General features: G+C 46.9%; 30 protein-coding genes and 1 pseudogene. 16 read left to right on the top strand and 15 right to left on the bottom strand.

Annotated features, from left to right (window positions below):
* Positions 1-258, top strand: a pseudogene (locus tag B5F25_RS14365) (glucosamine-6-phosphate deaminase); the annotation flags it as partial.
* Between the two features lie 80 nt (positions 259-338).
* On the opposite strand, the gene rnc reads toward B5F25_RS14365, so the two are convergent.
* Genes rnc through B5F25_RS14350 form a run of 3 tightly spaced genes read right to left on the bottom strand, consistent with a single transcriptional unit; the run spans position 339 to position 2,831 of the window.
* On the bottom strand, positions 339-1,313 hold the full coding sequence (rnc, locus tag B5F25_RS14360) for a ribonuclease III (RefSeq protein WP_022040331.1): 975 nt from the start codon (positions 1,311-1,313) through the stop codon (positions 339-341).
* 3 nt (positions 1,314-1,316) lie between these two features.
* On the bottom strand, positions 1,317-2,582 hold the full coding sequence (fabF, locus tag B5F25_RS14355) for a beta-ketoacyl-ACP synthase II (RefSeq protein WP_022040330.1): 1,266 nt from the start codon (positions 2,580-2,582) through the stop codon (positions 1,317-1,319).
* A 12-nt stretch (positions 2,583-2,594) separates the two neighbouring features.
* Positions 2,595-2,831 carry an acyl carrier protein gene (locus B5F25_RS14350; protein WP_022040329.1) on the bottom strand — a complete coding sequence of 79 codons (237 nt, stop codon included), beginning with the start codon at positions 2,829-2,831 and terminating at the stop codon, positions 2,595-2,597.
* A 153-nt stretch (positions 2,832-2,984) separates the two neighbouring features.
* On the opposite strand from B5F25_RS14350, the gene purN reads away from it, so the two are divergent.
* Both purN and cysS read left to right on the top strand, forming a co-directional pair.
* On the top strand, positions 2,985-3,554 hold the full coding sequence (gene purN, locus B5F25_RS14345) for a phosphoribosylglycinamide formyltransferase (RefSeq protein ID WP_022040328.1): 570 nt from the start codon (positions 2,985-2,987) through the stop codon (positions 3,552-3,554).
* A gap of 85 nt (positions 3,555-3,639) precedes the next feature.
* Positions 3,640-5,118: a cysteine--tRNA ligase gene (gene cysS, locus B5F25_RS14340; protein ID WP_022040327.1), complete on the top strand. Its 1,479-nt coding sequence runs from the start codon at positions 3,640-3,642 to the stop codon at positions 5,116-5,118.
* Positions 5,119-5,605: 487 nt separating this feature from the next.
* On the opposite strand, the gene B5F25_RS14335 is transcribed toward cysS, so the two are convergent.
* From B5F25_RS14335 to B5F25_RS14315, 5 genes are all read right to left on the bottom strand, one after another.
* Positions 5,606-7,030 (bottom strand): DUF5723 family protein, encoded by a 1,425-nt coding sequence (locus tag B5F25_RS14335; RefSeq protein ID WP_241148417.1) that lies wholly within the window; start codon positions 7,028-7,030, stop codon positions 5,606-5,608.
* A gap of 37 nt (positions 7,031-7,067) precedes the next feature.
* Positions 7,068-8,813 carry a hypothetical protein gene (locus tag B5F25_RS14330; RefSeq protein WP_140406953.1) on the bottom strand — a complete coding sequence of 582 codons (1,746 nt, stop codon included), beginning with the start codon at positions 8,811-8,813 and terminating at the stop codon, positions 7,068-7,070.
* A 460-nt stretch (positions 8,814-9,273) separates the two neighbouring features.
* Positions 9,274-10,080 carry a DUF3108 domain-containing protein gene (locus tag B5F25_RS14325; RefSeq protein ID WP_022040356.1) on the bottom strand — a complete coding sequence of 269 codons (807 nt, stop codon included), beginning with the start codon at positions 10,078-10,080 and terminating at the stop codon, positions 9,274-9,276.
* Positions 10,077-11,999 (bottom strand): Ig-like domain-containing protein, encoded by a 1,923-nt coding sequence (locus tag B5F25_RS14320; RefSeq protein ID WP_087250312.1) that lies wholly within the window; start codon positions 11,997-11,999, stop codon positions 10,077-10,079. Before B5F25_RS14320 ends, B5F25_RS14325 begins: the two co-directional genes overlap by 4 nt.
* A gap of 9 nt (positions 12,000-12,008) precedes the next feature.
* Positions 12,009-13,514, bottom strand: coding sequence for a GH3 auxin-responsive promoter family protein (locus B5F25_RS14315; protein ID WP_022040358.1), 1,506 nt, complete (start codon positions 13,512-13,514; stop codon positions 12,009-12,011).
* A gap of 182 nt (positions 13,515-13,696) precedes the next feature.
* Here B5F25_RS14315 and B5F25_RS14310 point away from each other — a divergent pair, with 182 nt between their 5' ends.
* Positions 13,697-14,710: an ATP-dependent 6-phosphofructokinase gene (locus B5F25_RS14310; RefSeq protein ID WP_022040359.1), complete on the top strand. Its 1,014-nt coding sequence runs from the start codon at positions 13,697-13,699 to the stop codon at positions 14,708-14,710.
* 95 nt (positions 14,711-14,805) lie between these two features.
* On the opposite strand, the gene B5F25_RS14305 is transcribed toward B5F25_RS14310, so the two are convergent.
* Entirely contained in the window at positions 14,806-16,527 is a 1,722-nt protein-coding gene (locus B5F25_RS14305; RefSeq protein ID WP_191763237.1) for a glycoside hydrolase family 43 protein, read from the bottom strand.
* Between the two features lie 248 nt (positions 16,528-16,775).
* Between B5F25_RS14305 and B5F25_RS14300 the strand changes: the two genes are divergently transcribed.
* From B5F25_RS14300 to B5F25_RS14260, 10 genes are all read left to right on the top strand, one after another.
* The gene (locus B5F25_RS14300) at positions 16,776-18,341 is read left to right on the top strand and encodes a glycoside hydrolase 43 family protein (protein ID WP_241148418.1); all 1,566 of its coding nucleotides are present in this window, start codon (positions 16,776-16,778) and stop codon (positions 18,339-18,341) included.
* 9 nt (positions 18,342-18,350) lie between these two features.
* Complete coding sequence (locus B5F25_RS14295; protein WP_087250307.1) at positions 18,351-20,732, top strand: glycoside hydrolase family 127 protein; 2,382 nt, start codon at positions 18,351-18,353, stop codon at positions 20,730-20,732.
* 19 nt (positions 20,733-20,751) lie between these two features.
* Positions 20,752-22,695 (top strand): glycoside hydrolase family 97 protein, encoded by a 1,944-nt coding sequence (locus tag B5F25_RS14290; protein ID WP_087250315.1) that lies wholly within the window; start codon positions 20,752-20,754, stop codon positions 22,693-22,695.
* 29 nt (positions 22,696-22,724) lie between these two features.
* Entirely contained in the window at positions 22,725-22,898 is a 174-nt protein-coding gene (locus tag B5F25_RS21855; protein WP_158100033.1) for a hypothetical protein, read from the top strand.
* A gap of 44 nt (positions 22,899-22,942) precedes the next feature.
* The gene (locus B5F25_RS14285; RefSeq protein ID WP_241148416.1) at positions 22,943-24,247 is read left to right on the top strand and encodes a glycoside hydrolase family 43 protein; all 1,305 of its coding nucleotides are present in this window, start codon (positions 22,943-22,945) and stop codon (positions 24,245-24,247) included.
* Positions 24,248-24,263: 16 nt separating this feature from the next.
* Complete coding sequence (locus B5F25_RS14280; RefSeq protein WP_022040365.1) at positions 24,264-25,622, top strand: glycoside hydrolase family 43 protein; 1,359 nt, start codon at positions 24,264-24,266, stop codon at positions 25,620-25,622.
* Positions 25,623-25,634: 12 nt separating this feature from the next.
* On the top strand, positions 25,635-27,728 hold the full coding sequence (locus B5F25_RS14275; RefSeq protein WP_087250303.1) for a glycoside hydrolase 43 family protein: 2,094 nt from the start codon (positions 25,635-25,637) through the stop codon (positions 27,726-27,728).
* A gap of 51 nt (positions 27,729-27,779) precedes the next feature.
* On the top strand, positions 27,780-28,088 hold the full coding sequence (locus B5F25_RS21850; RefSeq protein WP_158100034.1) for a hypothetical protein: 309 nt from the start codon (positions 27,780-27,782) through the stop codon (positions 28,086-28,088).
* 355 nt (positions 28,089-28,443) lie between these two features.
* Positions 28,444-29,808: a glycoside hydrolase family 43 protein gene (locus B5F25_RS14265; protein WP_087250299.1), complete on the top strand. Its 1,365-nt coding sequence runs from the start codon at positions 28,444-28,446 to the stop codon at positions 29,806-29,808.
* A gap of 18 nt (positions 29,809-29,826) precedes the next feature.
* Positions 29,827-30,675, top strand: a complete 849-nt coding sequence (locus B5F25_RS14260; RefSeq protein ID WP_087250297.1) for an alpha/beta hydrolase-fold protein — start codon at positions 29,827-29,829, stop codon at positions 30,673-30,675.
* A 2-nt stretch (positions 30,676-30,677) separates the two neighbouring features.
* Here the strand turns inward: B5F25_RS14260 and B5F25_RS14255 are convergent, their stop codons facing one another.
* Positions 30,678-31,640: a winged helix-turn-helix domain-containing protein gene (locus B5F25_RS14255; RefSeq protein ID WP_087250295.1), complete on the bottom strand. Its 963-nt coding sequence runs from the start codon at positions 31,638-31,640 to the stop codon at positions 30,678-30,680.
* A gap of 129 nt (positions 31,641-31,769) precedes the next feature.
* On the opposite strand from B5F25_RS14255, the gene B5F25_RS14250 reads away from it, so the two are divergent.
* On the top strand, positions 31,770-32,963 hold the full coding sequence (locus B5F25_RS14250; RefSeq protein WP_087250293.1) for a redoxin family protein: 1,194 nt from the start codon (positions 31,770-31,772) through the stop codon (positions 32,961-32,963).
* Between the two features lie 82 nt (positions 32,964-33,045).
* Here B5F25_RS14250 and B5F25_RS14245 read toward each other — a convergent pair whose 3' ends face one another.
* The 5 genes from B5F25_RS14245 to polA form a co-directional block, all read right to left on the bottom strand.
* Positions 33,046-33,696 (bottom strand): chloramphenicol acetyltransferase, encoded by a 651-nt coding sequence (locus B5F25_RS14245; protein ID WP_087250291.1) that lies wholly within the window; start codon positions 33,694-33,696, stop codon positions 33,046-33,048.
* Entirely contained in the window at positions 33,693-34,604 is a 912-nt protein-coding gene (locus B5F25_RS14240; protein WP_087250289.1) for a ketopantoate reductase family protein, read from the bottom strand. Before B5F25_RS14240 ends, B5F25_RS14245 begins: the two co-directional genes overlap by 4 nt.
* A 148-nt stretch (positions 34,605-34,752) precedes the next feature.
* On the bottom strand, positions 34,753-35,856 hold the full coding sequence (gene ychF, locus B5F25_RS14235) for a redox-regulated ATPase YchF (RefSeq protein WP_087250288.1): 1,104 nt from the start codon (positions 35,854-35,856) through the stop codon (positions 34,753-34,755).
* Positions 35,857-36,319: 463 nt separating this feature from the next.
* Complete coding sequence (locus B5F25_RS14230) at positions 36,320-36,706, bottom strand: DUF3836 domain-containing protein (protein WP_087211613.1); 387 nt, start codon at positions 36,704-36,706, stop codon at positions 36,320-36,322.
* Between the two features lie 152 nt (positions 36,707-36,858).
* Positions 36,859-39,630, bottom strand: coding sequence for a DNA polymerase I (gene polA, locus B5F25_RS14225; RefSeq protein WP_087250286.1), 2,772 nt, complete (start codon positions 39,628-39,630; stop codon positions 36,859-36,861).
* A 94-nt stretch (positions 39,631-39,724) separates the two neighbouring features.
* On the opposite strand from polA, the gene B5F25_RS14220 reads away from it, so the two are divergent.
* A complete protein-coding gene (locus B5F25_RS14220; RefSeq protein WP_087250284.1) occupies positions 39,725-40,699 on the top strand; it encodes a polyprenyl synthetase family protein in 975 nt (324 codons plus the stop codon).
* Positions 40,700-40,891: the final 192 nt, after the last annotated feature.

Below are 40,891 nucleotides of genomic sequence, written 5' to 3'. Positions count from 1 at the left end.
CGCGGGGCATGGGCGGAATGGGAAATCGAGAACATCGAGATGGCTGTGCCGTTCAGTCCCGAAGAGCTTCGTGCGAAACGGAATTCCATCCTGAAGCACCAGTCTCAGATGGAGAGTGCACCGTTCTTGGGCAATGACGAGCGCCTCTTCTGGCAACGCAGCGAGGACCGCAACCGTGGCACCGCTTCGCTTTACGATAAATTAGGGCTTGCCTGCTACGAGGCGATGGAGGCTTTTGTAGAGTATAAGCCGTTGTAGAGGTTGGATTGATATAGCTTTCATCGGCTTACGGATATATCTTCATGAAGTGATGATGATATATCCGTAGGCCGATGAATCTATATACGTTCCTCTTCGGAATCGGCTGATGTCTTTTCTTGAATTTCTTCTTTGAATGCGGCTTCTTCCGCTTCTGCTATGATGCGTTCCGTATCATCATAGCGTTCTGTTATGAGTTCTTCCCGGACATCAATGGTTTGATCCTCGTTGGTCTCCATTACGCTGGGAGAATCTTCTGTATACACCGGTTCTGTGTCTTTCTCTCTTTCGGCTTTTGATGCAAAAATCGCATCTATGAATTGAGGGTCATTCTTTATTTTCTGCAGGGTCTCGTGGGCAGCTTCTTGCTGTGATTCTTTTTTGGAATATCCTTTCCCGTTTCCGGCAGGAATACCTTCTACCAATATTTGTGTGTTGAACACGGGGTTTTGTTCTTCGTCTACCGACTGATTGACCAGTTTGAAGGTTACTTCGAACTTGTTTTTCTGGCTCCACTCAATAAGCTTAGACTTGAAATTGACTTCTTTGCGTGAAATTTTGTCCAGATTCAAATATTGGTTGATGATGCGTTCTTCCATAAACTTCTTACAGGCGCGATAGCCCCGGTCCAGATATAGTGCACCAATCAGAGCTTCGAAAGCATTGCCACACATATAACTGTTGTGAGAAGATTGGCGGGTGGTGAACTTTACCAGTTTATCCAGTCCGATTTGTACCGCCACATGGTTGAGTGTTTCCCGTTGTACGATTTTCGAACGTGTATTGGTCAGAAATCCTTCGCGCTTACCTTCAAACTTTTTGTATACAATATCAGCTACCACGGCATCCAGAATGGCATCACCCAAGAACTCCAGTCGTTCGTTGTTCAGCACACGTCCTTTCTCGTTTTTGATGGAAGACGATTTATGCAGCAATGCTTGTTTGTAGATGTCAATGTTCCGCGGATAGAATCCGGTCATTCGGTAAAAACAAAGATAAGGCTCCTTGTCCTTGCGGAAGAGGAGTCTTATCTTATCTGTTATATTGCCAAACACAGTTTATTCAGTGTATTTTTTAATGATTACACATGCATTGTGTCCACCGAAACCAAATGTATTGCTCAAGGCTGCACGGACGGTACGTTCCTGTGCCTTGTTGAAAGTAAAGTTCAGGGTATAGTCGATGTTTTCATCGTTATCTCCTTCTTCGTGGTTGATGGTCGGGGGTACAATGTCATTCTTAACAGACAGTACGCAGGCGATGGCTTCTACTCCTCCGGTTGCGCCCAGCAGGTGTCCGGTCATGGATTTGGTAGAACTGATGTTCAGTTTGTAGGCATGTTCTCCGAACACGTCTTTGATGGCTTTCACTTCAGAAACATCGCCTACAGGGGTAGAAGTCCCGTGTACATTGATATAGTCGATATCTTCCGGTTTCATACCGGCATCTTCCAATGCGTTCATCATCACCAGTTTGGCTCCTAATCCTTCAGGATGGGAAGCTGTCAGGTGATAAGCATCTGCCGAAGCGCCTACGCCGGCAAGTTCCGCATAAATCTTGGCTCCGCGTGCTTTGGCATGTTCCAGCTCTTCCAGAATCAGGCATCCTGCACCTTCACCCATGACAAAACCGTCACGGCTTCCGCTGAACGGACGTGAGGCACGTTGCGGGTCATCGTTGCGGGTAGAAAGGGCATGCATGGCATTGAAACCTCCTACACCAGCAGGGAAGATAGCAGCTTCGGCACCACCGGTCACGATGATGTTGGCTTTGCCCAAGCGGATATAATTGAACGCGTCTGCGATGGCATTCGAAGAAGAAGCGCATGCAGAAGTCGTGGTAAAGTTCGGTCCGTGGAATCCGTACATGATAGAAATCTGTCCGGAAGCGATGTCGGCAATCATTTTAGGAATAAAGAACGGATTGAATTTAGGACCGATGGTATCTTTGGTCTTTTCGTATCCGGCTACTTCTTCTTCGAACGTATGTATACCTCCGATACCTACGCCCAGGATGACTCCGATTTTGTTCAAGTCTTCTTTTTCCACATCAAGACCCGCATCAGTTACTGCTTCTTTGGCTGCTACTACCGCATACTGGGTATATAAGTCCATTTTACGGGCTTCTTTGCGGTCGATGAAATCAGTGGCATTGAAGTTTTTTACCTCACAAGCGAACTGAGTCTTGAATTTGGATGCATCAAAATGAGTAATAGGTCCTGCTCCGCTTACTCCGTTCAGCAGGTTGTTCCAAAAGTCTGGAACCGTATTTCCTACCGGAGTAATTGCACCAAGACCTGTTACTACTACTCTTTTTAATTCCATAAACAGAATTACTTATTTTGCGTTAGCTTCGATATAAGAGATAGCGTCTCCTACAGTCTGGATTTTTTCTGCCTGGTCGTCAGGAATAGAAATACCGAATTCTTTTTCGAATTCCATGATCAGTTCTACAGTATCCAAAGAGTCTGCACCCAAATCGTTAGTAAAGCTAGCGGTCGGAGTAACTTCTGATTCTTCTACACCCAGTTTATCAACGATGATTTTCTGTACTTTTGATGCGATTTCAGACATAATTTTCTTGTTTTAAGTTTATAAATAGAATAATTTTGTTTAATTTTCGGTGCAAAGGAATAAATATTTCTCGTTCTATACAAATATTCGGGCAAATAAATGCATTCTCTTTGCACATTTTTATATATTCTGTGCACGAAAACAGGTAAAAATATGAAGAAAATAGCAATTTTGGCATCGGGTGAAGGAACGAATGCCGAGCGGATCATCCGTTATTTTGAAGAGAAAGAGGAAGTAAGCGTAGAAATTGTCATTGCATCACGTACTACTGCTGGAGTTATCAAACGTGCCGAACGGTTGGGAGTGCCGTGCCGGGTGGTGACTTCTGCCGGATTTGCTTCGGGAGAGGCGCTGGAAGTGCTACGCGGGTATGAAGTTGATTTTATTGTACTTGCCGGCTTTTTGTTGCGTATTCCAGAAGATATTTTGCGGGTTTGGCCCTGCCGTATTGTAAACATCCATCCATCGTTGTTGCCTAAGTTCGGTGGGAAAGGCATGTATGGCATGCATGTACATGAAGCAGTGTTGGCGGCAGGAGAAAAGGAAAGCGGCATAACGATACAATATGTCAACGAACGTTATGACGAGGGGGATTATATCTTTCAGGCACGATGCGAAGTGTTGCCTGATGATACGCCCGAACGTTTGGCTGCACGTGTGCATCAGTTGGAGTACCGCTATTATCCGGAGGTGATTGAGAAGCTGGTGCGGCAGCATGTGTAAAAAATGTCTTTGAACGAATCCTGTTTTTTTCTTTGGTATCTATTTTCTTTTTCGTTATTTTTGTGGCCTTAATAAAGCTAGAAATATGGAAAATAAACTGGTTATTTACAATACGTTGAACCGCCGGAAGGAATCGTTTGTTCCTTTACACGCTCCTCATGTGGGAATGTATGTATGCGGTCCTACTGTTTATGGAGACCCTCATTTGGGACACGCACGTCCTGCCATTACCTTTGATATCCTGTTCCGTTACCTGCAACATCTGGGCTATAAAGTGCGTTATGTGCGCAACATTACCGATGTGGGCCATCTGGAGCACGATGCCGATGAAGGAGAAGACAAAATTGCCAAGAAAGCACGGCTGGAACAGCTGGAGCCGATGGAGGTGGTGCAGTATTACCTGCTCCGCTACCACAAGGCGATGGAAGCCCTCAATGTGCTTCCACCCAGCATCGAGCCGCACGCTTCGGGACACATCATCGAGCAAATCAAGCTGGTAGAGGAAATCCTGAAAAACGGATATGCCTACGAAAGCCAAGGTTCGGTGTACTTCGATGTGGCAAAATACAACAAAGACCACCATTATGGCGTGCTTTCGGGACGCAACCTGGATGATGTCATCAATACCACCCGCGAACTGGACGGGCAGCAGGAAAAGCATAACCCGGCCGATTTCGCCCTGTGGAAATGTGCCCAGCCCGAACACATCATGCGCTGGCCTTCGCCATGGAGCGACGGTTTCCCCGGCTGGCACTGCGAATGTACCGCGATGGGACGCAAGTATCTGGGCGAGACATTCGATATACACGGAGGAGGCATGGACCTTATCTTCCCGCACCACGAATGCGAAATCGCGCAAGCCGTGGCTTCCGAAGGACATCCCATGGTACGCTATTGGATGCACAACAACATGATTACCATCAACGGGCAGAAGATGGGCAAATCGTTGGGTAATTTCATTACGCTCGAAGAGTTCTTTACCGGCTCGAACAAGCTCCTTGCCCAAGCGTATTCGCCGATGACCATCCGTTTTTTCATCCTGCAAGCGCATTACCGCAGCACGGTGGACTTCAGCAACGAAGCCCTGCAAGCAGCCGAGAAGGGCTTGGAACGCCTGCTGGAAGGCATCAAGAACCTCGAGCGCATCACGCCGTCCGCTTCTACTTCAGGCATCGAGCCTGCCGGCTTGCGTGAGAAATGCTACGAAGCGATGAACGATGACCTGAACACACCGATTGTCATCTCGCACCTCTTCGACGGCATCCGCATGATCAACACCGTACTGGATAAGAAAGCGACCATCAGTGCCGCCGACTTGGAGGAACTGAAGAGCGTATTCCACCTGTTCGCGTTCGATATTCTGGGATTGAAGGCAGAAGGTGAGAACAATGCCGCCCGCGAGGAAGCCTTCAGCAAGGTGGTAGACATGTTGCTGGAAGAACGCATGAAAGCCAAAGCCAACAAAGACTGGGCAACAAGTGATAAGATTCGCGATAGCCTTGCTGCATTAGGTTTCGAGGTAAAAGATACAAAAGACGGGTTTACCTGGAGGCTGAACAAGTAAGGTTTCCACCACAGATTAAAGCAATTTGATTGACTGAAACGCAGATTAGCGCGGATAACTTCGTCTGGTGTAAGATTATTAATCTTCCGCTTGTAAGATTAATAATCTTGCAGCCTGAAGATTAATAATCTTACAGCGGATGAACCTATTTTGATGTTATACCTGCGCGGTATGAAATTGTGCATTTTAATGGAACACAGAAAGGACGGATACAGATTCTATTTTAATGTGCCAATGAATAATAGGGCAATGTGCTAATTTATTTTCACATTAGCATATTGTTTATTGACCTATTCTTCTGTGTTTCTCTGTGTATTCTTGTGTGGTCTGGGTTCTCTATGATAGCATCAACAAAATGCACATTTTGATGCTGTTTAAATAAAGAAACCATATAACGAAAAAGAGGGAATGTCCATGCACCCCCTCTTTTTTTATTCCTGTAAATTGCAGGTATTCATTAATCAGAATTTGTTCATTTCCTTTCAGGTCATTTCCGATCTCCAAAAGTTACGTTAAAGCCTAAGCTGACGTTCATATTTCCGCTCTTGACAGGGATGAACTGCGGGGTGACTTTACCCATCAGGTGGTCCATACCAATGAAGAAGTTGAATCCACGTGGATGAAAGTTCAGCAACCATCCGAATGAAGAGCCGAATGAAGAAATCGCATAGTTGACACCGGCATCAAACCATTTGATGGGTGCTACGTTTGCCGAGATACGTCCTTCCGACCAGCTATACTTGCCGTTGATGCGTGTAGACGACAAGAAACCGAAATGGAGTTTCTTGTAAAGAGGGAACGCATATTCCGCACCAATATTCAGTGTGGCGCCCAGCATGGCGGTACGTTTCACTCCGTTTTCCGTACGGTGGAAGCTGGCATAGTCTTCCAGGTCTTTTCCGATAGCGTCCAGTTGGCTTTCCAATGAGTTGGGGTCATCGTCGCCCAGTTCAGAGTCGACCGCGATGTTTTGGAATCCGTCGAATTCCCACGGAGCGTTGCTGGTAGCTGCTTTAATCGTATTGTTCCATGACATGAAGCCGAAATCGAGCAATGCGGCAGATACGGTCAAGTCGTCCATCACCTTATAGGTAGCACCCAAGTCGATAGCCATACCGAAACCGCTCAGTCCCGGGCTGTCTACGTCCATATTGTCCCAGTCTATCAAGTCACGTTGGCTGGCATTGTCAACGTTTCTTCCGCTTTCGGCTTTCGTAGGCATAGTCAGGCCTTTCAATGAAGCACTCATCTCACCATTGGCTTTTACCATCCATTTGTCTTGGCTCAAGGTGACATCCATATCGGTCATTTTCAGGCTGAGGTTGGCGGCACCCAACAGGAACTTTAATTTACCGCCCACGTTGAGTTTGTCGTTAATCTTGCGTGAGTGTCCGAATGCCAGTTCTATGTAATTGTTCGACTGGATGCCCAAGTCACCTATATCATAGTGTGTCTCACTTCCTGTCATACCCATTTTCATAAAGGCGAACAAGTCGTACGGAAGGTTCATGCTTGTATTTGAACGCAAGTTGATGTCTACCGTATTAAATCCGCCCCATGCATGGAATCCGGCTGCGAGCAACGTCATGTTGATATTGGCGCTGAGACGGTTTTTGTCTTTCAGTTCGCCTAAGAAGTCTTGTCCGTTGATGCTGGAGTGCATGAACGTAATCAGTTGGTCGTTTTGCGGATAAAGGAAATGTCCCACTCCGATATTTCCTTGCGTACCAATATTGATATTACCCAGTGCAGGGATGCTGATGTAATTGCGTTCGGCAGAGAAAGCCGGGTTAAGCTGGTGGCGGAAGCTATAGCCTTCGAGGAAATATCCCGAGCGTAAAGCCTGTGCCGAAGCCGTCAGGCAAGAACCTGCCAGGAGGGCTGCGGTGAAAAGTTTATATAGTTTTTTCATAAATTTCTGTTCGATAATGATGAATACCTGTTTTTGATTAATTTAAGTCTACGGTCACTCCGCCTTTCACGGTGATGATTACATTGTCGAGTTTCAAGCTTTGGCTTTCGTTCAATGTAATGCCTTGCACTTCGGTCGGAACCGATGCTTCTACCCGGTAGGCGATGCCATCCATGTTCTTCAACGCCCCGTCGGCTTTCGATTCCAGACGGATAGTCAGTGTACTTGTAGTAGGAGCGTCAGGTGTCCCGGCACTGATTTCGCCTTCTACGGTAGCTGTAATGTCGTTTAGCACATTGCCGTCGGGGTCGATGGCGTCAGCGGTCATGGTCATACCCAAGGGGATGGTATTCGTAGCGGTGAGCGAGATCTCGGCATGGCGTGCGTCGATGTCTTCCATGTCGCTGTTCCAGTCATCCATCTGGTCGTTGTAGACAATTCGGGTCTGGTCGTTGAATTGCAACGGTGCCACTACATTATAATCGGTCTTTACGTTATAGTCTCTGCCCAGTTCCAGGGTGATAGGGGTTTGTATGGCTGTCGCTTCGATGTTTTCCGTGCGGATTTCATCGGGGATTTTAGCCACCAGGTTGTTCAGGTCGGGAACGGTGATGATTTGGTCGGCTTCGATGCCGGCTGCATCTTCCAGGCGATGCAGGCAGATGACATAGTCGGTCTTGTTTGCCGGGATGATGATAGGCTCGGTACCATTCGGCTTATCGCCCAAAATGACGGTGTGTTGAGCCTGTCCGTCCTTATAAGGTATCATGTCTGCCGAGAAGTTTACGGCTACCGGAGATTCGTTGGTGACATACAAAAAGATTTTCGGGTCGGTCATGTCGATTTCCACTTCATTGTCTTGCAAGAAGTCGGGAAGTTCGTTTACCATGACAGGGTCGATGGTGATATCGATTTGCGGGTCGACAACGGCGGTGACTTCGGTTAACTCGATATTGCCGATATTGATTTCCGTATTCAGCTTCAGTTGTACGTCCTGATGTGTGAGGAAGTCTTCGGCAAGCAGGTAGGCTTGTCCTTTTACGGGGATGTCTCCACGGATAACCAAGTGGCCTCGTTCTACCAATCCTTCGCCGTCAGGCATTTGCTTGAAGTCGATAGCAGTTACCGACACAGGAATAGACAAACGGCTTCCTCTGCTGATGTGTACATCTTCGGTGAACGTAATCGTATTGCCTTCTGCCTGAAAGCGTGTGTCTCCATCACAACGGATGGTCATGTATTCGGGGAAGGTGACGGTGAAGTCTTTCGACAGATGCAGCTGGCTCGCGCTTCCGTTGAAGGTCAAGTCTAAAGAAGACATTGACGTGACGTTGGCATAGTAAAGTGAGTCAACGTCCTCGGTTACATCGGTCTTGTTTACATTAAATGAAGTGTAGTCATCTACGTCAGCTTCCGCTTTTTGGTACGGGACGTATTGAAAGTTCAGTTCTGTAGTAGAAGGGTCGGTTTCGATTTCGCTTCCTTCAATGGTTACGTTTTCCACATTGACCGATGATTCAGAGCCTTCTCCGCTCATGGTCAGTGCGTAGTTGCCGTTAGCATCGGCTTTCACATCGCTTTCCGGAGCAAGGTCGAAAATCTTTTCCAGCGTGATCAGGTCTGTGTTGCTTCCCGGAATGCTTAAGTTCTCTCCGCCTACCGTAATGGTCATGTCTACGTCTTTGCTCAAGTCGTAAGCATTGTCGACACATGCGGTAATGCCTAACAGGGACAATGCGAATAGTCCTCGAAGTGTGTTAATTTTTAAACCTCTGTTTGTCATATTTCTGATTGTATAAGTTAATTCGGTGCAAAATTACCGAAAAAGTTGTGTAAACGAACACATTTTAGAAAAAAAAGAACAGTTTGATAACCTGTTTATTCTTAGGGATTTAAAGCAAAATTGGGATATTTTGAGAGTGTAGATGATTTTTTGATAGAACAATTTTGCTTTTAAAGTAGGTTGGAAGTATGTGATTTGATGGGAAATCGGTGTAGAATTGTAGCAAACCAATGTTTAAGAATAAGAAGAAAATGTTGCGTCTGCTATGTCTCTACCGCTTTATGTCCTAATAGACATGTGAATGTCCGCAATTAGCCAGAATAATGGTGTGCAAAATGAATATATACTTACTTTGCCGTTTCAGTTATCTTCGTAGGCTATAGCAGTTAACTGGAATGGCTTATGCAGTATATCTTCGTTTTCAGGGTATTGGCTAATTGTGGATATTCGTATTCATATTTTATTTTTTTACAATGGATGTCAACGGATGACGGTTTCCTTTTATTTCGGTCAGGAAGGCTTTTGCCGAACCGAAATTAAGATACATGTCAAGCCGTACGGGCAGGTGATTCAGGTCATCGGTGACGAAGAAAGTAATGACTTCTTTTTCCTTATTGTCGACATATTCTACCAATGAGAATACCAGGCAACGGTAAGTCGTGCCGTTTTCTGATGTGAAGTTTTCCTTGCCCCGGTAAATAAGGGTCTGTTTTTCCACTGCTTTTCCGGTAGCCATTGAAAAGAGGATTTTCATGCCTACTTTGTAGTCGGTAGGGTCGTACGAGCGTGCCTGCAGCAGGATGCTCAACATGTCGTAGACACAGACATCCATTTCATCGTGCTTGGGGGTAGTGACGCCTCGTAGGGTGCGTTGTTGGTCAACGATGCACTTTCCATTCTTATAACTGAATTTCACTTCGTCTACGGTGTATCGCTTTCCTTCTTCGGCTCCTTTACGGAAATAGAGCGGTTCCAACTGTTGGCTGGTGATACAGGTCAGCGTATCACGCATCTTGAACCATCGGTCGAATCTTTTATTCGTATAAGAGTTCAAATCGGTACGCAAGCAGGATCGTCCGTTGTAGGTGGCTTCGTTGACACTCATTTTTGCCCAACCCACGTTGAACCAGATGAATTTCCAGTTGAACTTCAGTTCATAATGCAATGTTTCACCCGGCTGGATGGCATTGTTTACGGCACCGCATTGGGCTTTTATCGCCAGGCTTCCTGTCAGCAAGCACAGGCAGAGTAAGATTTTCTTTATCATGTTCGTCCTAGGTTTTTGGCTCTTTCTTTATTTCGGTCTTTAATTTTTTTTGCTTCGTCGGGTTTCTGTTTCTTTATTTCGTTTGGTTTTTGCTTGTCGAGCGGAATAGCATGAATGTTCCAGGTTTCTTCAAACTCGAAATTTGCTTTCATTTCCCAGGTTTTCGGGAAATAGAATACCTCTTCAGGTTGCAGTTTCTTGTCGTAGTTTCCTGTATCCCATTTGCCATTGTTGTTTGTATCATTAAACAAGCGGATGTAATATTTCGTTCCGGGTTGCAGGAAGTAAAAGTCGCACGTGTTTTTTTCGGAAACAGGTTGCTGGCGTATTACTGCATCGCTGTTGTTTAATAGTTGTACGATGGCATGCGGTCCGGCTCCCACAATATTGAGGTAGAGCGTGCCGTATGCATCAGTGGTCTTTACTTTCAGCTTATTTTCCACTTTGTTGGTATAAAGTCCGTAGATACCTTTGAAGCCGAGTGAATCTATGGTAAGCTGGTATTCTTGTCCGGGTTGCCAATTGGCAAGTATTTCATAACGCCTTGGAGCGATGGTGTCGGCCATAAAAATGAAAGGTGTGTCTTGCCATACCGAGTCTACCATCGTCTGCATGTGGATAGCCGTTGTGTCGATGTTTTCCACCGGCTCTTCAAAACTCAAGACGATGTTACGGTTGATATCCAGTTCAGAAGGCGCGTCTACGTTCATGGTGAGGAATGGAGTTTCCACTACGATGGTATCACCTTTCTTTTCTTTCTTCTTGCGTTCTTTTTCTGCTTTTTCGTCAGCTTCTTTTTTCATTGCCAGACGGCGTTCACGCGGAATCTTATTTATCATACGCAGGGTGTCGGTAGTGGGTACCAGTTTTCCTAATGTATCAGTTTCCAGATACTTCAGTTCGATGGTCAGGGTGTCGCGCTCGCATAACGTAGTGTCTTTCACCCAATAGGTGATGCTGTCGTTCCGTTGGTTTGCTTCCACGATGAGCTGTTTCTCGTCGAAGTCCAGTCCTCTCAATGTGGGCAGGGTGTCGGCTTTCGCACTGAAATAAAGAGCGAATTTCTTGGTGTCTGGACGTTCGCTCTTGGCAAGGTATTGTAATGAACTTTCCTGCTTAAAGGCACGCATCATGATGTCATCGGGCATAAAGCGGGTATAATGTACTTCGTATATGGTATCGATGTGTGTAGTATCGATTTCGTTCCATACTGTGTCGTGACGTAAAGCAGGTGCCATACTTGGGATAATGAGTGAGTCGGACCATGCCACGGTTTCGGTCTTTGAGTCGTACATATAGTTCTGGTTTCCGTCCTGCAAGGCATAAATGCGGTATTTGCCCGGTGCGATTCCCCGGATGGTGAACTGTCCGCGGCTGTCGGTGCGCGATATACGGTCGAACGGGAGCTTGGTGAAAGCGGTGTCGTTCAAATTCTTATGTAATCCAACCTGTATACCTTTTATAGGTTCCAGGTTTTCGGCATTGAGCACGGTGCCCGATACCGCCATGGTATCTATTTCGGGGCCGGTAGAAAAGGCATACGAGAATAGTCCCAACGGATTGCCTTCGTTGTTGTCTACAATGGCATCTCCGAAGTCAATGGTATACGTAGTATTTGCCACCAGTGAGTCGATAAACTTCACCACGACCCGTTTCCCGCTGGTTTTTACTTCGGGTTGTTCGCGCTGTGGGGGAGAGATGATGACTTTTTCCGAAGCATTTTCCAAATTGATGAATTCATCGAATTCGATGGATACATTCTTACGGGTGTTATTGATGGCATTCGGAGCCGGTGTGGCACGTACAAACTTGGGAGGCTCTTCATCGTAAGGACCTCCATCGGGCGAACCCGTGCTGGCACAGGCGTAAAATCCGATGATAATCAGTAACAGGGCAAGGTATTTGGGTATGGGCTTCATGCAATAAGTTTACGAATTAAGTTTCAACATTTCTTCTATATAGTCGCGGTTGTTGCTCAGGCGGGGTACCTTGTGTTGTCCTCCCAGCTTTCCTTTTTGCTTTAACCAGTCGTGGAACAAGTTGGGGCGTGCCACGATGATTTCCAGTTCCTGTAAAGTGATGTCTTTATGCCGTTTGGCTTCATAGTCGGAATTGATTTCCTGCAAAGAGCGGTCGAGCACGTGACGGAACTTATCCAGCGAGTCGGGCATCACGCTGAACTCAATCAGCCATTGGTGGCGGCATTTGGCATTGGCGTCCATAAAGACCGGAGCTGCCGAGTACTCCAGGACTTGCGCACCTGTAGCGTCACATGCCTTGGCGAGTCCTTTTTCGGCATTGTCCACCATCAGTTCCTCGCCGAAAGCATTGATGAAATGCTTGGTACGTCCGGAAATGATGAATTTATACGGGTCTTTTTGGGTAAACTTTACCGTGTCACCCAGGATATACCGCCATAAGCCGCACGAAGTACTGATGACGATGGCATAGTTACGTCCCGTTTCTATGCCAGTCAAGGGTACGATGGTGGGATGCGGATTGTCTATTTCTTCCAGTGGGATGAATTCGTAAAATACATCGTAGTCTATCATCAGAAGCATTGCAGGGTCGGACAGGTCGTTTTGCAAGCCAAAGAAACCTTCGCTGGCGTTGTAGGTCTCCATGTAGTGCATCTTGTCGGACGGGATGAGCTGTTTATATTGTTCACGGTAAGGTGTGAAGCATACTCCTCCGTGGAAGAATACTTCCAGGTTGGGCCAGACTTCGTTGAGATGTTTGGCGCCGGTTTTCTCCAGAATGCGCTTGATGACGGCAAGCATCCACGAGGGTACTCCCGAAAGGTTCGTCACGTTTTCATGGATGGTAGTTTCGGCAATGCGTTCCACCTTTTCTTCAAATTCGCTTAGCAGGGCAATTTCCTTGCTGGGCACGCGGATAAGGTTCACCAGCGGGTTGATGTTTTGTATCAGGATGGCAGAAAGGTCGCCTACCAAGCTGTCCTTTACATTGTAATTCGGGCTGTGGCTTCCTCCCAGTATCAGTCCTTTGCCCGAAAAGAACTTGCTTTCCGGATTCGAGCGCAGGTAGAGAGCTACGGCATCGGTTCCGCCTTGATAATGGACGTGCCGTAATCCGTCTTTGCTTACGGGGATGAACTTGCTCTTATCGTTGGTAGTGCCCGATGATTTGGCATACCAGATGACACGTCCGGGCCACAGCACGTTTTTTTCGCCATGGCGCATACGGTCTACATAGCCTTTCACGTCTTCGTAGGTCTGGACCGGTACCCGCTGGAAATCAGCGTATGTCCGGATATGGGCATAATCGTATTTTTTCCCCCATTCCGTATCAGAAGCATTCTCGACCAGCTTGTGGAAAACTCTGTCTTGAATGGCTTCGGCTTGTGTGTTATAGCAATCTATTTCCTTTTGGCGGGAAACAAACAACTTTTCGATTAACTTTGTTGAAACCATTGGTATTCCTTTTTTATGGCACACGCATACAGGACTAGTGTGTCCGAAGCGTCTTTTTTGTGCTATTGAAACGCTGCAAAGTTAGCCTATTTCTTGTATTTGTGGTGTATTTTTGTGTTAGAAAAGACAAATCTACACTTTTTTCTTATAACTTTACCACACGAAGACAAATTTTGAAGGTTATGAGAATCGGAATTTTAACGGCAGGAGGTGATTGTCCGGGCATAAACGCTACCATCAGAGGCGTTTGCAAGACGGCTATCAGTTATTATGGAATGGAAGTATATGGTATCCACAATGGTTTTCGGGGATTGCTGGACGATGATGTAATCCAGCTTACAGAGAATTCGTTGGGCGGATTGCTTACGATGGGGGGCACGGTGCTGGGTACTTCACGTGTGAAGCCTTTCCGGAAAGACCGTGGGTTTTCGCTTTCCGATAGCAGGCCTGCGGCATTGCTGAAGACGATTCATGACCACGGGCTTGAGTGCCTGGTCTGTATCGGAGGAAACGGCACGCAGAATACGGCGGCCATGCTTGCCAAAGCCGGAGTGAATGTGGTGATGATACCCAAGACTATTGATAATGATGTGTTCGGTACGGATATTTCGTTCGGGTTCGATTCGGCGGTGAGTATTGCCACCGAAGCCATTGACCGTCTGCACTCTACCGCCAGTTCGCACCAGCGTGTGATGGTAATCGAGGTGATGGGGCACAAGGCAGGATGGATAGCCCTTCATTCGGGTATGGCAGGAGGGGGTGACATCATCCTGATTCCCGAACTTCCGTTCAATATACATAATATAGGTGATGTCATCATCAACCGGTTGAAGAAAGGGAAACCCTATTCGATTGTGGTGGTGGCGGAAGGTATTCCCACCTTTAACGGGAAAAAGGCTGCTCAATACATAGCCGAGGAAATCGAGTATGAGACCGGTTTTGAGACACGTGAAACGGTGTTGGGATATATCCAGCGCGGAGGAAGTCCTACGGCGTTCGACCGTACCCTTGCCACCCGTATGGGAGGGCACGCTACGGAACTGATAGCTCAAAAGCAATTCGGGCGGATGGTGGCGCTCCGGGGTTCGGAGATAGTGTCTGTTCCCTTGTCGGAGGTAGCGGGCAAGTTGAAATTAGTTACTGCCGATAACGATTTGATAATTCAGGGCAAACGCATGGGCGTATGCTTCGGATAATGCACATAGTTTCATCGGGCAACGGAAGTATATGCGCAACCCGATGAAGCTATGTGCGTGGCATGGTGCAACTATATGTGTCGCACCATGCTTATTTATTGTGCCGTGGCATCATTGCCTGTTGTGGCGTAAAGTCCTATCATAGCACCGGTGAATCCACCTGCCACATTGGTCGAAAGAATATCTCCCGAAACGGTTCCACCTACAGGCTGGAAGGTCTTTCCGTCTGTAGAATAACTGAAAGTATACTGGTCGCCCGTGGCTTTCACCTGCAATAGGATGGGGCGTGTTTCCTTAACCGGAGTACTTGCCAGCACGGTAGAGTTTCCTTTTTCGGTGCGTTGCAATACCAGTACGTCTTCTTCTCCTTTCTTGGTCACGCCGAACACGTAGTTGAAGGCTTCGCTTTGGTAACATGTAATACCTGCCAGGTCGGTCTCCGAACGTGGAATGTAGTTCAGGGTGGTAGTGGCCGTAAAGTTGAGGTGTTGCTGGCGATAGAACAAGGTAGACGTAGGTTGTACTACCTTGATGTTTACATCGTATGGGTTGATGGTCAGGCCATTGGGCGAAGTGGAGATGAATTTTTCGCGTGCTCCTCTTATGCCTACCCAGCGGTAATCCAGTGTGTCCGAAGTGAAATCTTCAGTATAGGTGAAGTTTCCGTTCGGGAAGAAACCGTTTTGTCCGGTCTGGTTGGTGACACCTGCCGGCATTTTCAGCTTAGCCTTTAGAGGTTCCATTCCTCCTTCGAATACGGGGAAAGTGCTGCTCCAGTCGACAGGAAGAATAAAGGTTTCACGTCCTGTGTTTACTTGATTGGCATTGTTGGGACGGATGGCAAGGAATACTCCGTAATATTTTCCGTCAGGTCCTTCCACCAGGTCGGCATGTCCTGCCCAGTCCACTTTGTCAGGACGGTCGGCATTCAGGTGGCGTTGTGACAGGATGGGGTTCTCCGGAGCCGGTGTAAACGGGCCTTTGGGGCTGTTTCCGATAAATATTACTTCACTATGCATGCCTCCTGTTCCTCCTTCGGCACACATCAGGTAATATTTTCCATCTTTTTTGTACAGGTGTGGAGCTTCAATCCAGATAGGTTTCTTCGAGAGGTCTACTCCTCCGTTTACTATCACTTTATCTGTTCCGGGAACGATTTGGTCTTTTTCTACATCATATTCCCATACCTTGATAACGCGGTGTCCTTCATACAGTGCCTTCTCTGGTGCATCATTGTGTACTACGTAAGCTTTTCCGTTATCATCAAAGAAGATAGACGGGTCGATGCCTTCAAAGTTCAGCTTGATAGGGTCGCTCCAGCCTTGCATCGGATCTTTGGTCTTGACGATGATGTTTCCGAACCCTCCGGCAAACTGGGTGGTAATCATATAGAATGTGTCGTTGTTCGGATTATAGCGGATGGTAGGTGCATATACGCCGGCACTGATTCCTGTGTCTTCCACCTTCAGTTGCGAGGGGCGGTCGAGCACATGGCCGATTTGTTTCCAGTTGACCAGGTCGGTCGAATGGAAAATAGGTACGCCCGGATTGATGGCAAACGAAGAACATACCAGGTAATAATCGTTTCCTTTCTTGCAGATACTGGGGTCGGGGTAACATCCTTGTAGGATGGGGGTGTAGAATTCGTCGGAAGCGAGCGGATTCTGTTCGTACACGGCATCTTGTCCTGTATAGGTGAAATTACTGAATACAGGAGTACCAGGAGTAACCTCCATTTGATTGCTGGCACATGAGCATGCAAGTAGGCTCAGCGTGCCCCACGTCAATAAGCTTAATGTTTTTTTCATGGTGTTTATATTATAATAATGAGTAGTGTCGAATAGTCGTTTACAAAGTTAATAGGTCGGGATGAAAAAGATTGTTGCGTATGTTACATATTTTATTCTCTATGTTACATCTTGTATTATTTTCATGCTCAGATGTACCATCTTACAGAATATCTTTAGTTTTAGGGTATGAGATGTTTGTTTTTTCTTTTAAATTTGTAGGCAAACTTATAACTAATAACGATATGAAAATACGCAGGTTTTTCGTAGCACTGATGATGTGCATTCCTTTTTGCGGCTTAGTCCGGGCTCAATCGAGCGATAATGGTGACGGTACTTTTACTAACCCGATGTTGTGGAGTGATGTGCCCGACCCTGATGTTATCCGTGTTGGTAGCGACTTTTATCTGGTAAGCACTACGATGCATCTGATGCCGGGCGCACCTATTATGCATTCTAAAGATTTGGTGAATTGGGAGACGGCCAGTTATTTGTTCGACCGTTTGACCGATACACCGAATTATGACCTGAACGGATGTACTGCATACGGAAGAGGGCAGTGGGCCACCTCAATCCGTTACCACAATGGGAAATATTATGCTTATTTTTCGCCCAATGACAAGCCCTATAAAGGATATGTGTATGCCACTACAGATCCGAAAGGGAAATGGGAACTTGTTTCCCGCTTGCCTCATTTCCACGATGCGTCTTTGTTGTTCGACGATGACGGACGTGTATATATCTATTATGGAACAGGGCAATTACGCGAATTGAAGCCAGACCTTACAGGGGTGCAGCCTGGAGGAGTGGATATGAAAATCTTCGAGCGCGATAGTACCGAAACCGGATTGCTGGAAGGAAGCCGTGCCATTAAATACAACGGAAAGTATTATCTGTTGATGATTTCGTGGCCTAATGGAGGCAAGCGTCGTCAGGTGTGCTATCGTGCCGATAAGATAACCGGTCCTTATGAAAAGAAAGTAATACTGGAATCGGACTTTGCCGGTTTCCCGTATGTAGGACAAGGATGCATTGTGGATGATGAGAAGGGCAATTGGTATGGTGTCATCTTCCAGGATCGTGGAGGTGTGGGACGTGTCCTTACACTGATGCCTTGCCACTGGGTAGACGGATGGCCGATGCTGGGCAATGAGGAAGGCCGTGTACCCGAAATCATGGAAAAACCCGTGCAAGGATGTCCTGCCTTGCCCTTGGTGGTGAGTGACGATTTTGGAAAACAGGAAATGAAAATCAACTGGCAATGGAACCATAACCCGATAAACGAAGCATGGTCGCTTTCGGAACGTCCGGGTTATTTACGATTGAAGACGCATCGGGTGGTAGAAAACCTGTTTTGGGCACCGAATACGTTGACCCAACGTATGGAAGGACCGAAATGTACGGGAAGTGTGTCTATCGATGTGTCTCATATGAAAGAAGGGGATGTAGCAGGTTTCAGTGCTTTCAATGGCGATGCCGGTGTACTTTCGGTAGTGATGGAAGGCGGAAAGAAATACCTTACGATGTCGTCACAGGTGGTAGCTTTACGCGATTCGGACAAGGCGGTGACACATGTGGAGACTGATGAAAAGGCGCGTGTGGAATTGACACAGGATGTAGTTTACCTGCGTATTGATGGAGATTTCCGGGTAGGCAAAGACATTGCTGCTTTCTATTATAGCCTGAACGGGAAAGACTGGACGAAAATTGGTTCCGATTTTAAGATGATATTCGATTACCGCCGCTTCTTTATGGGGACAAAATATGCGATATTCAATTATGCTACAAAGCAGACAGGTGGCTATGTAGATGTGGATTTCTTCGATTATAAACGAATAAGATAAAGAATGGTTATGAAAAAGAAAGCATGGGCATTGATGGTCTGTCTGATAGGTTTTTCGGGATTACAGGCACAAGACAAGTTGTATCCGAACACTTTTGCCTTGAATGAGGTGACTCTCTTGGATGGTCCTTTCAAGCATGCACAGGACTTGAACGGTAAAGTATTGTTGGAATATGATGTAGACCGCTTGCTGGCTCCTTTTCTGAAAGAGGCAGGATTACCTCCCAAAGGAGAATTGTTCCCCAATTGGGCGGGACTGGACGGACACGTAGGCGGACATTATCTTTCGGCACTGGCAATGCATTATGCCGCTACAGGTGATGAGGCATTCCGCCAGCGTATGGAGTATATGATAGCCGAATTGAAACGTTGCCAGGAGAAGAACGGTGATGGTTATATCGGTGGGGTTCCTAATGGAAAGGCTTTGTGGAGTGAGATACGGAAAGGAAACGTGGCTTTGATTTGGAAATACTGGGTACCTTGGTACAACCTTCATAAACTTTATGCCGGACTTCGGGATGCCTGGATGTATGCCGGCAATGAAGAGGCAAGACAGATGTTTCTGGATTTGTGCGATTGGGGTATTGGAGTCGTTTCTCCCCTCACTGATGCGCAAATGGAGCAGATGCTGGATATGGAATTCGGCGGAATGGATGAAGTATATGCCGATGCCTATCAGATGACCGGAGAAAAAAAATACCTGGACACGGCCAAACGTTTTTCTCATCATTGGTTGCTGGACAGCATGGCAAAGGGAGTGGACAATCTGGATAACAAACATGCCAATACACAAGTGCCTAAAGCGGTGGGATATCAACGCATAGCCGAGTTAGACCATAACCGTACGTATGAGGATGCGGCATCGTTCTTCTGGCATACGGTGGTAGAAAACCGTTCGCTGGCATTCGGAGGCAATAGCCGGCGCGAGCATTTTGTGGCGAAAACCGATAGCAAGAGCTATATAGAAGACCGTGAAGGTCCGGAATCATGCAATACCAATAATATGCTGAAACTGACCGAGGGCTTGTTCCGGATGCATCCCGAGGCTAGCTATGTGGACTTCTACGAACGTGCTTTGTACAATCATATTCTTTCTACCCAGCATCCCGAACACGGCGGATATGTGTATTTCACATCTGCCCGTCCGGCACATTACCGGGTTTATTCGGCTCCTAATCAGGCGATGTGGTGCTGTGTAGGAACCGGTATGGAGAATCATGCCAAATATGGAGAATTCATCTATACGCATACACACGATTCATTGTTTGTCAATTTGTTTATAGCTTCTGAACTGAACTGGAAAGAAGAAGGCATCCGCTTGCGTCAGGAAACAGGTTTCCCGGCAGAAGAAGGAAGCAAACTTACGGTTTCGGTGGACAAGCCCAGACATTTCAAGATGTTGGTACGCCATCCGTGGTGGGTTAAGGCTTCGGAAATGCAGGTGTTGTGTAACGGAAAAGAGTATGCAGCCGGTTCGGAACCATCTTCGTATGTATGCATTGACCGCGAATGGAAAGACGGGGATGTTGTCGAAATCCGTACACCGATGCATGTTAAGTTGGAAGAGTTCCCGAATATGCCCGAATATGTTGCCATCTTGCGCGGACCGATTGTATTAGGTGCACGGGTAGGTACAGACCATCTGGACGGGCTGGTGGCAGACGATAGCCGGTGGGGACATATTGCTTCAGGACCTTTGGTTCCGGTTTACGAAACTCCTTTTCTTATAGGAGAGCGGGCAGACATCGAAGAGAAGTTAAACCATTTGCGTCCGGTAGCAGGCAAGCCGTTCCATTATACGGTTCCCGGTCTGTTCCGTTCCGGCAAATACAAGGATTTGGTGCTCGAACCCTTTTATGGCATTCACGATAGCCGTTATATGATTTATTGGCTTTCGATGGACGAAACTGAATACGCACATTATCAAAGCGAACAGAAAGCCGAAGAAGAAGCGCGTATTGCATTAGACCGCCGGACGGTAGATGCCATAGCAACGGGAGAACAACAGCCCGAAGCGGACCACTTAATGAAGAACGAGAACTCGACAAAGGGAAATTTCAATGGCAAGGCGTGGCGTGATGCGAAAGACGGAGGCTATTTCAGTTATGTACTTTCTACTGAGGGCAAGTCTGACATGTCTTTGCTGATAACTTATTGGGGCAATGAAACCGCCGACCGGGAATTTGATATCTTGGTAGATGGAAAGGTGATTGCTTCTGAAAATCTGGTAGGGAAATGGAACAAGCAGGAGTTCGTGGATGTTGAATATGCTCTTCCTGACGATGCGTTGCAGGGTAAGAAAGAAATCACTCTCACGTTCCAAAGCAAGCCCGGAAAAATAGCCGGAGGGGTATTCTTTATCCGTTTGGTGACTAACGAACAAGGTGAATGACTTTAAATGAAATTATATGATGAAAAGACAATGGCTATTGACTGCAGCCTTAGGGGCTTGCCTGTCCGTTTATGCTACTGATTGGAAATTTGCCAGTCCCGATGGACACATTCAAGTGGTGGTATCCGATGAAGGCGGAAAGCCTTCTTACCAAGTGTTGTATGACGGAACCATGTTTCTCGAACCTTCTCCCTTGGGTCTGGAGACCAATATAGGCGATTTTACTCAAGATATGTCGTTGGGGGGAACGTGCAAGGCGGATACGGTATGCGATACCTATACGTTGCCCACCATCAAGCAGAGCCGGGTAGACTATAAGGCGGTTGAAGTGGTGTGCCCGTTCATGCAACAGGGCAAGAAGGTGTGCGATGTGGTGTTCCGTGTGAGCAACCGTGACGTGGCTTTCAAGTACCGCGTCTATCCCAAGGAAAATACCTTATGTTGTGTGGTGCGCTCGGAAGCAACGGGTTTCGTCTTGCCTGAGGGAAGCACTACTTTCCTTTGTCCGCAAAGCAAGCCGATGGGAGGCTTTGCACGTACTTCGCCCAGTTATGAGACCTCTTATACCGTCGATGATACGATGGGCAAGAATGGCTGGGGCGAGGGATATACATTCCCGTGCCTGTTCAAATATATGGATAAGGGATGGCTCTTAATTTCAGAAACGGGAGTAGATAGTCGCTATTGTGCCAGCAGGCTGATGGGGCACGAGGGTGGCCTGTATACGATAGGTTATCCGCAAGAAGGCGAATACAACGGCAATGGAACAACGGCTCCGGGAATTGCGCTTCCAGGCGAAACACCTTGGCGCACCATCACTTTGGGAAAAACACTGGCTCCTATAGTTGAAACTACCGTGGCTTTCGACCTTGTATCTCCCTTGTACGAAGCATCTCAGAAGTACCAGTACGGATGCGGCACATGGAGCTGGATTATCGGAGGTGATGCCAGCATGACATACGATGAGCAGAAGCGTTACATTGATTTTGCCGCGGCGATGGGATACCAGTCGGTGCTGGTTGATGCATTGTGGGATTCGCGGGTAGGATATGAAAAAATAGAAGAGTTGGCACGTTATGCCCAGTCTAAGAATGTGGCATTGTATCTGTGGTATAATTCCAATGGTTATTGGAACGATGCTCCGCAAGGTCCGCGTGGCAAGATGAGCAACATTATTTCCCGTCGGAAGGAAATGAAATGGATGCAAAGCATCGGTATCCGGGGTATTAAAGTGGACTTTATAGGAAGCGACAAACAAGTGACTATGCAATTGTATGAAGATATTCTGGCAGATGCCAACGATTATGGTCTGCTGGTTATTTTTCACGGATGTACCTTGCCTCGCGGATGGGAGCGGATGTATCCCAATTATGCGGCAAGTGAAGCTGTACTGGCAAGCGAGAATATGAACTTTTCGCAAGGAAGTTGTGATGCCGAAGCCTTTAATGCCTGCTTGCATCCGTTTATCCGCAATACCGTAGGTAGTATGGATTTCGGAGGCAGTACATTGAACCGGTATTACAATGCGAAGAATCAGCCGGGAGGTAGCCGCCGTGTTACATCGGATGTGTTTGCGCTTGCCACAGCGGTGCTTTTTCAAAGTCCGGTCCAGCACTTTGCTTTGGCTCCTAATAATCTGACCGATGCTCCTGTATGGGCTGTGGATTTTATGAAGAAAGTACCTACGCTGTGGGATGAAGTGCGTTTTATCGATGGTTATCCCGGCAAGTATGTAATATTGGCACGTCGGCACGGAGAAACGTGGTACGTGGCTGGAATCAATGCCAGCAAAGAACCGTTGAAAGTGAAAGTAGCTTTGCCGATGTTTTCCCCGAAAGAAGAAGTGACGCTTTATGCTGATGATGCCCAGCTGCAAGGAAGCGTGAAAACCCAGAAGCTGGACAAAAAAGGCGAAATCGAACTGATGATTCCATGTAATGGAGGAGCTTTGATTGTAAAATAACTCAGAAGCTGTTTTGAATTTATCGTGCGATGATTTGGGATGAGTTTTTGAGGCATTTCCGCTTCTGTGATGAGGAAGATAGCGGGCTATCTGACGAAGAACAGGAGCGAAAAGGACCAAAAAATCGCCCAAAGCACACACGAAAACGGATACATCAAGCCAAGAAAAACTTTTTGGAGAAATTCAAAACAGCTTCTCATTAAATCAAGAATAAAAGATGAAAAACAAATCGAAAAAATTAGCATTTATGATGATGGGCTTGTATGCTGTTGGTGCAAATGCCCAAGACCCGATTATTCAGACCAAATACACCGCCGATCCTGCACCGATGGTGTACAATGACACGATTTTTCTGTATACCAGTCACGATGAGGACGATGCGCAAGGTTATGACTTCAAGATGCTTGACTGGCAGCTGTATACCTCTACTGATATGGTGAACTGGACCGACCACGGGCCTGTGGCTTCCTTGAAAGACTTTGTATGGCGTAAGCGCGATAACGGTGCATGGGCACAACAAGTGGTGGAGCGTGACGGTAAGTTTTATATGTATTGCCCCCTTCATGGGAACGGCATTGGCGTATTGGTTTCCGATTCGCCTTACGGACCTTTTAAGGATCCCATAGGAAAGCCAATTGTATGGCAACAAGAACACTGGGAAGACATTGACCCCACTGTTTGGATTGATGATGACGGACAAGCCTATATGTATTGGGGTAACCCGAACTTGTATTATGTGAAACTGAACAAAGACATGATATCGTATTCGGGCGATATCGTAAAGGTGGGTAAGCTGGAACATTATCAGGAAGGACCATGGTTTTATAAACGCAACGGGAAGTATTACCTGGCATACGCTTCCACTTGTTGCCCCGAAGGAATTGGATACGCTATGAGCGACAGTCCTACGGGACCATGGGAGGTGAAGGGCTACATCATGGCTCCCACCGACCGCACACGTGGCAATCATCCGGGCATCATTGATTATAAAGGTAAGAGCTATGTATTCGGACAGAATTACGATCTGTTGCGTCTCGAAATGGAGGAGCATCATGAACGCCGTTCGATATCGGCCGCCGAAATGCATTATAATGTAGACGGTACGATACAGGAGGTGCCTTATTTTAAAGATACGAAGCTGGTGCAGATTGAAAACTTTAATCCTTACCGCAGGGTAGAAGCCGAGACTATGGCTTGGGGATATGGGCTGAAAACCGAGCGCCGTACCGATGGTGGCATTTATGTCACGAAAATCAATGACTCTGATACTTTGGTGGTAAAAGGTGTTGATTTCGGAAAAGAAGGCGCATCTCGTTTTGTGGCTTCTGTCGCTTCTGATGCAGGGCATTGCGCAATTGAGATTCATTTAGACCAAGCCGATGGTCCGTTGGTAGGAACAGTTCAAGTTGAGGCTACCGGAGGAATGGACATATACAAGGAGTTTGCCTGTCCGGTGAAAGGGGCGAAGGGTGTTCACGACCTGGTGTTCCGTTTCAAAGGTGATGCCGGAAAAGACCTGATGAATTGGGATTATTGGAAATTTGTAGAATAATAGAATGACATAGTTTATGAAAAACATATTTATTAGTCTTTCGATGCTTGTAACCCCTATACTGGTTATGGCACAAAACCCGATTGTCCAGACTGCTTATACCGCCGACCCGGCACCGATGGTATATGGTGACCGCTTATATTTATATACAAGCCATGATGAAGACGCATCTACGTGGTTTACAATGAACGACTGGAAATTGTACTCTACCGAAGATATGGTAAACTGGACTGAACATCCGACTCCCTTGTCGTACAAGACATTCGAGTGGGCGCGGGGAGATGCTTGGGCTATGCAGTGTGTCGAACGTGGAGGTAAATTTTATGCGTATGTCCCGGTGACGATGAAAAAAGGAGGGGGAGCTATTGGCGTAGCTGTAGCAGACAGTCCTTATGGTCCTTTCTACGACCCACTTGGCAAGCCATTGGTGAGTAGTGGAAAAGGGGACATAGATCCTACCGTAATGATAGACGATGACGGGCAGGCTTATCTGTATTGGGGCAATCCTTTTTGTTATTATGTGAAGTTGAACGAAGATATGATATCATATTCGGGAGATGTTGTGAAGGTGGATATGACCGAAGAGGCTTTTGGTAAGCGGGAAGGGAATGTGCCTGAACGTCCCACACTTTACGAAGAAGGCCCATGGCTTTACAAGCACAAGGATTGGTATTATCTGTTGTGGGCTGGTGGACCGATATCCGAACATTTGGGCTATTCGATGAGCAAGAGTCCGTTGGGACCTTGGAAATACGGAGGTACGCTGATGCCTACCGAAGGAAGGAGTTTTACCAATCATCCGGGTATTGTGGACTATAAAGGCGGAACTTACCTTTTCTACCACAATGGTGCCCTGCCTGGAGGTTCGGGCTTTACCCGTTCGGTATGCGTGGAGAAAGTTGTGTTTAATGCCGATGGTTCTATCCAGCCGATGAAGATGACCGAAGGTATCCGTGAAGGGTTGACGGCACTTAATCCGTACCGGAAGAATGAAGCTGAAACGATGGCTTTCTCCGAAGGGATGAAGTCGGCACAAAACGGAGAAGTGGGTGTATTTGTCAATGCTATGCGTGATGGGGCATACATCAAGGTGAAGGGCGTAGACTTCCGTAGCCAAGGGGCATCTGACATTATTGCTCGTGTAGGAACTACACACAACGGAGGGGTAACCCTGGAGGTGCGTGCCGATGGTCTGCAAGGAAAGCTGCTGGCTACGTTGCAGGTACCTATGACTGGTTGGGATGACCGTTGGGCGCTGGTTACTTCCAAAGTGGAAGCTATAAGTGGCGTGCATGACCTGTATTTTATATGCAAAGGTGATAAGCCTGGCAGGGTGATGTATTTCGATTACTGGATGTTTCATCCGAAGCAGTAAGGAGGGCAAACAATGAAGTATCTATGGCTTTTTGTGCTGGGAATTTGTGGGTGGTATAACCTGCAGGCTCAGACGTGGACCGCTGATAACGGGAACGGTACGTTTACCAATCCCTTGTTCTATGATGAGTTTACCGATCCTGACTTGATTCGGGTGGGAACAGATTTTTATATGGTTGCCAGTTCGATGCATACTATGCCCGGATTGCCTTTGCTTCGCTCTAAAGATTTGGTGAATTGGGAATTTGTTACTTATGTTTTCGACAAGTTGGACTTGGGACCTGAATTCCATTTGGAAGGAAAGAAAGGTGTGTATGGGAATGGTATCTGGGCACCTGCCATCCGTTATCACAAAGGGAAGTTTTATATTTTTGTTAATGTGAACAACTATGGATTGCAGGTATTTTCGGCAGACCGTCCTGAAGGTCCCTGGATACATAAGAACATGGGTGGACGCATTTATGATTTGGGCGTTTTATTTGATGATGACGATAAGATTTATGCTGTTCACGGGTATGATGAAGTGCACCTTATCGAAATCAAACCAGACTTCAGCGGATATGTTGAAGGAAGTGACCGGATTATCATCCCGAAAGGAAATGCAATGGGGGAAGGACATCATTTCTATAAAATTAACGGGAAATACTACATCATCAGTGCTGACTATGCTCCGGTAGGACGTATGCAGTGTGCCCGTGCCGACCGTCCTGAAGGTCCGTATGAGACAACGGTTATCAGCCATCGGGAAACAATGGGGATACAACAGGGTTGGTGGACACAAGGCTATGGTTTCTGGTCTGATATACCTGACGAAGGGAGCAAATTCAGTTTCCAGCCTCCTTCTGATAATTATTTCAGTGCTGTGCCTTTACATCAGGGAGGCATTGTAGATTTGCCTAATGGTGAATGGTGGGGCTTCTCGATGATGGATATGAAATCGGTGGGACGTCTTACTTACTTGTCTCCAGTAACATGGAAAGACGGCTGGCCTTATTTCGGGGTAGAAGGTAATCTGGGACGTTCGCCACGTACCTGGTTCAAGCCCGATACGGGTGTGGAGGAGAGTCCTCATGCTCCTTATGAACGGAGCGATGACTTTTCGGATAATAGTCTGAAGCCAGTCTGGCAATGGAATCATATCCCGGTTGATAACAGATGGGAACTGGCAAAAGGTGTGCTGCGTCTGCATACACTTCCTGCCAAGAGTCTGATGTTTGCTCGGAATACACTGACCCAGCGTGTGGTTGGTCCCGAATCGATGGCTACGGTAGAACTGGATGCACGTGGACTGAAGAAAGGTGACGTAGCTGGTCTTGCTCTGCTGAATACACCCTATTATTGGGTGGGCGTGACACGCACCGACGAGGGACTGATGCTTCGTTTTTATGATATGGTGAAGAATGTACATACCGACAAGCCGCTGGAATCTGCCAAAGTATGGTTGCGGGCTCACGGCGATTATCATAATGACTTGGCCTCATTAAGTTATAGTACCGATGGAGATACGTTCGAGACCATAGGCAACCAGTTGCGTTTGGGGTATCAGATGCATACGTTCCAGGGAGTGCGTTATGCTTTGTTTGCTTACAATACAGAGGGGAAGAAAGGCGGGCGTGCCGATTTCGACAATTTCGAAGTGTACGAACCTTTTGCCGATCGTTCGAAGAATCTGCCTGTAGGCAAAATCATTACACTGACCAATCTTGCCAATGGTGAACGGGCTTGGGCCAATCCGCATGGGATGTTACATCATGTAGCTTCGGGAAGTGCAGAATTCGAAGGGTTAGGATGCCATTTCAGGGTACACGACCGTGGTAAGGGACGTGTGGCACTTGAAGCAATGGATGGTTCTGGATTTCTGACCGTAACGGGGTTGGGGCTTTCGGGCGATGTGCGCATCACGAAAGAAGAAACAGAAGCAAGTCTTTTCTTGTGGCAAGATATGTTGTGGGGGCATTGTATGTTGCTTTCTCTTCATACCAATCGTTTTGTCGGGTTAAATCCGGTGACGGGCGAACCTTATGCAGCCGACTGGCCCGGTACACGCCCCGACCGGAAAGACGGAACGGTCTTTGCCTGGCAGGTGGTGGCAGATGTTGCCGATTGAATCAACAGATTATGCTTGGTTTCTTAGAAGCTGTTTTGAATTTATCGTGCGATGATTTGGGATGAGTTTTTGAGGCATTTCCGCTTCTGTGATGAGGAAGATAGCGGGCTATCTGACGAAGAACAGGAGCGGAAAGGACCAAAAAATCGCCCAAAGCACACACGAAAACAGATACATCAAGCCAAGAAAAACTTTTTGGAGAAATTCAAAACAGCTTCTTACATAAATCGAAAGTTATGCCTTGCGCGGTATGGATTTGTGCATTTCCTGCATGTCCCACGCCATTTCCGTAGAGACGGTGCGCACATCATCCTTGCATTTGATGGCATATCGGTAAGGAACATTTGGCTTTGCATGTAGCCCATATCTTTGTTTCAGGCGGCATACTTTTATGGTTTTCATATGGAAACCGTACGTTCTCGATATGGAAACCGTACGTTCTTGATATGGAAACCGTACGGTTTTCATATGAAAACCATAAAAGAAAGCTGCCTGAAACGATAATGTAATCCAAATGCGGAAACATTTGTTCCGGGGAAAATGCACAAACCTATGCCGTGCATGGTATAAAAGCAGTTGTGTTTTACAGGAGTTATCATTTTGTTCAGGAGTTAAAGGCCGATAGTCCTGCTTCTGAAACCGATATAAAAAGTATTGGTCTCTGACTCCCTTTTAACCCCTGATTAGTATTACTTATAATTGTGTGAAAAGAACTATGAAAACGAAATTTTTGTTAGGGTTGTCAATAGGAATTTGCGTAATGTCTGTCCAAGCACAAAACCCGATTATACAGACTCATTATACGGCCGACCCGGCACCTATGGTGTATAATGATACTTTATATCTCTATGTAGGTTGTGACGAGAAGGATGCGCCTGAAAATTCGTATCTGATGCGTGAATACCGGCTTTATACCACCACCGATATGGTAAATTGGACAGATCACGGTGCACCACTCAAGACCAGTACTTTTGCATGGTCTGCAGGTGATGCCAGTGCGGCACAATGCATACCGAGAAACGGGAAATTCTATTGGTATATTTCTTCCCAAAACCGGCAGAATCCCGGTTCTTCTATCGGAGTGGCTGTAGGAGATACACCTTACGGACCTTTCAAGGATGCCTTGGGGCACGGATTGGTGACGAACGATATGACAACATATGCCGGACATTCTTGGGACGATTTAGACCCCACTGTATATATTGCAGACGATGGGCAGGCATGGTTGTATTGGGGAAACGGTGTATGCTATCGTGCCAAACTGAAAGAAGATATGGTAAGTCTGGATGGAGAAATCGAGGCAATCGACCGCTTGGATAGCATTGCCTTTTCGGGAGGATTTACCGAAGCACCTTGGCTTTACAAGCGTGGAGACTGGTATTATCTGATTTATGCTGCGGGTTTCCCCGAATCCATTCACTATTCTATGAGCTCTTCGGCTGGCGGCAAGTGGCAAGCTAAGGGCGTGGTTATGCCGTTGGAGCGTGGAAGCAATACCAATCATCCGGGTATCGTGGACTATAAAGGACATTCGTATTTCTTCTATCACAACGATGCCTTGCCTGGCGGGCATAGTTATTGCCGTTCGGTGTGCGTAGAAGAGTTCCGTTATACTCCGAATGGAGAAATACCAGAAATGCATATGACCGATGCCGGCATAACGGAAGCGGTAGGCCGACTTAATCCTTATATACGTACAGAGGCTGAAACCATAGCTTGGTCCGAGGGCATGACTACCCGGACGGATGCTGCGCGTGGCGTGTATGTCACGGATGTCCATCACGGAGATTATATCAAGGTAAGGGAAGTAGATTTTGGTGCCAAAGGTGCTTCGCTTTTTACGGCATGTGCCTCTAGCCGTTATTTTGGCGGACAGATTGAACTCCGTATCGATGGCTTGGAAGGAGAAGTATTGGGTACGCTTGATATTCCTTACACCGGTGAATGGGAAAACTGGCAGGAGTTCAAAACACAGGTGAAGAGTGTGACAGGTGTCCACGATTTGTACCTCGTGTTCAAAGGCAAACAACCCCATGCCTTGTTTAACTTGGACTGGTGGAGATTCGATTCTGGGCTATGACGAAAATGAATAGGGAATATGCGTAAATACATTCTTTTTTATCTTTTGTTTTGCCTTTGCTGCTTGAAACTGTTTGCAGGTGGAAAAGTGCTTTATCGGACAGTTCCTTGTACACTTTTGCAAGGTATTACCGAACGTGAATATACGGTTTATTTACCACCGGGTTATGATATGGATACACTTCGTACGTATCCGGTGTTGTACCTTTTGCACGGAGGAAATTGCTCGAATACCGATTGGGAACGTTATGGTGGGCTTTCACATTTGGCAGATAGCTTGATAGCTTGTGGGCAGATGCAGGAAATGATTGTGGTTTGTCCTGAGGCCAACAAGGATAATATGATATGGTTCAATGCTGCACATTGGCGGTATGAAGACTTTTTCTTTCAGGAGTTTATGCCTTATATCGAGCAGACTTACCGGGTAAAGGCGGAAAAGGCATACCGTTCGGTGGCAGGTTATTCAATGGGTGGAGGTGCATCGGTCGTATATGGTGTGCTTCATCCCGACTTGTTCAACGTGGTTTATGGGATGAGCAGTTATTTGCGTAGCCAGCCGTTGGAGTTTTTGAAGGATGACCCTTCTGCCCCTTGGCGTCAGAAGCTGGTAGATGATTACAACCCTATCCGCACGATAACGGAAGGAAGTGAAAAGAATGTGTCGGCATGGAAAGCCGTCCGTTGGTTCATTGATTGTGGTGACAAGGATTTTACATATGATGCTAATATCGATTTAGTCTCAGCCTTTCGCAAGCGTGGTATTTCTTACGAGTTTCGTGTGAAGGGTGGGGGACACGATTGGAGTTATTGGCGTCCTGCCTTGTGCGATGCGCTGGTATATGTCTCACATCAATTGCCCGATGATTAATGTCAGGATCCTTTCTTGACCGACAGGTAATAGCCTTGCCCGCGTACGGTCACTATCTGATACTCCGGAAAGCCTTTCAGGTGTTTCCGGAGTATTTTGATATGTGTGTCTATCTTTTCATCGGCATTGGTGTCGGTTTTCCAGAAGCGTTGTTTGATTTCTCCGCGACTCACGCACCTGCCTTTCTTTCGGAGCAGGAGGCAAAACAAGGCGAGGTCTAGCTTGGGTAACGGACAGAGGATGCCATCAATGATTAATTCTTGCTTTTCCATATTGACAGAAATGTCTGGATAAATGTGGGAGGCATTGCTTCTTTTCCGCAGGTAATAACAGATGGCGGTGCCAAGAGCTATCAGTGCTATGAGCAGGAAGAACCGCCGGTCGATGTAGCGGAGCAGTGTGACCGTATCGTATGCCACCCATCCTTGTGCCTGGATGTCGCCCGTGATATCCTGGCGGTAAACGGGTGTGGAATAGGCAGAAGAAGCACTGAGCGTGTCGGAACTGCAGTGTCTTTCTTGTCCGTTGTAATAGATGGTTCCAGTCTGTCCGCAGATGTTTCGCGCTGCGAGCCGTGCCCGGAACAAGATGTTCAGTTTGTCGGCATCTATCGGGTGGACATTAGTAAGGATGTGCTCGTTAAGCAGGCGGCGTGCCTTCGCTTCGTCTACACTGTCTTTGAAGACAAACACCGTTCGGTCTTTCCACGTACGCAGGGTGTATTTTTTTATCTTCCGGTCGTAGACGGGAGCCGTGATGTAATATTCGGAATAGGGATTCAAGTCGGGATGGGTGAAATGCTGGAACAGTTCTACCCGTTCGGTATAGTGCCAGGCGGTGGCTTCGCAGAACGCATGGTTCGTTTCTTGCCGGATACGTTCTTCGCCTGCTTGTAAAGACAGACACAATGCCGTAACGATAATGGCACTCAGGATGCCGAGGATGTATAGTTCTTTTGTCTTCATAGATGCGATGCTAACCGATAGCAAAATAAGCGAAAAACTTAGATTTCAGAAAAAGTTCAGCTAATTTTTTTGTCCGATTACCGGGATTCTTATTCTTTTGCCGGCAGAAAACATTAAAAACATCAACACATGAAAACACTGATTATTTTAGCAATGTGCCTGCTGGCTGGCAGTTCCCTTCAGGCACAAGAGTATCTGAGAGAAGTATTGAGTAAGTTAGAAAGCGTCAAGTCGGCGACGTATGACTTGTATAGTGAAGGTTGGATGGCGGGAGATACTTTGCCAAGTAGTGTCAGCAAGGTGTTTGTGGAAGAATACCGCAATCCGCAAGATACCACCATCGGGTCGAGTTTTTTAGAATGGGATTCTGAAGACCAAACGCGCTTTGAATTGGGATATGACGGAACAGTTTCAGTATATATGAACCGTTATCAAAAAGTAGCAGAGGTAAATGATTTTTCCAATCAGTTTCTTCCGGTAAGGCTTATCCAACCTCCTTTTTTCAATTATGTGACGAGTATCATCCGTTATACGTTGGAAACGAAAGATAACGTTATTCGGGAAGTGAAGGAGACAGAGAAGGAGTATTATTTGAAATTGACTATCGACGAAGGAGTGGAAGTGGAATTCTTCGGGAAGCCTTTCCATTTTCCGGAAATGTCTTTTATGGCTGACCCGATAATGGTTTTTGAAATCTGGATAGATAAAGAGACAGGCCTTCCTTATAAATACAAAAGAGAACTTTGTGGAAGTAATTCCGGTATAGATGAATGTTCGAATGTGAAATTGAATACTTTGCCCGATAAGAATTTCGATTTATATGCGCTTGTGCCTGAAGGGTATGAGTTGGTACGGATGGGCGAAAAGAACAAATATGATGAAGAACCTTTTAAATTAGCGGATAAACCGGCACCCGATTGGACGGCGGTGAATATGCAGGGTGATTCGGTTTCGCTTTCTTCTTTGAAAGGAAAGGTGATGTTGCTCAATCTTACGGGAATAGGATGTGGGGTATGCCAACTTGCCATTCCGTTTCTGAATGAATTGGACAAGCGTTTTGATAAAGATAAATTCCAGTTGGTTGCGATAGATTCTTGGGGCAAGCCGTTAGCGAATGTGCGGAATTATATAAGCCGCCATCAGATTGGTTATACTTTTTTGTCCGGAAACGAACAAGTAGTCATTGATTACAAGACAGGAGGCTTTGTGCCTTTCTTTTTCTTGTTGGATGAGAATCTTGTGATTCGGAAAATAATAAAAGGATATGCCAAAGGTACGACCGAAAAGAAGATTATAGATGCGATTGAAGAACTTTTGAAATAAGCCCATTTACGATTAGACAATTTACTATTTACGATGGAGAAAGTCATAAATCGTAAATAGTAAATTGTCTAATCGTAACTATTCATAGTTCCTTCAGCGTCTGCTCCACCTTCTCGAAGAAGAGCGAGATGTGCGCTCCGTCGGCAAAGGCATGGCTTACGGTAAGTGCTATCGGCATATAGAGCCGTCCTGCACGGGTGATGGCTTTGCCAGCGTTCATCAACGGATAGTCCAGCGGATGCCCTACCGATTGCTGGGTATAGGTGATGGAGGTGAAATACAGCTTTGGCGTGGCGCTGAGCAGGAATACATCGAAGTCGCCTTGCTCCGCTATCTGCTTGTCCGTGCCATACGGGTCTCCGTCTTCAGGGATGGATGTGATGATGCGCCGCGCTTCGCGATAGAACGTATCGAAGTCGGGATGATAGGGGATACGCACGGTATAGAACGTACGTCCCGGTACGGCGATAGGCGTAATCACATCCACCGTATCGTGGTAGACCACTTGCCCGTTCTTGTCCCAGCGGTAACGCATCTCCTTGATTTCATTTACCGCCTTCGTGATGGCATAAAGGTAATAGAGGAAAAACGAATGCCCTTGTGCCTTTGCCCGTGCGTACGCCTCGGTGCAATCGGCTTCGCTCGTGATGGCAATCCACGAGTTGGCAAAGCCTCGGAAGAAGTTATAATTGTCCTTCCGTTCCCATGTATCAATGTTGATGATGTGTTTCATGCTTTCTTGAATTTTAACGCCACTTTATGATAAGTGGGCAACTCTACTCCAAGCCGTTCGCCCAAGTCGATGAGGTCAAAGAGCAAGCCTTGTATTTCCGATTCGTGTCCCCGTGCGATGTCCTTTTGCATGGAGGCGGTGCTGTGTGGGTCGAGCGAATCGATTACCTTCAGGTTATATGCTACAGGGTCTTCGGGATAAGTCACGCCGAGCCGTTTTCCTATTTCCGCGCTTTCTTGTGATAATCCGATGAAAGTATCGCGCACTTCACCTTCGTGTTGCACTTCGCCCATCGGCACGTCGTGATAGGCTCCTGTACAAGCCATGGCGGAGATGAATGCCCATTTGATGAATGTATCGCGGTTGATGTCGTCCGATACTTCGGCTTTGATGCCGCACGCTTGCAATTCTTCGGCTATGCAATCCAGACGTTCACGGGCGATGCCTTGCTCAGGACGTGCGCCGAATACCAGGCGGAAGATGCTCCCCATTTGGGTGATTTCGCCCTCTCCCGAAACAAAACCTACGATATAGATGCATCCGTCGAGCACATGAACCGAAGGCACAAGCCGGCCGATACGCGGTCCCGTTCCATACACGTTCAGGATAGGAATAACCAATGTTTCGGGAGTAGAGGCATGTTCCAATACCTCTTTGATAGAATCAATGGAATAGCCTTTCACGCATACGAAAATCACATCGGCTTTCCCTTCGAACTCTTCGGCGGTACAGGCCTTGACGGGAAGGAAATGTTCTCCCTTTAAGTCTGATTTCAGGTGCAGTCCATTGCGCTTGATTGCGTCCAGATGCTTGCCGCGTGCGATGCAGGCCACGTCTTTTCCTGCCAATGCGAGAAAGCCCGCAATAGAGCCTCCAACGCCTCCTGTTCCTACGATTAAGTATTTCATGGTGAGTTTTTAAGTTATTAAGTTCTTGAGTTTGAAACACAGATTAACGCAGATTTTCGCAGATTGTTTAAAGGTTATTATTGTAAATGGTTAGATAGTAAATGAATAAATCCGCGTTAATCTGCGAAAATCTGCGTTTTAATAGGTATCACACATTAAAGCGGAAGTGCATGATGTCGCCGTCCTGCACTACGTAGTCTTTGCCTTCTACGTTTAGCTTGCCCGCTTCGCGTACGGCGGCTTCGCTTCCATACTTGATATAGTCTTCATACTTGATGACTTCGGCACGGATAAAGCCCTTTTCGAAGTCGGTGTGGATGACACCGGCACATTGCGGGGCTTTCCAACCTTTGTGGTACGTCCATGCTTTCACTTCCATTTCGCCGGCGGTAAAGAAAGTCTCCAGATTCAGCAGCTTGTATGCCGACTTGATGAGGCGGTTCACACCCGACTCTTCCAGTCCCACTTCCTGCAGGAACATCTGGCGGTCTTCGTAGGTTTCCAGTTCGGCGATGTCGGCTTCGGTCTTGGCAGCTACTACCAGGATTTCGGCGTTCTCGTCCTTTACCGCCTCACGTACCTGCTCTACGTATTTGTTGCCTGTGGCAGCACTTGCTTCGTCTACGTTGCATACATACATCACGGGTTTCGCCGTGAGCAGGAACAGGTCATGCGCTATTTTCTGTTCGTCTTTCGATTCGAACTGCACCGTGCGTGCCGATTTGCCTTGTTCCAGTGCCTCTTTGTAGCGCACCAGTACATCATAGGTTTGTTTAGCTGCTTTGTCACCTCCGGTTTGTGCCTGCTTCTGTACGCGTTGGATACGGCTTTCGATGGTTTCCAGGTCTTTCAGCTGGAGTTCGGTATCAATGATTTCCTTGTCGCGTACCGGATTTACCGTACCGTCTACGTGGGTCACGTTTTCATCATCGAAGCAACGCAGCACGTGGATGATGGCATCTGTTTCGCGGATGTTCGCCAAGAACTTGTTGCCCAGTCCTTCGCCTTTGCTGGCACCCTTCACCAGTCCGGCAATATCGACGATTTCTACGGTAGTAGGTACGATGCGTCCCGGATGGACTAATTCCGCCAATTTGTTAAGGCGTTCATCGGGAACGGTAATTACGCCCACATTCGGTTCGATGGTACAGAAAGGGAAATTGGCTGCTTGAGCCTTTGCGTTTGATAAGCAATTGAAAAGCGTCGATTTGCCCACGTTCGGCAAACCGACGATGCCACATTGTAAAGCCATAATGATATATTGTTTTTATTGTTTTGATTTCTTGCTTGTTTCAACGGGCAAAGGTAGTCATTTCTTTTGGCATATCGGCACACCTCTGATATTTGTTATGCAAAATTTACTTGCATCATCTCAACGATAACCGTCAGAGTCGGTTTAAATGCATTCCGGCAAAGTTATTTTGGAGAGTTGGTTAATGAATAATCTGTTGCAGTCTATATCTTTTTGTGTTCTCGATATGGAGAACATAAAAGTATGTGGGCTGGCTTGGGGAATATAGTTTGTCGTGATAAGGAAAATATATGGGTGAAACGGTAAAGGATTTGCCGATTGCTTACAAATCGTAACTTAATAAGCCGGTTCTTGGTATGAATCTGTACTTGAAGAGTACTAAAACAAAAAAGAGACGCTTCTCGCGAGGCGTCTCTTCCGTGTGTAGAGAGTTTATGAAAATATGTTTTGTTTTATGTGCTGCTTATTGTTGTACCGTGACAGTCATGTCTGGAACAAGGATGTAATCTTTCTTGCTTTTGTTCCATTTGTAGTATTCGATAGTGACATTGTCGCCAGCGTATGAGTACTTGATACGCATGTGGTTATGCCATTGGTTATCGAATGCATCCCACTTTTGCAGGGTGTTTTCTACTACCTGTTTGTTGTCATTATACTTATAACTGTACTTTTCGTAATTGGTCAGGATACCTTCGTTCATCTTGTAAACAGTTTCGGAAACTTTGACACCGTTTACTTCTTCCGTATTGTAGATTAAACCTGCTTCCGGATTGTTGGCTGAAACTGTAAGGTTGGCTACAAATACACATGCTACAACAATTAAACTTCTAATAAAATTCAAGGCTTTCATATCTTTATATTTTTAAGGGTTTGCTATCTTTTTGTTTTTGATTACGCTGCAAAGGTAGTGAAACTTTTGATATGAGCTAACATTTCGGCTAAAAATTTATTCGATTTTAGCAAAATGTTAGCAAATAAAGATATGTTAACTATTGCGAATCCTTAGTGCGCTTCCAGCCAATTTTGACCCCAACCGCAGTCGGCTTGCAAAGGAACTTTCATTTTGTAAGCACTCTCCATTTCAGTTATCACAATCTGTTGCACTTTTTCCTTTTCTTCGGGCAGGACGCTGAAGTTAAGTTCATCGTGTACTTGGAGAATCATCTTCGAACGGATTCCCTCTTCGCGGAAGCGGCGGTAGATGCGCGCCATTGCTACCTTGATGATGTCGGCGGCACTTCCTTGGATAGGGGCGTTGATGGCATTGCGCTCGGCATATCCCCGCACTACGGCGTTGCGTGAATTGATGTCGGGCAAATACCTGCGGCGGCGGAAGATGGTCTCGATATAGCCTTTTTCGCGTGCCGACTGGATGCTTTTGTCCATGTATTCCTTTACGTGCGGATAGTTTTCGAAATAGCCGTCTATCAGCTCCTTGGCTTCCTTGCGGTCGATGTTGAGGCGTTCGGCAAGTCCGAATACCGAGATGCCGTAAATGATGCCGAAATTGGCGGTTTTCGCCTTGCTCCGTTGCTCGCGGGTCACGTCTTCCAGCTTTTCCTTATATATCTTGGCGGCGGTGGCGGCATGGATGTCCTGATTCTCGCGGAAGGCTTCTATCATGTGCGGGTCTTCGCTGAGGTGCGCCATGATGCGGAGTTCGATTTGCGAATAGTCGGCCGAGAAGAACTCGCAACCCTCGTCGGGGATGAATGCCTTACGGATTTCTTTCCCGTCCTCGTTGCGTATGGGGATGTTTTGCAGGTTCGGGTTGCTCGAACTAAGCCGTCCCGTGGCGGTCACGGTCTGGTTGAACGAGGTATGGATATGGCCTGTCTGCGGGTTGATAAGCTGGGGCAGGGCATCGATGTAGGTGCCGAGAAGCTTCTTCAATCCGCGGTGTTCCAGAATCTTTGCTACGATTTCGTGCTTTCCTTTCAGGCTCTCCAACACTTCTTCGGAGGTGACATATTGCCCTGTTTTGGTCTTCTTGGGCTTGTCTACGATTTTCAGGCGGTCAAATAACACTTCGCCTACTTGCTTGGGAGAGGCAATGTTGAATTCTACCCCAGCCAGGCGGTGCACTTCTTTTTCTATCTGGTTCATGCGGGCGGTAAAGTGGCGCGAGGTTTCCTTCAGAGCTTCGGTATCGATGCGCACACCGTTGCGTTCCATATAGGCAAGTACGGGCACGAGCGGCATTTCGATGTCGCGGAAGAGGGCTTCGGCATCGTTTTGCTTCAATTCCTTTTCCAGCACGTTTTTTAGTTTCAGTGTGACATCGGCGTCTTCGCACGCGTACCTATATATATTGATAGGGTCAAGGTCGCGCATATTCTTCTGGTTCTTTCCTTTCGGGCCGATGAGTTCTTCTATTTTGATGGTTTCGTAGTGCAGGTAGATTTCGGCAAGGTAGTCCATTCCGTGATGCAGTTCGGGTTGGAGCACATAGTGGGCTATCATCGTGTCGAACATGGGTCCTTGTATCTCCACACCGTAGTTCGCCAAGACCAGCATATCGTATTTGATGTTCTGTCCCACTTTTAATGTTTGCGGGTTTTCGAAGACGGGCTTGAATTTATCCACGATGCGTTGTGCTTCGGTGCGGTCGGCAGGGACGGGAACATAAAATGCCTGGTTTTCGGTATACGAGAAGCTCATTCCCACCAGTTCGGCACGTATCGGGTCGGTTCCGGTGGTCTCCGTATCCAGACTGAAAATCTTCTGTGTCAGGATATTTTGTAATAATTGGTCGATTTTCTCTTCTGTATCAATGAGTTGATAGTCGGAAGCAAGGTCGTCAAGCCTTGTGAGATTTGAATTTTCAGGAGCTTCCGTACTCTCGGGCGTAAAAAAGCCAAAGAGATCGCCTTGCGCGGAGGGTGGGGGAGCGGCGGTTTTCTTATCGGTTCCCACCACGCGGTCGAGCAAGCTCCGGAACTCCAGGTCTTCGAATATCCGCTTGAGCGTTTCCTTGTCCGGCTCCTCCCGTTTCAGCCCGTCCATATCGAGGCGGATGGGTACATCGGTCTTGATGGTGGCAAGGAATTTGGAGAACAGGATTTGTTCGCGGTTGGTTTCTACCTTGGTCTTGATGGCACCTTTCAGCTCACTGGTATGTTCGAGCAGGTTTTCGATGCTTCCGAATTGGGCTATCAGTTTCTGGGCAGTCTTTTCGCCCACGCCCGGGCATCCGGGGATGTTGTCGGCGGTGTCGCCCATCAACCCCAGCATATCAATGACCTGAGCCGGAGACTGGATGTCGAACTTGGCTTTCACTTCCGCTACGCCCATCACTTCGAATTCCTTGTCGCCGTATTTGGGACGGTACATGAAGACGTTGTCCGATACCAACTGCCCGTAGTCTTTATCGGGCGTCATCATGTAAGTGGTGATGCCTTGCCGTCCGGCTTCGGTGGCAAGGGTTCCGATGACGTCATCGGCTTCGTATCCGCTTACCTCAAGAATGGGGATGCGGTAGGCACGGATGATGTCTTTTATAATAGGCACCGAGAGACGGATGACTTCGGGCGTCTCTTCACGCTGGGCTTTGTATTGCTCGTAAGCCTCGTGGCGGAACGTGGGACCTGCAGGGTCGAAGGCGATTCCAATGTGTGTGGGCTGCTCTTTCTTCAACACATCTTCCAGTGTATTGACGAAGCCCATGATGGCGGAAGTATTGAATCCCTTCGAGTTGATACGGGGATTTTTGATGAAAGCATAGTATGCCCGGTAAATCAAAGCGTATGCGTCCAGTAGAAAAAGTTTCTCCATTCGTGTAAAATATTTAATGTTTTGAACGTAAAAGTACAAAAAAACACCGTATTTCGATGTTTTATTATTATTTTTGTGCCCAAATAAATCTCTAATGGACAAGATAGGACTAATCAGGAAACCGATAGAAAGGGAACTGAGCGAATTTAAGATGCTTTTCGATACCGCTTTGACCAGTACCGCTCCGATACTGGGTGATGTGCTGGGCTATATCCGGAAGCGTAACGGGAAGATGATGCGCCCCATGCTGGTATTGTTGATGGCGAAACTTTATGGCGAAATCAATTCCGCCACGTTGCATTCGGCTTTGTCGTTGGAATTGCTTCATACGGCAAGTCTGGTTCACGACGATGTGGTTGACAAGAGCGACAAGCGGCGCGGACAAGCGTCGGTCAATGCGCTGTATGATAACCGTGTCTCGGTATTGGTGGGCGATTATATGCTTGCTACGAGCCTCCGTCATGCCGCTTATACAAAAGAAATCGAATTGGTGGACCTGGTGGCCCGCTTGGGACAGAACTTATCTGAAGGTGAAATTGTGCAATTGGCAAATACCAGCAATACTTATTTTTCCGAAGAGATTTATTTCGATGTCATCCGTAAGAAGACGGCAGCCCTTTTTACGGCAAGTGCTGAGAGTGGTGCGCTTTCTGTCAAGGCTTCGGCGGATGATGTGGACAAGGCCGCATTGTTCGGTGAAATGATAGGTATCGCTTTCCAGATTAAAGATGATATTTTCGATTATTTTGAGAACGAAGCGTTGGGCAAGCCTACGGGGAACGATATGCTGGAAGGCAAACTCACCCTGCCTGCCCTGTATGTACTCAATCATCAGGCGGATGAAGCGACGCGAGAACTGGCCCTGCGCATCCGTTCGCTGAAAGCCTCACAGGAGGAAATTGCTTCTTTCGTGTCTTACGTGAAGCGTGAGGGAGGCATCGAGTATGCCGACAAGGTGATGCACGATTACCGTGACAAGGCACTTGGCTTGCTTCCTGCCCAGACGGACGAGTCGCTCCGTGCGGCACTCACCGCTTATGTAGATTATGTGGTGGACCGGACGAAATAAAAAACTGAGAAACTGTTTTGAATTTCTACCAAAAGTTTTTTTCGTCTTGATGTATTCAGAAGCTGTTTTGAACTTCTCCAAAAAGTTTTTCTTGACTTGATGTATCCGTTTCCGTGTGTGCTTTGGGCGATTTTTTGGTCCTTTTCGCTCCTGTTCTTCGTCAGATAGCCCGCTATCTTCCTCATCACAGAA

This window comes from Bacteroides sp. An19, assembly GCF_002160215.1.
Classification (GTDB): Bacteria; Bacteroidota; Bacteroidia; order Bacteroidales; family Bacteroidaceae; genus Phocaeicola; species Phocaeicola intestinalis.
This window is presented reverse-complemented; position numbering and strand designations above follow the sequence as displayed.

Excerpts from the sequence above, each read along its gene's own strand:
- B5F25_RS14335 (WP_241148417.1), bottom strand. The coding sequence starts at position 7,030 with ATGAAAAAACTATATAAACTTTTCACCGCAGCCCTCCTGGCAGGTTCT.
- B5F25_RS14255 (WP_087250295.1), bottom strand. The coding sequence starts at position 31,640 with ATGAAGACAAAAGAACTATACATCCTCGGCATCCTGAGTGCCATTATC.
- B5F25_RS14325 (WP_022040356.1), bottom strand. The coding sequence starts at position 10,080 with ATGATAAAGAAAATCTTACTCTGCCTGTGCTTGCTGACAGGAAGCCTG.
- B5F25_RS14240 (WP_087250289.1), bottom strand. The coding sequence starts at position 34,604 with ATGAAATACTTAATCGTAGGAACAGGAGGCGTTGGAGGCTCTATTGCG.
- B5F25_RS14280 (WP_022040365.1), top strand. The coding sequence starts at position 24,264 with ATGAAAAACATATTTATTAGTCTTTCGATGCTTGTAACCCCTATACTG.
- purN (WP_022040328.1), top strand. The coding sequence starts at position 2,985 with ATGAAGAAAATAGCAATTTTGGCATCGGGTGAAGGAACGAATGCCGAG.
- B5F25_RS14290 (WP_087250315.1), top strand. The coding sequence starts at position 20,752 with ATGAAAAGACAATGGCTATTGACTGCAGCCTTAGGGGCTTGCCTGTCC.
- B5F25_RS14350 (WP_022040329.1), bottom strand. The coding sequence starts at position 2,831 with ATGTCTGAAATCGCATCAAAAGTACAGAAAATCATCGTTGATAAACTG.
- B5F25_RS14260 (WP_087250297.1), top strand. The coding sequence starts at position 29,827 with ATGCGTAAATACATTCTTTTTTATCTTTTGTTTTGCCTTTGCTGCTTG.
- fabF (WP_022040330.1), bottom strand. The coding sequence starts at position 2,582 with ATGGAATTAAAAAGAGTAGTAGTAACAGGTCTTGGTGCAATTACTCCG.
- B5F25_RS14245 (WP_087250291.1), bottom strand. The coding sequence starts at position 33,696 with ATGAAACACATCATCAACATTGATACATGGGAACGGAAGGACAATTAT.
- B5F25_RS14320 (WP_087250312.1), bottom strand. The coding sequence starts at position 11,999 with ATGAAGCCCATACCCAAATACCTTGCCCTGTTACTGATTATCATCGGA.
- B5F25_RS14250 (WP_087250293.1), top strand. The coding sequence starts at position 31,770 with ATGAAAACACTGATTATTTTAGCAATGTGCCTGCTGGCTGGCAGTTCC.
- B5F25_RS21855 (WP_158100033.1), top strand. The coding sequence starts at position 22,725 with ATGATTTGGGATGAGTTTTTGAGGCATTTCCGCTTCTGTGATGAGGAA.
- B5F25_RS14230 (WP_087211613.1), bottom strand. The coding sequence starts at position 36,706 with ATGAAAGCCTTGAATTTTATTAGAAGTTTAATTGTTGTAGCATGTGTA.
- B5F25_RS14300 (WP_241148418.1), top strand. The coding sequence starts at position 16,776 with ATGTGCATTCCTTTTTGCGGCTTAGTCCGGGCTCAATCGAGCGATAAT.
- B5F25_RS14315 (WP_022040358.1), bottom strand. The coding sequence starts at position 13,514 with ATGGTTTCAACAAAGTTAATCGAAAAGTTGTTTGTTTCCCGCCAAAAG.
- ychF (WP_087250288.1), bottom strand. The coding sequence starts at position 35,856 with ATGGCTTTACAATGTGGCATCGTCGGTTTGCCGAACGTGGGCAAATCG.
- B5F25_RS14220 (WP_087250284.1), top strand. The coding sequence starts at position 39,725 with ATGGACAAGATAGGACTAATCAGGAAACCGATAGAAAGGGAACTGAGC.
- B5F25_RS14285 (WP_241148416.1), top strand. The coding sequence starts at position 22,943 with ATGATGATGGGCTTGTATGCTGTTGGTGCAAATGCCCAAGACCCGATT.
- polA (WP_087250286.1), bottom strand. The coding sequence starts at position 39,630 with ATGGAGAAACTTTTTCTACTGGACGCATACGCTTTGATTTACCGGGCA.
- B5F25_RS14265 (WP_087250299.1), top strand. The coding sequence starts at position 28,444 with ATGAAAACGAAATTTTTGTTAGGGTTGTCAATAGGAATTTGCGTAATG.
- B5F25_RS14295 (WP_087250307.1), top strand. The coding sequence starts at position 18,351 with ATGAAAAAGAAAGCATGGGCATTGATGGTCTGTCTGATAGGTTTTTCG.
- B5F25_RS14330 (WP_140406953.1), bottom strand. The coding sequence starts at position 8,813 with ATGACAAACAGAGGTTTAAAAATTAACACACTTCGAGGACTATTCGCA.
- cysS (WP_022040327.1), top strand. The coding sequence starts at position 3,640 with ATGGAAAATAAACTGGTTATTTACAATACGTTGAACCGCCGGAAGGAA.
- B5F25_RS21850 (WP_158100034.1), top strand. The coding sequence starts at position 27,780 with ATGATTTGGGATGAGTTTTTGAGGCATTTCCGCTTCTGTGATGAGGAA.
- B5F25_RS14310 (WP_022040359.1), top strand. The coding sequence starts at position 13,697 with ATGAGAATCGGAATTTTAACGGCAGGAGGTGATTGTCCGGGCATAAAC.
- B5F25_RS14275 (WP_087250303.1), top strand. The coding sequence starts at position 25,635 with ATGAAGTATCTATGGCTTTTTGTGCTGGGAATTTGTGGGTGGTATAAC.